Source organism: Bacillus cereus group sp. BfR-BA-01379 (genome assembly GCF_022663605.1).
Taxonomy (GTDB): domain Bacteria; phylum Bacillota; class Bacilli; order Bacillales; family Bacillaceae_G; genus Bacillus_A; species Bacillus_A mobilis.
Map to the genome: position 1 here is coordinate 1 of NZ_JAKUFT010000042.1, position 47,519 is coordinate 47,519.

Genomic DNA, 47,519 nt, shown 5'->3' on the forward strand with positions numbered 1-47,519 from the left:
TTCCATTATTTTTTCTTGTATATTTTAATTGAGGTGATTGCATTGAACGGCTTTGAAAAAGTGAAAGAAAAGAAAAAACGTGCCATTAAAGAGGCCGCCTTCTTATTATTTTCAGAACGTGGATTTAATGAAGTGAAAATAGAACATATTGCAAAAAAAGCAAACGTTTCTCAAGTTACCATTTATAATCATTTCGGAAGTAAAGATGCGCTATTTCGAGAGCTTATACAAGAGTTTATTATATCTGAATTTCAATATTATAAAGATCTTGCAGCGGAAAAACTACCTTTTCATGATATGATGCAAAAAATGATTGTAAGAAAAATGAATACTGGTGGGTTATTTCAGCCAGATATGTTACTACAAATGATGCAAAGAGATGAAGAGCTCCGAGAGTTTATTTATAGTTATCAAAACGAAAAAATCCTACCTTGGTATTTAGAAATATTAGAACAAGCACAGCAAAAAAATGAAATTAATCCTCACCTTACTAAAGAAATGATGTTGCTATACATTCAAATGTTCACTAAATTAGGTGATGATTTTGGAGCACAGCTTCTTGAAGGGGATCGCGAAAAACATATACAAGATATCGTTACGATGTTCTTTTATGGACTGTCCATCCCAGAAAAATAATGTTTCTAAAGAACAAATAACATCACAAAAAAGCCCTTTAGCTATTTAAATCTCAAGGGCTTTTTCATGTCAAAAAATGATTCAAACTAACTTTATCTTAAAGAAGTTAAATGCTGCTTTATAGATAATACCTTATTATAGATTAGCTCCTTTAGCATGACAGGCTGAATGGAGATAATCGTTTCTCCGAAATTCAGAAAATAGTTCGATATAAAATCAACTTCTTGTTTATTAAAATAGCCTGTTATCATGTAATTTTCATTTTCTTTTTGTATCTTCATGGAAGGATAATTCTCTTTATCAAAAATGTCTTTTCCTTTTTGATTAACAATGACACTAAAATCAGTTGCATCAGGCTTTCTATGAAAAGTAGTAAGATAACTTAACAATTCTTCAAGAGTTTTTGAATTCGTATTATTTGTTTCCTCAATAGAAAGAATTTTATCACATCTAATGATTTGAACATGATTTGTCTCAAAATTAAAGATTTTAGCATACCACTGGCCAAATTTAGATTCGATTCGAATAAATTGAGCTACCATTACTTTCTCCACATCTTTTTTTAAATATGTTAAATGATAAACTCGCTCAGCAAAAATCCCCTGTAAAATTTCTTTTAAGAACGGACTAAAATTACTATGATTTGTTACTTCAAAAGAAAGTGTTCGTTCCATAATTGAAATATTTTTACTCACATTTTCAGGTAATACATGTTTAAATTTATTTTCAAGTGCAATACTTTCTATATTAAATGGTTTCGTCTTGTATCCATTTAGTGTAAGAATCGAAAAATATAACGCATACATTTCATCCACACTAAAATAAATTGGCGATAACACACTATTTTCTATAATTTTATAACTTCCATTTCTACCTAATTCAGAATATAATGGTACACCTATTTCTTCCAATGATTGAATATCTCGTAAAGCTGTACTTTTAGAAATAGCATATCTAACCATTAAATCCTTTAAATTAAAATGCCTTTTATTATTTAAGAAAATAAGCATATCATTAATTCGTTCCGTTTTTTTCATATTTCCCTCCCGAAAGGTGTCATGTATTGAAACCTTTTTAGTCTATATTATAATTATTAACTAATAAAGGAGTTGTATATGTATGACATTAGAAATAGCTATTTTTCTTTCAATGAATGGGCATGCAAAAGAGGCAATTAATTTTTATACACGCAATTTAGAAGCTAAGCAGTTAATGATTGTTACGTATGAAGAACTGGCGAAAAGAGATCGTTCTTTTAAAATAACAAGTGAAAATAAGGATCATATTGCTCACTCTGTTTTACAAATTGGGAATACAAAGCTAATGATAGCAGAAGATACAATGAATCCTACTGAACGTTATAACGTTGGAAATAATATGTCACTTTGCATTCAAAGCGCTAATTTAGAAGAAATACAAAGATTTTATAATAATTTAATTTCCGATAAGAACGTGAAGGTAATCTCTCCACTAGAAAAAAATATCTTTAGTGAAGCGTATGGTATTATTGAAGATCCATACGGCATACAAATCCAGTTAATGTATGACAAACGATTAGGCTAAATAATTTTCCCTATTCACATATTCTCAATAAAAAAAGACACGAAATTCGTGTCTTTTTTTATTTTACAGTGATAACTCTACCTGTTTCACTACTTTCAATCGCTAATTGAATAAGCCTGATAACTTCTAAGCCTTCTTGTGCTGTTACAGGTGGTTTCTCGCCATTTACAATACTATCTCTTACACCTTTATAATACATGTCATAGCAGCCAACTTCTGTCGGAATACGCTCTAGCTTTTCTTCAGCATCTAAAGTAGCAAAGTTCTCTTCAGCGTCTACTCCATAACTGTTATCGCCTGGCTTCATTCCATTTTTTAATTGTTCCTCCTGTGAATCCATACCGTATTTCACGATAGAACCTTTGTCTCCATGCAGTGTAAAGTGTGGACCTGCTTGCTTAACATAACTGCTACTATGTAAAGTGACACGTTTCACACCGTAATGAAGTATAACATGGAAGTAATCATCAATTTCTGCACCTGGTCGTTGTTTGATTACATCTGCACTTATCGCATCTGGTTTCCCAAATAATGATAATGCTTGGTCAATTAAATGCGAGCCTAAATCATATAATATTCCTGATCCTGGTAAGTTTTTTTCTCTCCAGCGATCACGCACATTCGGACGAAAACGATCGAAATGCGCTTCATATGCGTATAAATTCCCTATTCTATTTTCTTCTAACAATTTCTTTATCGTTAAGAAATCATTATCAAAACGACGATTATGATATACACTTAATACCACATTATATTGCTCTGCTAACGAAATAAGCTCTTTCCCTTCTTCAATTGAAACAACAAATGGTTTCTCCACAACTACATGCTTACCATGTAAAATTGCTTCTTTTACATATGGAAAATGAGTTGTATTCGGTGAAGTAATGACCACTAAGTCAATATCAGCTCGCTTCACCAATTCATCAATTGTACTAACAACTTTAGCATTCGGTAATGTTTCTTTTACTACTTCTTCTTTTGAAGATAATACGGCACGAATATCGTATTCTTCTATCGTTTGTAATAATGGGATGTGAAATGTTGTACTAGAAAAACCAAATCCTACAATCCCTACACCTATTTTTTTCATATTGCCCCTCCATCTGTCCGGCTTCAACTAATAATCAGTCGGGATAAAGAAAACACTCACTGATTAAAGTTTCACTTTATGAGAACGATTTCATTCAATTATTATAACAAGATTATTGTTATGGACATAATAATTTGCCTAGAAAAAAGCATCTTGCCATTATTCATAGCAAGATGCTTTTTTTAATTCGGTCGTTTTTTCGTCCACGTTTCAATAACTTCACCAGTATCATTAACATCTAGTACTAAACTACCGTTACTATACCGGTCTTTATTTCGATACGCTTTCGGATCAATTTCTTCTACGATGTGCTTCTCTGTCTTCATGTAAACTAGTTCATCGTCTCGAACAATTTCAATACCGACAATACGGTATGGATTACGTTTTAACTCTTTGAAAATAACAAGACCTCGCTTCGCCCTCGTTGATTTTTCAATTTCTGATGCTTTTAGACGTTTTACAGCACCCCGCTGCGTTACGAGAATAAGTTGATCTTTTTCACCATTTAACGGTTTACCAGAAGCGACATAATCATCTTCTTTTAAATTAATGGCTTTCACACCAGCAGCCCTTACACCAACTGGACTTACTTCATCTTCATGGAAAATAAGTGCATATGCACCATAGGTTGCAAGAACGATATCACTCGTTCCATCTGTTGCAAATATATCTACTACTTCATCATCTTTTTTCAAGTTTACAGCAACAAACGCCCTTGAATAACGCTGTACTTTATATTGGTTTAATTCTGTTTTCTTAATCATGCCATTCTTTGTTACAAATACGATAAATCGTTTTTCTTCTTCAAAATTCGGTACGACGGTCGCCCAGATAATCATTTCATCTCGCTCGAGTGAAACGAGATTCGCAACGTGTTGACCTAAATCTTTCCAACGGATTTCTGGCATTTCATATACTGGCAGATATATATAGTTTCCTTTATTCGTAAATAAGAGGACTGTCTCTGTCGTATTCGTATCGAATCGCTCCAGTAAGATGTCACCCTCTTTCATACCGAAGTCTTTCCCGTTCGATGCATTATGTGAACGCCAACCTGTTCGTTTCACATATCCTTCTTTCGTTACAGTAACGATGACATCTTCCTGCGGAATCATCACTTCCACATCGATTTTAATTTCCTCAATTTGGTCTTCAATAATAGCACGGCGATCATCACTATATGTTTTCTTTACTCTCTTCAAATCTGTTTTAATAACTTGAAGAAGTCTTTTTTCACTTTGTAAAATCGACTGTAATTCTGCAATTTTTGCACTTAATTCATCCGCTTCTTTTTCTAGTGCTGTAATATCTGTATTTGTTAAACGATATAATTGCAACGAAACGATTGCTTCTGATTGTGCTTCTGTAAAGCCGAATTTAGCACTTAAGTTATCTTTCGCATTACGCTTATCTTTAGAAGCTCTAATCGTTTCAATTACTTGATCTAAAATTGATAATGCTTTCATTAAACCTTCAACAATATGCTGACGATTTTCTGCTTTTCGTAATTCATACTGAGAGCGCTTTGTTACAACTTCTTTTTGGTGTCCAATATATGCATCCAAAATTTTTGGTAATGTCATAAGTGTAGGACGACGATTATTTATCGCAACCATATTGAAGTTATATGGAATTTGTAAATCTGTATTTTTATATAAATAATTTAAAATACCTTCAGCATTTACTTCTTTTTTCAACTCTACAACAATACGAAGACCAGTACGGTCAGTCTCATCACGCACTTCAGCAATTCCATCTAGCTTTTTATCTAGACGTAATTCATCCATTTTTTTAACAAGGTTCGCTTTATTTACTTCATACGGAATTTCTGTAATAACGATTTGTTGCTTACCACCGCGAATTGTTTCAACTTCCGCTTTTCCGCGAATAATAATTTTACCTTTTCCTGTTTCATACGCTTTTTTAATACCATCAATCCCTTGAATAATACCACCTGTCGGGAAATCTGGGCCTTTCATAACTGTTAATAAATCATCAACCGTACTATTCGGCTTATCAATACGCATCATCGTCGCATCAATTACTTCTCCAAGGTGATGCGGAGGAATTTCTGTTGCATAACCAGCTGAAATTCCTGTCGATCCGTTCACTAATAGGTTTGGGAACATTGCCGGTAATACAACTGGTTCTTCACTCGTATCATCAAAGTTTGACACAAATTCTACTGTTTCTTTATCAAGATCACGTAATAACTCAGATGCGATTGGTGATAAACGGGCCTCTGTATAACGCATTGCCGCTGCTGGATCGCCATCCACACTACCATTATTACCATGCATTTCAACTAAAACATTACGTACTTTCCAAGTTTGACTTAAACGTACCATCGCCTCATATACAGAGGAATCACCGTGTGGATGGTAGTTACCAATAACGTTACCGACTGTTTTAGCTGATTTACGAAATGCTTTATCATGTACATTTCCTTCTACATACATAGAATATAAAATACGTCTTTGTACAGGTTTTAGACCGTCACGCGCATCTGGAAGCGCGCGGTCTTGAATAATATATTTACTATAACGTGCAAAGCGGTCACCTAACACGTCTTCAAGCGGGAGGTCATGAAACTTCTCTGCCTGCATGTTATTCCACCTCCGTCTCCATAATCATTTCATTTTCTAAAATATTTCCTTCTTCTTGCATACCAAATTGTACATTTCGTTCGATCCATTTACGACGAGGTTCTACTTTATCACCCATCAATGTCGTAACTCGGCGCTCCGCTCTTGATGCATCATCAATTTTCACACGAATCAACGTACGTGTTTCAGGATTCATAGTTGTCTCCCATAATTGATCGGCATTCATTTCACCAAGTCCTTTATAACGCTGCAACATGTAGCCTTTACCGACCTTTTTTGTTACACCATCTAATTCTTCATCAGACCATGCATACTCAATTACTTCACTTTTCCCTTTTCCTTTACTTACTTTGTATAAAGGAGGAAGTGCAATAAATACTTTGCCAGCTTCGATAAGTGGTTTCATATATCTGTAGAAGAACGTTAGTAACAATACTTGAATGTGCGCACCATCTGTATCGGCATCGGTCATAATTACGACTTTATCGTAGTTAATATCTTCAACAGCGAATTCATTCCCTACACCACCGCCAATAGCGTAAATGATTGTATTAATCTCTTCATTTTTAAAGATATCAGCAAGTTTTGCTTTTTCTGTATTGATTACTTTACCACGTAATGGTAATACCGCTTGGAAACGTCGGTCTCGGCCTTGTTTCGCTGAACCACCGGCAGAGTCACCCTCCACTAGGTACAGTTCATTTTTTTGCGGGTTACGTGATTGTGCAGGTGTTAACTTACCACTTAATGTACCTTCTGATTTCTTTTTCTTTTTACCAGTACGTGCTTCTTCTCTCGCTTTGCGAGCAGCCTCACGTGCTTGCGCTGCTTTAACTGCCTTTCTCACAAGAAGTGTAGCAACATCCGGGTTTTCTTCTAAAAAGTAAGCTAAATGCTCTGATACAATGGCATCAATTGAAGAACGAGCTTCACTTGTACCTAGTTTTCCCTTCGTTTGTCCTTCAAACTGAAGTACTTCTTCTGGTACACGTACAGAAACGATAGCCGCTACACCTTCACGAATATCTGTACCTTCTAAGTTTTTATCTTTTTCTTTTAATAGTGAAACTTTACGAGCATACTCATTGAACACACGAGTCATTGCTGTCTTAAACCCAGCTTCGTGTGTTCCACCATCTTTTGTACGTACATTATTTACAAAAGAAAGAATATTTTCTGAGTAGCCATCGTTAAACTGGAATGCTAACTCTGCTTCAATTCCGTTTTGTTCACCAGTAAAATATACTACCGGATGAATTGAATCTTTCTCTTCGTTTAAGTATGAAACGAAAGCTTCGATTCCCGTTTCATAATGAAAGACATCTTCTAAATCATTTCGCTCATCTTTTATTGAGATTTTCATCCCTTTTAATAAGAATGCAGATTCACGTAATCTCTCACAAAGTGTTTCATAATTGTAATTTGTTGTACTGAAAATCGTTGTATCTGGTTTAAAATGCATTGTCGTACCAGACTCTTTCGTCTTCCCGATTTTCTCAAGCGTCGTTGCAGGAACACCGCCATTTTCAAAGCGTTGTTCATAAATATTTCCGTCACGTTTAATCGTTACTACTAACCATTCTGACAAGGCATTTACAACTGATGCCCCAACACCGTGTAAACCACCACTCGTTTTGTAACCACCTTGACCAAACTTACCACCAGCATGAAGTACAGTTAAAATAACTTCAGGTGTAGGTTTCCCAAGTTTATGCATTCCCGTAGGCATTCCTCGCCCTTTATCTATAACGCTAATACTATTATCTTTATGTATTACGACAGAAATTTCGTCGCCAAATCCCGCTAACGCTTCGTCAACGGAGTTATCTACTATTTCATATACTAAATGATGCAATCCACGGCTATCCGTACTCCCGATATACATACCCGGGCGTTTTCGAACGGCTTCAAGTCCTTCTAGCACTTGAATTGCATCTTCATTATATTGGAACTGATGCTTCGCCAAACTCCTTGCCCCTTTCCTAATCAAATCAGAACATATGTTTCTATTATAGAATAACGCCTCGACTATAGTTTTGGCAAGTTATCTTATCTCTTTTATATACCATTTTCAATAGAAAAATCCTTGTTTTTTTCACAAGGATTCCTCTAGGCTACTATTTCAGAAAAATAATCGTTTGTCAACGAGAAATGGATATGTATGCCAAGATTACACATTCCAAACCTTTATCATGATCCAAATGATCAATATCCAAAATGGGATAACGAGTAATAATCCCCAAAAACAGCCTTTAAAAAATCTCATGATGAACACCTCGTTCATCGGCCCTACTTTCCTATAATGAGGGCTGAATCAATCTTTCTACTTTAAATTTATACTATTTTGTCATCGCATGTTCTACTTTAATACAACGATCCATTATTACAGTATAGCCTTTTTCTTTTAACAGTTTATATGTATCTTCATCTTGTACTCCTAATTGTGCCCAAAAAACGTCTGCATCAATCTCTACAAACTCTTTCGCAACATCCATTAAAAATTCTGAACGGCGGAATACATTTACAATGTCAATATGTTCCTTAATATCCTTTAGCGAAGAAACGGCTTTTTCTCCAAGCACCTCATCTACTGTTGGGTTCACTGGAATAATGCGATACCCAGCATCTTGCATTGCTTTTGAAACCATATACGATGTACGTTCTGGCTTATCCGATAATCCAACAACTGCAATCGTTTTGCTTTTCTTTAATACTTCACCAATTTCCGTACGAGTTGGGTTTTCAATTGTCATAATTTATCCCTCCTATTCCTTTAGTATAGCCGATAAAGAAAGTCTCTTTCAATATGAAAGAGACTTTCTTTTATTTCAATTATTGATTCTTTGTAGCTGAATTATCTGCTAAAGTAGCTGTTTTCGTCATTTTTTGACCATTACGATAGAATGTAACTTCTACTTTTTCGCCTACTTTTTTCTTTTCATATAAATATTTACGGAATTGAAGTGAATTTTCTACTTTTTGATTATCTAATGCTACTACAATATCATATTGCTCTAAACCAGCTTTTTCTGCAGGTGATATTGGGTAAATTTTACCTAATACAACGCCGTTTGTTACTTCTTTTGGTACTTTCAATTGGTTTACTGCATAAGCTTGCACATCTTCTAATGAAACAACACCTACACCAAGAGCTGGACGTTTCACTACTCCTTCTTTTTCAAGTGATTCAATAACTGGTTTTGCGATATTAATTGGAATAGCAAATCCAATTCCTTCAACTTCTTGTTGTGCAATTTTACTTGAATTAATCCCAATTATTTCACCGTTTTGGTTAAATAACGCACCACCACTATTACCTGGGTTAATCGCTGCATCTGTTTGAATAACTTGCGCTTGCCAATCTGGTCGTTTATCCCCATCAATATCTACTGGAATTTCACGTTCTTTACTACTAATAATACCTTCCGTTACACTTCCATCAAATCCTAGTGGATTACCGATTGCAATTGCTTTTTCACCAGCACGGATTTTACTTGAATCACCTAAAGTGGCAACTTTATTTACGTTAGATCCGTCAATTTCTACAACAGCTAAATCTAACCAAGGGTCTTTCCCTACAAGCTTTGCATCTACCTGTTTACCATCACTTAGTTTTACAGCAAGTTTATTTGCACCATCTACTACGTGGTTATTTGTTACAATATATGCTTTATTTCCTGCTTTTTTATAAATAACACCTGATCCTGAACCAGCTTGTTGTTCTTGGCCTGTTGGTTGCATTGCAAATGGATCAATGCTTTGTTGCATATTAATAACACCTACAACAACATCTTTCGCGCCTTCAATCATACCAGGTAAATCAGTTTCATTTTTTGCTTTATTGACAACAGGAACTACAGTACCTTCAACTTTTGAATCCGAACTGAATGATGATACGGCCGCTCCATTATTTTGAGCCCATGGCATATATGGTGCTGCAAAACTAATTGTGACAGCTCCAACTACCGCTCCGACTAAACCTGTGAAAAAATAACCTTTTTTACCGCCTGATTTTCTCACTTCTCTCGTTTCACTATGCTCTTCATTTAAATTCGGTCCGTCGTAATATCCCATGTTTTATTTCCCCTCTCTGGTGAATTCGTACTTTCAGTATAGTCACAGTTTGTGTCCTTCTTGTGAACTCATCGTGAAATCCAATTAAAAAAATACTCTTATCTATCATTGTAGACAAGAAAAGTATTTTTTGTACATTCCACCTACAAAAGAGAGTATAAATTTGCTATATCCCAAAGCCAAAGTACATAGTAATTTCAAGGTTATTCTTCAAATTTGTAACCCACTCGAATAACAGTACCGATATGCTTCGCCTTATCTCCTAGTTTATTTCGTAGTTTTTTAATATGAGTATCTACCGTTCGGTCATCACCGTAGTAGTCATATCCCCATAACTGATCTAATAAATGTTGACGTGACAACACAATTCCTTTGTTCTCCATTAAATAAACAAGAAGTTCAAATTCCTTATGTGTCAATATAATTTCTTCTCCATCTACTAACACCGTTCTAGATAGGCGATTTACTTCTATTCCAGCTAAAGACATAGTATTTTCTTCTGCTACTCCTACCACGCCATCCGCACGTTTCAATAACGTCTTCGCGCGAGCTACTAACACTTTCGGGCTGAAAGGTTTCGTTACGTACTCATCTGCACCTAATTCGAACCCTAGTAATGTATCATCCTCATCTGAACGTGCTGTTAACATAATGATAGGTACTGCTGATTCTTTTCTAATTCGTCTACAAACAGACCAGCCATCTATTTCTGGTAACATAATATCTAACATAATTAAATCAATTTCATGCTCTGCAAATAATTCTAACGCTATTTTTCCGTCTTCTGCTTCGATTACTTCAAAGCCTTCATTACGAAAATAATCACTAACGATTTCACGTAATCTTCTTTCATCTTCAACAAGTAATACTGTTTTATTCATATCATCTATCCCGCCTTTTTACTCTTTCAATCGAATAATACGTTGATTGGAGCTTCCGCGAAATGGAAGTGTTAAATCTTTTTTCTCGATTTCAAATCTTCCATCGACTAAAACATCCCCATAATGTAACAACTCTATCATATCATTATTTTGAGAACTCTGTATCTCTTCTAACGTATAACCTGTATACATCCATAGATTTTTTTTCAAATCTTTCACTGCTTGTGCTACTTTCTTCACCTCAGTAGCTTGGAAAAATGGATCTCCACCTGAAAATGTTACATCAGTTAATGGATTACTTGCAATCTCTTTCACAATTTCTTCTACTGTCATTTCAGTTCCATTACAAATATTCCACGATTTCGGATTATGGCAACCGAAACAACGATGCGGACAGCCCGCAAAAAACACGACTGTCCGCAACCCTTCTCCATCTACTACACTATCATGAATGATGTTCATCACTTTCATTTATGCTTCACCCGATCCATCTCTTCACTGCGTTTGGCACTATTCCACTTCGACATATCTCCTACAAGATAGCCTGTAATACGGCGAATCCTTTCTATATTAGCCTCGTCTCCATTTCCACAGCTTGGGCATTCATTACCAATAACCCCGTGGTAACTACAGCACTTACAACGGTCAACAGGATGATTAATTGAACCGTATCCAACGCCATGATCTGCCATCGCTCGCACAATTTGTTTTAACGCCTGTTTGTTATGCATAGCTGCTCCGTCTAGCTCAATATACGTAATATGTCCCCCGTTACATAAGGCATGGAAAGGTCCTTCTAAACGAATTTTATTTATCGCTTGAATGTTATAATAAACTGGGATATGGAATGAATTCGTATAGTAATTATGATTCGTTATGCCGCTAACCACACCAAATTCTTCTCTATCTTTTTTCACAAACTTCCCTGATAACCCTTCTGCAGGAGTTGCAATTACTGAGAAATTCAGTTCATGTTCTTCCGTCGCTTTATCCATTCTATCTCTCATAAAGGAAATGATTTCATACCCGAGTTTCCATGATTCTTCATCTTCTCCATGATGCTTTCCTGTTAAAGCTACTAAGCACTCCGCAAGACCGATAAAACCAAGACTTAACGTCCCTTGCTTTAAAATAGATGCTACAGAATCTTCAGGCTGTAACTTTTCTCCACCGCGCCATACACCTTGTGAATATAAAAATCTAAAATCTCTTGCTCGCTTCGTACATTGATACTCAAATCTCTCTAATAATTGCTTAATTCCTAAATCTAAGTAATAATTTAACGCTTCAAAAAACGCTTCTTTTGAACCACTAATTAACGCTAATTTCACTAAATTGATAGACGTAAATGATAAATTGCCTCTTCCAATCGCTGTTTCTTCTCCATGTATGTTAGACATAACACGGGTACGACATCCCATGTAACATACTTCACTTTCTGGTCTTCCGTCATAATGTACTGCATTAAATGGCGCATCTAAAAATGAAAAGTTAGGGAATAATCGTTCAGCCGTTGTCTCTAACGCTAATTCAAATAAATCATAGTTCGGATCACACTCTTCAAAGTTCACACCTTTTTTCATTTTAAAAATTTGAATAGGAAAAATTGGTGTTTCTCCTTTACCAAGACCGGCTTGTGTCGCTTTTAAAAGCTGTCTAACTAATAACCGCCCCTCTTTTGATGTGTCTGTTCCATAATTGATAGAAATAAACGGTACTTGTCCCCCGCCTCTACTGTGCATACTATTTGAATTATGAATGAAAGCTTCACACGCCTGATACGTATCATTTTCTGTTTCTTTCCATGCAAATTCTTCTATTTGTTCTTTCGTAAGCGGGTACGCCTGTAATCGTTTCTTATGTCTCGCTACTGTTTTTCTCACATAAGGAGCTAAATCAATATCAAAGAGTGCAAACGATTGACCACCATGCTGCATATTTTGATTCGCCTGAAAAATAATAGACGAAAGAGCCAATGCACTTTTAATGTCTTGCGGTTGTCTCATATGTCCATGTCCGGTATGAAAACCATTCACAAGCATTTGCGCTAACGGAATTTGCGAACAAGTCGTCGTTCCTGTCGCATAAAAATCTAAGTCATGTGGATATAATATATTTTGATTTATTGCTTTTTTCACTTGATCTGACAATAAATTTTCAACTGCATAATATTTCGCACTCTCTGATGCGAACGTTCCCATTACTCCCATCGGAGAACGGCCATCTACATTTGCATTTTCTTGCATTAAATCTTGCTCACTACCGTGGACAATCGTCTCAAACACTCTCATTAATTCTTCTCCACGTACATTTCGTTGTAACATTTATAACCCTCCACCAATATGTTGTTGTCTTTTGATTAAAATGTTACTACATATAGTCTTGGTGTTTCTGTGAGAAATGTAACATTCCTGTGAAATTTTTTTCACGAAATAATGAATTTTTCATTTACAAAAAAGAAATGTGCTCTTTACAAATGTATGGTACAATATACGGGAAAAACTCTTTTTACCCTTTATCAACACATTTGAATAAAGGAGACTGAACTTATGGTTACTACATATCTTTTATTTATCGTTGCCTACTTACTTGGCTCGATTCCATTCGCACTAGTCGTTGGAAAAATCGGCTACGGAATCGATATTCGAGAGCACGGAAGCGGTAATCTAGGCGGAACAAATACATTCCGCACACTAGGGAAAAAAGCAGGTTTTATCGTTACAATTGCTGACATTTTAAAAGGTACATTAGCAACAAGCCTACCGATTATTTTCGGATTAGATGTTCACCCACTATGGTTCGGATTAGCAGCTGTTCTTGGACATGTGTATCCGATTTTCGCAAAATTCCGTGGTGGTAAAGCTGTTGCAACTTCTGCTGGCGTACTATTATGCTACTCACCAGTTGTTTTTGCAATATTAGCTGTTGTCTTTTTCAGCCTTTTATTTACAACAAGATACGTATCACTTTCTTCTATGGTAACAGCCGTCGTTGCTGTTATTGCATCCATTGTTAGCGGGGATAAAATCTTCATTATTGCGATGTGTTTATTAGCAGGTATGGTTATTTATAAACACCGTGCAAATATCGGACGAATTATAAATAAAACTGAACCGAAAGCAAACTTTTCAAAAAAGCAAAAATAAGATCGTAACCCACATAACGCAAAAAGAAAACGTGAAGCATATTAATAGCGTCTTTTTGCGTTATTTTTTATACTAAAGAAAAAGCAACATAATTTGGAGGAACTATACATGAATCTTTCCGTAACAAAAGAAGCAGCACAATGGTATAAAAGCGAATTAAACTTACAATCGGGTGAAACACTACGCCTTTTCGTACAATACGGCGGTTGCAGTACTGTGCAAAAAGGACTTTCTTTAGGTATTCGTAAAGATGATCCTGCACATCCTGCTGTTCAAACTCAAGAAGAAGGTATTAACTTCTTTATTGAAGGCGATGATGAGTGGTTCTTCGATGGACATAATTTATCTGTTACATTTAACGACGGTGATGATTTCCCGCAATTTAATTATGAAAAATAAAAAAAGCGTGGCAGAAGCCACACTTTTTTTATTTTTTCTTAATTTCCTCATATTTCGCATACCACTCAGGATATAACTTTTTAAATGATACGGGCCTGAACCCTTCTTTTTTCGCACAAATATTCGTCGTAGTTGCAGTAATACAAAGGTCTCCATCACCGTTATATATTTCATAACCATATACAACACGAAGCGGACTCACAGTGTCCACCCACGTTTTCACAATTGCTTTTTCACCGTAGCGCATCGCTTTACGATATGAAATTTGCAAGTCTAACACAGGAGAAATGATCCCCTCTTTCTCCATTTCAACATATGAAAATCCTAAATCTTGTATAAGTTTCGTGCGACCTAATTCCAGCCACACTAAATAGTTTGAATGGTAAACAACACCCATTTGATCTGTTTCCGCATAACGGATTTCAACTTCATGTTCTGCTACAAACATTTCTATTCGCCTTCTTTCACTTCTGCTACCTTGCATACATTTAATCATAATACAGCGGAATCAAAAATAAAATAAAAACAGTGAATCTTTTACCGAAAGGAGCAAGCATATGATTCAAATTGTAACTGTTCGTAGCGGTGATAGCGTATATAGCTTGGCATCAAAATATGGATCAACACCTGATGAAATAGTAAAAGACAATGGATTAAATCCATCTGAAACACTCGTCGTTGGTCAGGCACTAATCGTAAATACGAAAGGAAATAATTATTATGTACAGCCTGGCGATAGCCTCTATCGAATTTCTCAAACATATAACGTTCCTCTCGCTAGCTTAGCTAAAGTGAATAATTTATCTTTAAAATCCATTCTCCATGTCGGACAGCAATTATATATACCGAAAGGGACAAAACGAGCAGTAGAATCCATCGCTTATTTACAACCTTCAACTATACCAATAAAAGAAAGTTTAGTTACTGCTACGCGTGCTATTAATCCATTTTTAACATACTTAGCTTATTTCAGTTTCGAGGCAAAAAGAGATGGTACGTTAAAAGAACCGACTGAAACAGCTAAAATCGCTAATATTGCAACGCAAGGCAAAACCATCCCTATGCTCGTTATTACAAATATTGAAAATGGAAATTTCAGTGCCGATCTGACATCAGTTATTTTACGGGACGCAACAATTCAAAACAAATTTATTACAAACATTTTGCGAACAGCTGAGAAGTACGGTATGCGAGACATTCATTTTGATTTCGAGAGCGTGGCACCTGAAGATCGCGAAGCGTATAATCGTTTTTTACGAAATGTGAAAACACGATTACCTAACGGATACACATTGAGTACAACGCTTGTACCGAAAACAAGTTCAAATCAAAAAGGGAAATTTTTCGAAGCTCACGATTATAAAGCACAAGGACAAATTGTTGACTTCGTCGTTATTATGACATACGACTGGGGTTGGCAAGGCGGACCACCGATGGCTATTTCTCCTATCGGTCCTGTAAAAGAAGTACTCCAATACGCAAAATCTCAAATGCCTCCCCAAAAAATTATGATGGGGCAAAATTTATACGGATTCGATTGGAAACTTCCGTTCAAACAAGGGAATCCACCAGCAAAAGCAGTTAGCTCTGTCGCAGCTGTTGCACTAGCTCGTAAATACAATGTTCCTATCCGCTATGATTTCACAGCTCAGGCTCCACATTTCAATTACTTTGACGAAAACGGCGTACAACATGAAGTTTGGTTTGAAGATTCGAGATCTATTCAAAGTAAATTCAACTTAATGAAAGAACAAGGCATTGGTGGTATTAGTTACTGGAAGATCGGTTTACCATTCCCGCAAAATTGGCGTTTACTCGTTGAAAATTTTACAATTACGAAAAAGGGCTGACAAAAGTCAGCCCTTTTTTACTATTAAAAATCCTTCACAAAAAAGAAGAATGACAACATTCTCCCTTTTTAACCGTTATCAACAATCGGTTGTTTACCTGTTTGATCTTGCATTTGCTTTCCTTTATTGCCACCAGCTTTTTTTGATTGTGTCCCAATATGATTCGGTGCAAAGTCTTTTGAATTCTTTTTCGGATTACCCATTACTATCGCCTCCTTAACACTAGTATCGTACTAGTGTTAAGAATTATTCAGCTTGCTTAAAAAGTTTCATTTCATAACGTTTTTCAATACGCTCTTCGATACGATCGATTGCATCACGATCGCTTAATAATTGTTGTTTATTTTCTTTCACAAGTTCGTCAAATGATTTACGGCGACTTCTTCTCATGCTGTTCACCCTCTCTCCTTCGCATTCTTACTATAAATAGTATGAGCAAATGAAAAACTCTTTAATCAGATTTGCAAGAAAATTTTATGTTTTAGTACTCCTAAAAAAACTCCGTGTACAATAAACCGTACACGGAGTTTTTTATACCATCATATTTAAATACTCTTTTAACTTTTCATCTGCATTCATTTCACTTTGTTTATACTCACTTAGCGCTTGCAGTACGAAATCATATTGTTCTAAAATATAACTTTCTAATTTCAGGACATCCTCTAAGCTATTAAGCATAATTCTCGTATTACCAACTTCACTTTTTAACGCCGGTTCACAATTTAAACTCGTACATATTTCTTTCACATCATCTTCTAATATCTCTGTTAATACGTATTTCTTTCGCCCTTTTACTTTTACTCTCATAACTGGATAAAAAGCTTTTATATCTAAATAGCTTCCTACATTCATACAACGAACCCATTCGATATCACGTTTATTTCGTACAAGTATCTTTTTTACTGCCTCATATACTGCTGTTTCATCAAGTACTTCCGTATCCGATTTCCTGTTTGTTTCTTTTTCAATAGATGCACATTTTTGATAAACAGCTGCACAAGTAATACAATCATCAAATGCATTATGAGAACTTAAACGAATGCCAAGCATTCGCTTTAACGTTTCAAGTTTATGATTAGGCGCGTGCTTCATATATTTCTTTGCTAAAAACACAGTATCAATCACTTTATTTTGAGGTTCCGGTAAACCAAGCATATTTACATTACTTTTCAAAAAACGCATATCAAACGATGCATTATGAGCGACAATTACATTTGTATGTAAAAATGCTAAAAATAAAGGTAATACTTCTTCAATCGTCGGTGCATCTGAAACACGATAATTTGTAATACCTGTTAAACTCGTTATTCGGTCCGGAATTGAACGCTCTGGATTCACATAGGAAACAAATTGATCTACTAGTTCATGATTACGATATTTCACCGCTGCGACTTGAATAATTTTATCATTATAAGGGTTAAATCCTGTTGTTTCAAAATCAATTACAACATAATCTAACGGTAAGGATATATTCCCCACTCCAAACACTCCTTTACCTCTAAACGTTTATATTTCCTTTATCATAACATGCTGCTATCACTACATGAAAAAGAAAAGGTAGAAATGGTAACTTTCCACCTCTACCTTTTCGCCGTTATTTTAATTTAGCAATCCGTTTCTCCATCTCTTTTTGCGTCATCGGTCCAATAAACTTATCTTGAATGACACCTTTCGTATCTATAAAATACGAAGTTGGGATCGTAATTACTTTATACGCTGTTGTCACATCAATGTTCTTGTCCAATAAAATAGGAAAAGTAATTCCTTTTTCCTTAGCAAAATTACTTACCTTTTCTACTCCCCCACCTTTTTCTGAAGGCGTATAATTTATTGCTAAAATTTCTACGTTTTCTTTATGTTCTTTATAGAAAGCCTCCATATCAGGCATTTCTTGCTGACACGGTCCACACCACGTTGCCCAAAAGTTTACAATCACTTTCTTTCCTTTTAAATCTGATAACTTTACATTCGTTCCATCTAACTTTGTTAATTCAAAATCTGGTGCACTCTTCCCTATTTCAATACCATTACTTGCAATCATCTCTTTCATAGCAGCTTCACTTTTTTCTTGCTTCCCTTGTACCACCTGATCGTTTTTACCAAACTGTTCATAAGCTGCATATCCGGCTAAACAAAGTAACACTACAATAATCGTAAACTTCCGCCACATTTTATATCACCCTAACGTGTTTGTCTTCTTATAACTTAATCAACAAAATACTATATACCTTATTTTAGCTTATACGGACGAGCTTGGAAATATTCACAGTCGAAATAATTAGAATATTCTCATTTAAAGTGAAATTTTTTCCTTTTTATCATATAATTAGAAAAACAGATGAAGTGTTGCTTATCTTCTTATGGACCCATTCACCTTTTTACTCTCGTAGTTATAAATCTACAACAAAAGGGGGATTGTTTATGAATTCATTCGAAAAAACAACATTATATATTCTTAGTTTTCTTTTATACCCAGTCGGTATTATTGCCTGGATCATTTCACTCTTTAGTAAAGATCTTGAAAAAAAGAAAGTAGGGCGTATTTGTCTCTACGTCTCTCTAGTCTCATTCGTCCTTTTCTTAATTCTTGGAATTGCCACTTTCCTTATGACTGCTACCTTTAACGTTGATCTGAATCATTCAGAATCTATCGAGTATCAAATTAATGATGCTGAATAAGGATAAGAGCAGTGCTCTTATCCTTATTCACATTTCTTAAAAAATGAATGACTATATATTAATTTTTCAGGACTTCCACATGCAACAATACTGCCTTCTTTCATTATGACAACCCGATCTGCTAGTATCGCTTTCTCCACATCATGTGTTGCCACAATTCTCGTGACCTCTTTTCCTAGTCCTTCTATCATATCCCAAACAGTTTCTTGATTGCTCGGATCTAATCCCACAGTCGGTTCATCTAAAATAATAAGATTCGTCTTTGAAACAATGGCACGTAATAATGCAAGACGTTTCCTTTCTCCTCCCGAAAACTCTTCTCCACTTTTATGTAACACAGTTTGAACCCCTTCAGATATTCCCCTAATTATCGGCTTCACATTAACGAGTTCAATATTTTTTTCTAACTGTTTTTCTAGATACTCTTCCCCGAAATACATATTCTCTTTTACTGTCGTCCGAAAGAAACGAGGTTCTTGCCACACTGTAGTCATACGAGTCTCATTACCATAATAAACAATGCTACCGTTAGATGGTTTATACAAACCTGTCATTAATTTTAAAAGCGTTGTTTTTCCTGCACCACTTTCCCCCACAATAATAACGAGTTCACCAGGGTAAATTTGCAAATCAATATTATGAATTCTGCATTTCTCTTCATCACTCTCCTGAAATGAAACATTTGTTACCGTCATCCCCATCGCTCTTTCTACCTTACTATCTGCCACTCGTTTATCTAAAAAGGAAAAAACTCTATTTGCCGAAGCGACTGCAACTTGTGTCATCATTAATAAATCACCAACGTAACGAACTGGAAAAAAGAGCATTTCAATTGTGGCTAACACGGCAACAAGTGAACCAATTTCCATTTCTCCCTTCATTATTTTCTGCGCACCTATAATGAGAACAACGATATATGCTCCTGTTTCAATCACTGTCCCAACTACCCCAATAAAGTTTTGCATCATCGTCTTCTTTACTTCTGTTTTATAAGATTGTGCTGTTACTCCTTTAAATAAGCGAATGGCCCACTTTTCTTTTTGCAAACTACGTAAATCTTGTGCTCCTTTTACAAACTGTGACACCATCTCTACAACACTTGATTGATTGCTTTGAGCAACGCTTGCAATATTTCTTACCTTTTTCCCCATCACCATCGGAACCGTTGCACTTAAAAATAAAAACGGAGTTACCCACAATATAAACTTCATATCTATATGTTGTAGTGCTATGAACGCACCTATAAATTGCGCAATGGCGTGTATATATTCTATTAATATAGAACCATATAATCTGACCCAATTCGGAATATCAGACACAACTAACGTCTCTAACTCTCCTTGCTTAATCTTCTCACTCTCTTCAAACGGTAATAAGAAAAAATGGCGCAATACATCTATACGCTTCTTTCGCAATATTCGTTGACTTGCTTTAGAGCTTACATAATCAAATGAAAGATTGTTCACCCACATCAGCAAACGACTAACTGCAAACAAAGTAATGTAAAGATACACCTCCTTTAACTCCCGTTGAATAAGGTTATCTACAATTAATCCCATGAAAATTGGACGGGATAAGTTTAAAATAGCTGCAAAGAGTCCACTGCATACAGCTGCTATTACTAACATTTTTTCTTTCTGTAACGGTAACAATATTCTTTTATATTCTTTCATGACCTTTCCTCCATTTTTTTAAAGTAAAAAGAAAGGGATGAAACCAAATGGTTTCACCCCTTTCCATAAAATAAGGAAGCTAACAGTTGTTAGCTTCCTTATCGTTTATTTCAATTATTTAGTTCGACACTTTAGACTCTTCAATTTTCTCACGAAGAACCATTTGTAAGATACCACCGTGACGGTAGTAGTCAATTTCAACTTCACTATCGAAACGAGCTACTACTTCAAATTGTTTTTCGTTGCCATCTGCATCAGTTGCAACTACTTTTACAAGATCGCGTGGTCTAACTGTTTTGTCAATTTGAATTTCAAATGACTCGTTACCAACAAGACCTAATGTTTCAGCGCTTTCGCCATCTTTAAATTGAAGTGGTAACACACCCATTAACACTAAGTTACTGCGGTGAATACGTTCGAAGCTTTCTGCGATTACTGCTTTAATACCTAATAAGTTTGTACCTTTCGCAGCCCAGTCACGAGAACTTCCCATACCGTAATCTTTACCAGCAACAACTAGAAGACCTGTGCCATCTTCTTTATATTTCATAGCAGCATCATAGATAGATGTTACTTCACCAGTTGGCCAATATGTTGTATATCCGCCTTCTGTTCCTGGTGCGATTTGGTTTTTAATACGGATGTTCGCGAATGTACCACGCATCATAACTTCATGGTTACCTCGACGAGAACCGTAAGAGTTGAAGTCAACTGGTTGTACGCCGTTTTCTAATAAGTAGCGTCCAGCTGGTGTGTGCTTACCGATTGAACCTGCTGGTGAAATGTGGTCTGTCGTTACAGAATCACCAAATTTACCAACTATGCGTAATCCTGATAACGTTTCAACTTCACCTGGCTCTTTAGATAAACCTTCAAAGAATGGTGGGTTTTGAATATAAGTTGAATCATTATCCCAAGTATATAAAGCTTCATTTGAAGTTTGGATTTCGTTCCAACGCTCATTGCTGTTAAATACTTGTGCATATTCTTTCTTGAACAGTTCAGATGTAACAACACTTTGAACTACATCTTCAATTTCTTTAGCTGATGGCCAAATATCGTTGAAGTATACAGCATTGCCATTTGCATCTTTACCGATTTCATCATTTTTCAGGTCAATATCAACAGTACCTGCAAGTGCATATGCCACAACAAGTGGTGGTGATGCTAAGTAGTTTGCTTTTACAAGCGGGTGAATACGACCTTCAAAGTTACGGTTACCAGATAAAACAGATGTTACTAATAAATCGTTTGCTGCGATTGCTTCTTCTAATTCCTCTGCTAATGGACCAGAGTTACCGATACAAGTCGTACAGCCGTAACCAACTGTTTGGAAACCTAATTGATCTAAATATGTTGTTAAACCTGATTTATCTAAGTACTCAGTAACAACTTTAGATCCTGGTGCTAATGATGTTTTTACGTACTCAGGTACTACAAGTCCTTTTTCAATTGCTTTCTTCGCAACTAGACCTGCACCAATTAATACGTATGGGTTTGATGTATTTGTACAGCTTGTAATTGCAGCGATTGCAATTGCACCTGTTTTCATCGTTACTTCTTTATCTTCTAATGTAACCTTCACTTCTTTATCGAACTCTTGCTCATTAAATCCAAGTCCTTGTGTTCCAACTGGCGCTAAAACAGCTTTGTGGAACGCATCTTTCATATCTGAAAGTGGAATTAAATCTTGTGGGCGTTTCGGTCCAGAAAGGTTAGATTCGATTGTATTTAAATCAATTTCAACAAGATCAGTGTAAATTGGATCTTTGCTGTCTGCTGTATAGAATAAACCGTTTGCTTTACAGTATTCTTCAACAACGCGAATTTGCTCTTCATCTCTACCTGTTAAACGTAAGTATTCTAATGAAATATCGTCGATTGGGAAGAATCCACAAGTTGCGCCGTATTCTGGTGCCATGTTTGAAATTGTTGCACGGTCAGCTAAAGGCATGCTCTTTAGTCCATTACCGAAGAACTCAACGAATTTACCAACTACACCTTTTTGACGTAATACTTGTGTTACTTTTAATGCAACGTCTGTTGCTGTAGTACCACTTGGAAGTGTACCAGTTAATTTCACACCGATTACTTCAGGTACTGGGAAGTATGAAGGCTGTCCAAGCATTCCTGCTTCAGCTTCAATACCACCAACGCCCCATCCAAGAACACCAATACCGTTAATCATTGTTGTATGTGAGTCTGTTCCAACTAATGAATCTGGGTATGCAACTAAGTCACCTTCAGCATTTTTCACAGCATGAACAACTGGTGCTAAATATTCAAGGTTTACTTGGTGTACAATACCTGTAGCTGGTGGAACTGCACGGTAGTTATCAAATGATTTTTGTGCCCAGCTTAAAAATTTATAACGTTCTTCATTACGTTTAAACTCTAAGTCCATGTTGAATGCAAGCGCGTCTGCCGTACCCGCTCTATCAACCTGTACAGAGTGGTCAATTACAAGGTCTACAGTAATTTCTGGATTAATTTTATCAGGATCCCCGCCCATATCTGCCATTGCTTTACGAAGCGAAGCCAAATCTACAACAGCTGGTACACCAGTGAAATCTTGTAAAATTACACGAGATGGTTTAAATGGAACATCGATATCTTGCACATCTTTCGTTCCCCATTTCGCTAAATTTGTAACATGCTCTTCTGTAATTACACGTCCGTCTACTTGACGAAGTACTGATTCAAGTAAAACTTTCACGGAATATGGTAATTGAGATACGTTGCCAACCCCTGCGTTTTCAAGCGCTTTCAAATCATAATAATGATACGTTTTTCCATCTAATTCAAAAGTTGCACGTGATTGAAATGGATTATGTTTGACCATTATGTTTCCCCCCTGTTAAACGTGACTAAGTTGTCTGAATATAAAATGTAGACAAACTTTTCAATACCTTACGATAATATCTTATTACAACTTTCTAAATAAGTAAATAATAAGAAACTTATAGATTATCATAAGTTTTCTTTATGTTTCTAAATTTGAATAATGTTCATGCTCCTTATGAATACTATTACCATAAAGTAAAGTGCTCTATTAGCGCTTTGCTTACAGTTCATACATACTATGAACTGCTCATCATTCAACTTACAAAAAAAGTTATAGAGGTGAAATAAAATGGGTAAAAGAAAAGCAAATCATACTATTTCAGGAATGAATGCGGCATCTGCACAAGGACAAGGTGCTGGTTACAATGAAGAATTTGCAAACGAGCCTTTAACTCCAGAAGAGCGACAAAATAATAAAAAGCGTAAAAAGAACCAGTAACAAAAAATCCCAAAAGGCCCATTTCCTTTTGGGATTTTTTCTAATGTTTATAACGTAGTAATTCTGAAACCGTTACAAATCGATAGCCTTGTTTTTTCAGCTCAGGTAGAATTTTTGCTAATGCCGCTACTGTTTGACTACGATCATTTCCTCCATCATGTAACAATACGATATCTCCACTTTTAGCATGTTTCACTACATGATTTACAATGGATTCAACCCCTGGATTTGCCCAATCACGCGGGTCTTGATGCCACGACCATAGAACCGTTTGATAACCCGCTTCTTTCGCGGTTTTAAATACAGCATCGTTAATATATCCGCCAGGTGGACGGAATAGCAAAGGTTCTTTCACCCATTTTTTAAAATATTTCTTCCCATCTAAAATATCATTTTCCAATTTTTCATCTGATGAATTACTCGCATACAAATGATTCATCGTATGATTTCCAATTTCATGCCCCTCTTTTAACACTTCTTTCACTAAATATGGATTACGCTGCACTCGAAATCCAATCATAAAAAATGTCGCTTCTGCTTTATATTGATGTAATAAATGTAAAACTTGTGGTGTATAAGTTGGATCTGGTCCATCATCAAATGTAATGGCAATAATCTTTTCATTATTAGGTACTTCCCACGTTACATAGCCAGTTGGTTCTAACTCTTTTCTGAGCAACATTTTCGCTTCCACTTTTTCAACTTGAAATATATGTACTGCGCATAGTAAACAAAAAACGAATAGAAAAATCTTCTGTTTTAGCATAACATTCGTCAAAGTAATAAGGTTGTCGAATACACAACAATCTCATTTACTTTTCTAATTGATCTACATTTCGCATAATGTTTTGGAGATTATTTTCGTATTGCTCAAGTTGTGGGCGTTGTGTTTCCGAAGCTACTTCTAACGCATTTTGAATTTGTTCATACGCTTCCTGAACCTCTTGGCGTAACTCTTTTAAATCGTGACCGTAGTTTGGATCATTTTTTACAATGTTATTAAATGCATTTTCTGCTTGTGTAACTCCTTGCTGCGCTGCTTGAAAAGCTTGTTGTTTATCTTTATGATATGGCATTATATAATCCCCTTTCCATAATAGTTAGTCCCCTTTATCTTTACCTTTTTTTCTAAAAACATTCTCGTATAAATTTGCAAACTTCTCTCATTCTAAAGAGAAAGAGGAGGTGTCACATACAATGGGAAAAAACAATCGTGAAGCAAAAGAAAAAAAAGGACAACCTGAACCATTAAGCGGATCTCATAAAGTAAAAAACCGTAACCATTCACGCCAAAAAAATCATGCACATCATGATATGTAAAACAAAAGGCTCACACTAGTTACCTTTGCCACATACAATGTTTATATTTTTCCATTTATTCTTCACCCCTACTTCATTCATGCATAACATAGTATGAATTGAGATTTTACGGAGGGTGTCTTACATGGGCAAGAAAAAGAAGGATTGTCTTTTTCATGTTGATGGTTTCGAAGAGTGGATGGATCAATTTTGCTCTGATTCTTGTAGTAACTTTAGTTTCCCAAATCAAATTCATATTGACCTTTGTGAAACTGAACAAGAGTACATTTTGGAAACAGATGTACCAAATGTATCCGAACAAAATGTAGTTATTCAAAAGATGGAGACAGGCCTAAATATTTGCATACTTCATAATAATAGTTCTTTGCAGCGAATCATTCCTTTACCCGCTACTATTATTTATAAGAAGATGCTAGCCTGCTTAGAGAATGGATATTTAGCCATTCATATTTCGAAAAATGAAGTTGCTAATAAACATGAAAAAAAAGTTCTTTTTCAAATTGAGAATTAAAATAAAGTGAAACTTTAATTAATGAGAGTTTTACTGCCCGCAAATAGCGGGATGAATACAAAAATAAGCCCCAGTCGTCTGCTGGGGCTTATTTCATTTCGCATGTAATTCTAAATTACAATTTCTATCATCTCTTTTTTTCAATAAACCTTTTGTAACTAAAAGTACAGGAAATGCTACAGTTGAAAATATAGCTAGCGCTGAAAAGACAATAAATCCATTTTGATAACCGTAGTAATCGAGAAGTACGCCCCCAAGCCATGGACCAATTACTGCTCCAATTCCTGAAAACCCCATTGCTCCAAAATACGTTCCTTTTAAATGCGAAACAGCTATACCATCTATAAAGACATCCGTCATTGAAAACATGAGAACTTCTCCAATTGTAAAAATAATTGTACAAATGGCAGCACCTAGCATAGATTCTACTATTCCAAACCCAAACAGTCCCCCGCTCACAAATAAAGTTCCAACCATAATGGATACTAACGGTGTATACTTTTTACACATTTGAATAACAGGGTATTGAATTACGACTACAACAATCGCATTTAAAGCTAACATATATGAAAATAATTTCACTCCATCCTGAAATATATGTGCATTTGCAAAATATTGAGATACTGTTGTCGTTAAGTGAGAAAAGCCACAATTACTCAAAATAATACCAACTAATGCAACTAAAAAGACGACATCCTTTCGCAAAATGCGAATTGCATTTAACATTGTGACAGGTTTTTCTGTATTTACTTTCTTTTTTTCAATTGGATACTTCTTAAATTGGAACGCTAATATAACTGTATATAGAATGTATACTCCAGCTGCTACTAAAAACGGAATTGTTGATTTTGCGCTTCCAATTTGTAATCCGACAAGTGGGCCAATTGCTACTCCAACATTGATTGCACCGTAACGCAAATTATATACGAGTAAACGATACTCTGGTTTCGTTAAATCTGATAATAATGCTCTTGACGTCGGTTCAAAAAAGGACCTACATAATCCATTCAAAGCATTTAATAAAAAGAAACTTAACACATGATCTGCAAGTGAAAAACCTATGAATACAAACACCCAAACGATCATGGACCATATTATAATCATATTTCGGCCGAACCGATCCGATAAATTCCCTCCGATAAAACTCGCAAATACTCCAACAAGTGCACTCATTCCGATAATAGCACCCGTCATTCCAGCTGATACGCCTTTCACAGTCGTTAAATAAATTGCTAAAAAAGGAATACTCATTGACGTGGCAAACCTCGCAAATAAGGTCCCTATTATAATTGTCATTCCTAACGGATGAATATTTTGCAACTTCCCCTTCATCTTAAAAACCTACTCTCCCTGTTCTTACATAAAAAAAGAAAGCAAAGGTTCTGCTTTCTTTTCCCTTTTTATACTTGAGCTGTTGATACTCGAGTTGTTCTCGTTATATCCATATCTATGCCATATGTAAACTGTAATTCTTTACAAACATCTTTAATTAAAATTGCGACATTATATTTCTCATTAAATTGTAAAACGATATTTTCTACTTCTTCATATGTATACTTATATTCCCCCGTAATGACACTTTTCAGATCAAAACATTCATTTATACAAAGTTGCACAAGCAGCTCGTCATATTTCTCTAGTACATCTTCTTTCTTCCACAGTACCTCTTTTACATATAACCGATCGAACTTCACACTTTCTCGATTACAGTCCGTTAAAATCCGGGTCATTTCATTTAATTCTCGATACAATTCAGAAATATTTTTACTTAAACTAAGTAGTTTATCTACACCGTTCTCATATAACATATTCATTCCACCCCCGCATTTTCTTTTTCTTATTATAGCAAGAAAATTCTAAAAATGGTTTCTTTCTTCTGAAATATTAGGAAACTAATTTCAATTGCTTTACAATGAAACTATTGAACACGAAAGGGGAAAGAAAATTGAAGCAAAAATTATATTACACTGATGCTTATAAGAAAGACTTTACTACTAAAATTATAAAGCAAGATTATGATAAAGACGGTAACTTATACGTTGTTTTAAACGAAACAGCATTTTATCCAACAGGTGGCGGGCAGCCCCATGATACTGGAACTTTAAATGGCATTGCAGTAATCGATGTTGAAGAAGTCGATGAAGAAATCCGCCACTTTATTACAGAACAATTACATACAGAAGAAGTTAAAGGTAAAATCAATTGGGAGCGCCGTTTTGATCATATGCAGCAACATGCAGCTCAGCACATTTTATCTGCTGCTTTTTGGGACCATTTTAACATACCTACGATTGGATTCCATCTTGGAAAAGAAACGGTAACAATTGATTTAGAAACAGACAATCTGCATGCAGAAACAGTTGAAAAAGCAGTACAAATTGCAAACAAAATTGTTTTTGAAAACCATCCAATCCGTATCCAGTGGATGAACTTAGAAGAAGCGAAAACATTGCCCCTTCGTAAAGAACCGACTTTAACAGAAAATATACGTGTTGTTATAATTGAAAACTTCGACTACAACGGCTGTGGCGGAACGCATCCAAAATATACAGGTGAAGTAGGTCCTATTCAAGTATTAGGATGGGAGCGTAATAAAGGTGGCATACGATTAACGTTTATCGCTGGCTGGCGCACACATAAATTAATGGGGCAACAGCAACAAATTATAAAAGATGTTTCTAAACAATTAAACAGTAGCGAAAATGATATTCCAGCAAAAGTAGCACAACTTCTCACTTCTCAAAAAGAAAACGAAAAAACAATACAAACAATGAATGAAAAATTATTATATACAGAAGCAAACGAACTACTGCAACAGCCTTCAGAAATACATGCTGGCATACTTATTTCTAAAGTGTTTACAAATCGTTCTATGCAAGAAATCGCAAAACTTTCCGCTATTATTACAGAACAACAAGAACATGCCATTACATATTTTGTTATTGAAAATGAGGACAAATTACAATGTATTCTTGCTTGCGGAAAGACAGTCACACTTGATATGAACTCACTTTTAAAAGACGCTCTTCCTGCTATTGAAGGAAAAGGTGGCGGAAATAAAAAGAGTGCGCGCGGCGGTGGAAAAGCGGTTATGACCGGGGACGAATTTTTAAATCAACTTGTTTCTTCTTTACAGTCAGCAGTGTGAAATATTTTTGTGAAGGATAGCTAATAGCTATCCTTCACCCAGGTAAAGACCAATCGCGATTAGCAACTTTTTGCTTTACTAGCAATACTTTTTCATCTTCAATTAAAATTCCCGTAACACGAACTTGCATTACATTTTCCATATGTAATCTCCTCTTCCTGTTATATTTACAAATTAATCCTTCCACAAAAAGAACGTATGTTTTATAATTAAAGAAAATTATGGAAGAAAGAAGTTGTTACATTCATGCGTCCAACTTTAACAAAATCTATATCACTTGAAGATTTCCAAAACTATTATTGGTTAAAAGCAGAACTGCAAACATTTTGTCGTGAACATGGTTTGCCGGCTAGTGGCTCTAAGATTGAAATAACAGAGCGTATCTCACATTATTTACATACTGGTAAAATATTAAAAAACAGCTCTGATCAAAAAGTGAGTAAAGCTTCCCTCTCTTATAAGGACCTTTCCCTTCAAACAATTATTACTAAAAATCACCGCTGTAGCGAAGATGTTCGTGCTTTTTTCAAAGACAAAATTGGAGCAAACTTCCGCTTTACAGTAGCTCTTCAAAAGTTTTTTAAAGAGAATGTTGGAAAAACATATGAGGACGCGATAACGTTTTGGTATGAAGAAAACGAACGAAAAAAAGATCCTACTTATAAAACAACTATCAGCGCGCAGTTTGAATACAATCGTTTCACTCGCGACTTTTTCGAAGATCCAAATAACAAAGGAAAATCAAAAGCTGATGCTATCGCCGCTTGGAATGAAATAAAAGCAAAACCTGGTAGCAATGCTTATGTTCCTCAAAAAGTAGAAAACTAGTTCTTTTCTAGTCTTCTACTTTTTCAAATAATAGCGCTAACCCTATTCCACCACCAATTCCTAACGTCGCAATTCCATATTTCATATACTCTCTTTGCGCTTGATAAAACAAACGTGTTACAAGCATAGCACCAGATGCACCATACGGATGACCGAGCGCAATTGCTCCACCATTGACATTCAATTTTTCATATGGAATTTGTAACTCCTTTGCACAAGCAACAACTTTTGAAGCGAATGCTTCATTTATTTCAAAATAATCGATGTCCTCTACTTTCATATTCATTTCGTTTAATAATTTGTTCACCGCAAATATCGGACCAGTCCCCGGAAGATTTGGATCCACTCCAACTACAGCACTACGAACGAAACGAAGTACAGGCTTGTATCCTAATTTTCGGGCTTGCCCCTCTTCCATTACAAGAACGGCACATGCTCCATCATTTACACCGCACGAATTACCTGCCGTTACTGTACCATTTTGTAAAAATGCGGGCTTAGTTCTTTTAATCATTCTTTCATACTTCATTTCTCGTTTTATAGCTTCGTCAAAAGATCCATTAAAAGAAAGTATTTCATCTTGTAAATATCCATTTTCTAATGCTTGCAGTGTCCGTTTATAACTAAGACAAGCGTATTCGTCTTGCATTTCTCGCGTTATATTATAACGCTCTGCAACATATTCAGCCGCTATTCCCATATCAGGATCGCCAATTGTTGCCGGTGAAAATCGCGCTCTATTTTGAAAAGGTGATGTACTTGTACTCTCTACTCCCCCTGCAATATAACAATTACCTGCCCCGCCTTGAATGAAATGACATGCGGTGCGAATCGCTTCCAAACCCGCACCACATTGCCGATCAATCGTTACACCAGGAATATGATAGCCAAGTCCTGCCGCTAAAGCAGATAATCTTGCAACATTCCCTCCCAGCCCCACAATATTCCCTAATATGACATCGTCTATTTCTCTCTCAATTCCTTTACTTAAAAATGTAAGAAGCGGCGTTACTAATTGCTGAACTTCATAATCTTTCAACATCCCATTCTTCTTACCAATAGGTGTCCTTTTTGCTTCTACAATAACCGCTCTATTCATATATCTTCTCCCGGTTTTCAATCATATTTTTTGCTGCAATACGAGCGATTTTCCCGCTATTTGTATACGGTAGTTCATCTACAAAATGCCATTCTTTCGGTATTTTAAAAGAGGATAATCGTTGTAAGCAAAAACTTTTTAATTGTTGCCTCGTAGCACTTCCTTTTACGATGGCGACAGGTTTTTCACCCCAGTAACTATCTTTCACACCAATTACAACTATTTCATCAACAGCTGGGTGTTCATGTAATACACTTTCTATTTCTTCTGGAAAAATATTAATTCCTCCAAATAAAATCATATTCTTCTCTCTACCGACAATATAAATAAAGCCTTCTTCATCTTCATAACCTACATCTCGTACTGTCATCCAGCCATCTTCAGTCAACTCTGGAACTAAAACCTGATCCAATATGTATCCCATAAAAAACTGATCACTATTCACATAAACAGTTCCAATCTCGCCTTTCTGTACTTCTTCTCCTGCTTTATTACATATTCGAACTTGCACATTGTGACAAGGTTTCCCTACTGAATTTGGCCTTCTATCACTCTCCTCATCAACAAGTGCTGTTACAAAACTTAGTTCCGATGCACCGTAAAATTCATATTTTCGTGCATAAGGAAATATATTCTTTATTTTTTCTTTCGCTTCAGCTTCCCATTTCGCTCCTGACGAAATAATTTTCATTTCATTTGCTATTACTCTATTTTCTTTATATAAAGATTCTAGCATTGTCGGAACTGTATACATGACCGAGATATGTTCCGTTTCTAACTTATCCAACACTTGATCTGGAATAAACTTTCTCATAACGTGCACCGTTTGCCCTACATATAATGCACTTATTGCGCCATATAAGAAAAGAGAATGAACGAGCGTCCCAGCTATTAAAATAGAATCTTCTTTTTTCATATGAAAGTCCTTTATATTGCAATCAAAGCTATGAACCCACGATTGTTGTGCACGTAAAAATGCTTTTGCTTTTCCAGTTGATCCTGATGTAAACCCCATATAGAACGGAGCATGTTGCACATTTTCTATAGGATAATATGTAGGCAGGTAGTTCTCTATCCTACTTTTCCACTCATCAATTTCTATTACTCTTTCTTCATCCGGTAAATCATTTACCTTATATCGCTCTGTCACAATCATATCCGGATTACTGATTGCAATTCTTTCTTTGAGCTCATCCTGTTTCCACTTTATATCTAATGGCACACAAGCCCATCCGGCCATAGCAGCACCAGCAAATAGTTGTAAAAATTCTATACTATTCTCTAATACAATTGCTATCGTTTTATTCTTCGATTCTTTTTCATTCAACCAGTTTGCTACTTTACACACTGACTCAAACCATTCTTTATATGTTAAAATTCGATCATTTTCCTTTATCGCTATTTTATTTGATTGTATAGAGAGATGTTTTTTATATTCTTTTGTAATTCCCATATAAGTTGTCCTTTCTCTACAAAATAATAAAAAGAAACACGCAATGAACGTGTTTCTTCTCTTTCTTATCCTACATTTGTATATTTCCCACTCTTTAGAGCAGGCGTAATAATATGTTTCAATGAACGATGTAATTTCGTTACAAGAATCGCTGCTATAATCGCTTTTATGCAATCACCTGGTAAAAATACGGCACTTACTTTCATCGTCTGCCATATAGAAACATCCATAAAGAAAGCTTGTACAATAATACCAAATACATAAACTACGAAAATACCACCAATTATATTAATACATAATACCTTTATTATAGAAACTTCACGTAAACGCTCAATTAAATAACCAATGACAAACGCTCCAACGATATAACCGAGTAAATATCCTGCACTTGGCCCAACAAATACGCCTGGACCACCGCGTCCACCAGCAAGTAATGGTGCTCCAACTCCAACTATAAGTAAGAAAATAAGTTGACTTAACGCACCAAGACGTGATCCTAACAATCCACCAGCAAGCATAACACCGAGTGATTGTAATGTAATCGGAACTGGTGTAATAGCAAGAGCAATTGGAGGTATTAACCCTAACACTCCCATAATAGAACTAAATAAAGCGACGAAAACTAAGTTTTTTGTATTCATATTTGCTTCTCCTATTTGTAAACTTAAAATGATTTTTAGATAACATATTATAGGAGTTATATTATCTTTCTATTTAGTCTTTGTCAACTTATTTTAAATATAGGTTTACAAATATTTTTTCAATTATTTCTCTTTATGCAAATGCTCAAGTTCTTTCCGAAGCGCCTGTTTTAAAAACTTCCCAACAGATGTTTTCGGTATTTCTTCCATAAATACAATATCGTCTGGTAACCACCACTTCGCAAACTGTGGTTTTAAAAACTCATATATTTCTTCTTTTGTTACTGTACTATTTTTCTTTTGAACGACGCAGGCAATTGGTCGCTCTTGCCACTGCGGATGAGGAACGGCAACGACAGCTGCTTCAAATATAGCATCATGTGCCATTAATGCATTTTCAAGGTCAACTGAAGAAATCCACTCACCCCCACTTTTAATAACATCTTTCGTACGGTCAACGATTTTCACGCAGCCTTCCTCATCAACCGTAACGACATCTCCTGTATATAACCAACCATCACGAAAACCTTCGACAGTACGATCATCGTTATAATAGCTTTCAGCGATCCATGGTGCTCGTAAACATAGTTCTCCCATCTCCGTACCATCCCACTTCACTTCACCATTTGTACCGACTACTTTCATCTCTACACCAGGAACAAGATACCCTTGTTTTGATCGAATTTCTAATTGCTCTTCATACGATAATTCTGTTTCATAACTTTTTAAACGTGCAAGTGTTACGAGTGGGCTTGTTTCAGTCATACCATATGCATGGATGAACGGAACATTGTGTTTCTGTTCAAATGCTTTAATAACACTCTTCGGTGCAGCTGCACCACCGCATAGTATTCTCGTCATACTAGATAAATCGTAACTATTATTTTCTAACTCTTGTAATACACCGAGCCAAATTGTCGGTACACCGGCCGCTAACGTCACTTTTTCTGATTGAATCATTTCTAATAAAATTTTTGGCGTAAACATCGGTCCTGGAAGAACTTGCTTTGTTCCAAACCAAGTAGCAGCGAAAGGAAGCCCCCAAGCGTTCACATGGAACATCGGTACAATCGCCATTGCCGTATCACTTTCTGATAAAGCAGCTGTATCCGCTAAACCGAGTGCCATACAATGCAAAACAGTACTACGATGCGTATATACAACACCTTTTGGGTTTCCTGTAGTCGCTGACGTATAACACATACCAGCAGGTGTATTTTCATCAATATCTTTAACAAATTGGAAAGTTGGATCGCCTTCTTCTAATAGCTTTTCATAATGATATACAGGCTCCAGTGTAGTGTCTGGGAGTTCATCTTTATCAGTCATAATAATATAGGCTTGTACAGTTGATAATTCAGATTGAATTTTTTCAACGAGTGGTACGAGATCTTCATCAATAAGTAGAATTCGATCTTCTGCGTGCTGAATAATGTATGAAATATGTTGAGGAGATAAACGAATATTAATTGTGTGTAAAACGGAAGCAATACCAGGAATAGCAAAATACGCTTCCACATGTCGATGATGATTCCACGCTAACGTTCCTATACGCTCGCCTTCTTTAATTCCTAATTTTTTTAACGAACTGGAAAGCCTTCTCGTCCTTTCACCTAACAGCTTATACGTTAACGTCGTAACTGTATCATGTGTCCGTGAAACAATTTCTTTCTTTGAAAACAGTTTTTCTGCTCTTTCCATCATGGAACTAATTGTTAGCGGTACATTCATCATCATATTGGTTATATCCCCCTTTAAAGCGTTTTCATTTTTCATTTATTATAACAGACTTCCACAAATGATTACGACATTTTTCTGTATTTTCTGAATTATTTCTTTGGAAATAATTCAGAAAATACTATGAGAAAATATACTAAACTTCCTTCTTACGATATATAAATACCGAAATGAAATAAGAAAAGATATATATGATAACGCCAAATATCGTATATAGAATTGAAACGTATACAGATGAATTTAAATTTGATATTGGAAATTGTTCTATTAGATATCCAATTACACTTTGTAATCCAAAATAAGTAACAAGTCCCCCACATGCACCTCCAATTGTAATAGCATCAGATTTTTCTGCTCCAAAAACATAGAGAAGCGGATAAGCTATTGCTCCGGCATTAAGAATGATGAACGTCCCTAAAGAAACACTCTTAAATATACCATCATCAATTGGTGTATCTGAAACTAAACCATGTACATAAAATATGCCGTACGATAGTAAAGTACCAATAATTACAACTAAAAAATAGAAAAGATAGTGACTTTGTACAATATTATTTCTAGTAACCGGTAAAGTAAGTACATATTTTTCATACCCTGACTTACTCTCATATTTAATAACTTCAAGTGCAGGAATCGCAGCAAATAAGATAATGAACGTAGCGATTAAACGGTACATTGAAGCATTACCAAAATAAAAAACAAATCCCGCTCCCAATATCGCTATTCCCATAAACATAAAGAAAGTTCGATACACTAGATAATAGTTTGTCAATAATAAACCTTTCATTTATTTTTCACTCCTCGTCAATAAAACACTTATTTCTTCTATCGAAATGGTTCTATGAGCAATCCCACTTGGTAATTTATGCACATCTGATACAAGTACATTGAAATAAGAACCATTATTCCTTTTCACCACAACTATATCTTTGTTGATTAAAGTTAGTTGTTCCTCATCAACATCTACAATGGCATAATTGTCCAAAACCTTATCCTTTTCTTCATTCAATAAAATTTCTCCATCTTTTATTACGATAAGGTGACTAGCTATTTTTTCTACATCACTCATAATATGTGAAGAAAGTAATATACCACCATTACTTGTATTCACAAAACTTTTTAATTCCTCTAATACCTCCTCCCTAGATGAAGGATCAAGACCTCCCGTCGCTTCATCTAGAATTAATAATTTGGCATTATGCGACAATGCAACAGCTATAGATAGTTTCATCGACATTCCACGGGAAAACCTACCTACTTTTTCATTAGTAGGTAAAGAGAAAGAATGAACTAATCGGTAAAAATTTTCTCTATCCCAAGATTCAAACATGTTTTCAAAAACCTTATTTAGTTGTTTTATTGTAAGATGAGCTGGGAGATTCATAGCATCAAATACGACTCCAATCTTCCCCTTATTCTTGGCATCTTTATTTATATTTTCTTCACCAAATATTTTTACTGTACCGCTATCTTTAGAAATTAATTCTAGTACTGTTTTAAATGTTGTTGATTTACCTGCCCCATTGTCACCAATGAATCCAACAATTGCCCCTGATGGCACATTGAATGTAACATCTTTTAAAACAACTTTGCTTCCAAATGATTTACTTAAATTTTTAATTTCTAGAATGTTTGACATCATTTCACTCCCATCTTAACTTTTAATAAAATAGATTTTCTCCTATTAAAAATTATCCACTTTATCTCTCACTTTCTTTTTTAGTTTAAAAATAATACGATTGCTATATTCTTTATTCTCTACTAAAATTCGATACATCTCCCACACTCCAACAACACGAACAAAAAGATAGACTCCAATTGCAATAAGTACAACACAGTACGGATAATACTGCACTAATTCTCCTGAAGTGATATTTTTTTCCTCAAACAAAAACGGTATTGCGCCTGCAGCTATAAAACAAAATCCAACAATCATCACTGCAGCATATCTCTTCTTAATACTCGCATATCTGTTTGTCAATTCTTTTAGAAAGTTTTGATCAAATAGTAGTTCTTCTTTTTTCAATACATTGTATCGACTCTCTTCTATCGTTGCAGGTACCATCATTGCTCCAATTCCAAGGACAGCAATGATAATGACAAGGAATGTCGACATTGTTGCATTTTCTTTAAATAATAAATACGGTATTGTAGATAAAATTAGCAAACTAAACCCTAACGCTATATATTTTGAAATCTTTTGCCCGTACACTATATACCCTTCTGCCATTTCCTGACTTACATAATAGCCATCCACATTTTCATTACCTTGCTCAGCAGTTTCTTTTAATAAATAGTCGAGTGATACTTCAAATACATTTCCAATCATTATTAACTTTTCAGTTTCAGGAAAACCTTGACCGTTTTCCCATTTACTAACCGCTTGCCTTGTTGTGTTTAATTTTTCAGCTAATGCTTCTTGAGAAAGGCCCTTTTCCTTTCTTAATTTAAAAAGCTTTTCACCAAATCCCATATGTGTGTCCCCCTTTGTTTTCTTACCTAAATTGTATGTAAACATTACCCTTATCTCTATCTTCCTGCGGTTGCACTTTGTCAACTTACGGTTGCGATTGTGTTAAATAGCGGTTTTGTATACGATTTAGCTAGTTTTCTTTTATGATTATGGTGTGAATAAAAACACCCTATCCCGATAACCAATTATAACAATTAAAGGTAATTATTGTTATAAAAAAATAAAAACTCCCTTATTCATTTAAAGGAGTTTTCGATATGAAATATTCCAAGAAGAGCTAATTTTCTTTCTCATATTAATTCACAATTACTTCTATACATTTTTGTATGTTGTGCAACGATTCATAAGCATCCCACACAGTATATGTTGTCATCTCTTTATATAAGGCATATTCATATATATGTAAAATATTACTCCTATTAACTTCCTTAATAAAAACACTTTTCAATAATCATAACGGCTTCTGCTTAAACTTTTCATAATGTCGTACTTTTAATAAAAGGATATTCCCGCAATCTGTACAAATATAAGCATCTACTGGTGAAGATGTGAACATCGTCTCCTTTTTCCGTATTTGTGCATATCCGACAAACTCACCTTCCCCTATGTTTTGAGAACCACAATTAGAGCATGTCTGCACGTCTTTCTGTTTCATGAGAGCACCACCTTTAATCTGTTTCCACTCCCTTCGACAGTTCGCTTCCATTTCCCTTCCAAAAAACCTCTTATTCTCTTACATTTCAACAGGAATCTCAGAACAAACATCGTATATGTACTATGAAATATATTAATTAACGGAGGAATTTTATGAGTACAATTATGACGCTCAATACAGCACAAGAAATAGAAAACGCAGAAATACATATGCTTTCTTCTAGATTAGCGCTACTACAAGCAACAAGTGGAAACCCAATGCAAATACAAATGAAAAAATTCGGGAGCGCCACTGCCTTTTCATCAAAAGTAATTGCTGGTCCGACTTTTAACACCGTAAAAGGTATTACATTTACAAATACAGATGAGATAGATGAAATCATCGCTTATTATCAATCGCTACAAATCCCTTGTCGTTTTGAAATTACACCCGCTCAAGGTACAACTGAATTATTTCAATACTTATCTCAAAAAGGATTTTCCCAATCCAGCTTCCATACCGCTTTATATAGTATACCGAGAGAAGATCCATCCTTGCTTCCTTCTAACATTTCAGTACGCCAACTGAAAGAAAATGAATTTCATATTTTTGCAGACATATATGTACGTGGATTTAACATGCCATCTTTTACAAAAGATGGCGTCCGTCAAAATAACGAAATTCTCTACAATAAACCCGGTTGGCATTTTTTCATAGCCGAAGTTCAAAACACTGCTGCTAGTATAGGAGTTCTCTATATAAATAACGGTGTTGCTTCATTAGCTGCATCTGCTACTTTGCCAGAATTTCAACGTAAAGGCTGTCATACTGCATTAATTCAAAAACGAGTTGAAACAGCTATTGAATCCAATTGTAATTTAATAGTTGGGCAAGCAAGGTTCGGTAGCGGCAGTCAAAATAATATGGAACGTGCCCATATGAAAATTGCTTATACAAAATCAATATGGACTGCAAAAGAAATATAATTAACATTCTTTCTCCTTTCATTACAATCTTATACATTCTATGACAATTCCTTTTCTATCCTATTAATCATTTGAATATTCAAACTAGATTTGTTACGCTATTACTAGATACATCATTCAACTTGCAATATGAAAAGTGAATTCTAATCAAACTACAAGGAGGAGAAATGTATGACTAAACATGATCATGGTTTAAAAGAAAAAGTAGAAGGTGCTATTGATAAAGTAAAAGGCGAAGTAAAAGAAGTTGTTGGGAAAGTAACCGACAATAAAAAATTACAAGCTGAAGGAAAATGGGATAAAGTGAAAGGCACTGCTAAAGATACTGTCGGTAATGTAAAAGAGAAAGTTAATGAATATAAAGAGCATAAAGAGAATAAATAAAAAAGAACGAAGATGTATGATGGTGCAAGTAGTAAGTTACTATAGTTTGTATTTTATATTTGCCCATAAAATTATTTTAAAATGACAAAAAGATGCCTGAAGGCATCTTTTTGTCTATAAACAACTATTTTACATCTTACTTTGTGAAATTTGGTTTTAGGTCACCTGTATACGGTTCGTGCTCAACGAAGATTTTTATATCTTTTCCATTCGCATCTTTCCCTAGTCTTGTATACGTAAATTTCTCTTTATTTAACTCTGTAAGTTCAAGGACAGCACCATATTTATTATTTCCTAACGAAACGTGAGCCCTTATTTTATTACCATGTACAACATCAAAGAAACCATAGTCTCCACGGCTGTCTCCTGTATTCACATTGAAAAACTCGTATTTATTTGTATTTTTATCGTATTTTGCTAGACTGATTAAGTTTGAGTTGTATTTTGTTACGTTATTACCTTGTTCGTCTAATACCACCGTTCCGTTCCATAGTGTACTAGATAAAATTTCATCTCCATCAACGTCTGTAACTATTTTCCCCGTCGAGCTTTCTAAAGTTTTATCAGGTCGCGTGAAAGAAAGTTCTTTTCCATCGTAAGGAACATGTTCAACAAACACTTCTACATCATTCCCTTTTGCATCTTTCCCCATTCTTTTATATGTAAATTTCTCCTTATCTAATTGCATTAATTCAACAACTGCCTGATAATTTTGCGTTTCAGAAATTAACACTCTTTTCTTTCCATCATTCGTTATAAAAAAGGTACCGCTATCATTACGACTCTCTCCTGTCTTTGCAGTAAAGAATTCATATCTTGCAGTTTTAGCATCATATTTTGCAAGCCCGATGAAATTTTGATTTTCTTTCGTTACATCATTATGATCTTTGTCATAGACTTTTGTTCCTTGCCAATTTGTTTCACCAAGTATATTAGCTAGTAGTTGCCCTTTCGTTTGTTCAGTTTGTTTCGTTTCTTGTATTGCATTATATAAAAATTGTGCGTACTGTTCACGCGTCACATCCATACTTGGAGCAAATTTCCCTCCTCCTATCCCTTTTGCAATATTATTTGTTTGAACAGCACTAATTGCATTTCTTGCCCATGAGTTCGTTGAAACGTCAGTAAAAGTGTGCTCACTCTTTGCTTTTAAATGAAAAGCATTTGTAAGAGCCTGCGCCATTTCTGCACGTGTTAAGGATGCCTTCGGTCTAAAGTTTCCATGCTCATCCCCCTTAAAAACACCCATTTCTGTTAAGGATAAAATTTCCTTTATATAGCTTGTTGAATCTTCACTTACGTCACTGTATGGGTTTTGATAATTTTTGTTTTCTTCCATATTAAAATAACGATACATTAAAGCTGCAACTTGTTCTCGTGTTACGTTATCTCCAAAACCAAATCTTCCATCATCATATCCAAAAATGATTTTCTCACCTGTTAATTGCTGAATCGCCTCATATGCCCAGTGCCCCTTTGGAACATCTTTGAATACACCAGTATGATTCGTGTTTGGTGTAACTGCTTCCGCTTTCACCTCTCCAATCGTTTCACTTAATAAACTTCCACCTAAAACTGCTGATATGATACATGTTTTTAAAATTGTTTTATTCATGGCTTCCAATCCCTTCCTTCATTTAACAAAGAATTACACCACTTTTCTTTCAAAAGAAAATTCTATGTGATCAATTCATGTTATAAATTTTGATTACAGCTAATTGGATACAAAGTGTTACACACCCAAATTTCTTCTTTATAGTATCCATAGCTGCTATATATAGGAATTATAAATAGCAACTATAAATTGCCCATAAATAAATTATTAAAAAAAGATAAAATTAAGATAATATATTTTTAATCTCAATCAAAAAAACGTTATTCTTTCTCATCTAGCTTGTTAAGAAAGAATAACGTTTTTTAAATTCTAGGGTCCCTTTTGATAAAAAAGAAAAGGTTTATTTTATATGATCAAAAATAATTTCACGGCCCTTTCCAAATAAAACATCGGAAAGAAGCCGTGGCAAATACTTATATTATAATTGGCGGAAATTTACTTCCCTTCACTCTTCTCTAACACATACAAATCTTCTTCAATATTAGATAGTTTCTCTGTTACAAGCTTTCTAGCATCTCCAATTGCTTGATTGTATGCAAATGGTCCTACTAATTTTATCATTTCTTCTATTAATCGTTCTGCTTGAAAACGTCCAATTTCATCTAAATCTTCTTCAACGAAAAATTGCTGAATTTGTGCTACAAGCTCTTCTTTTTTATCATTTGGTATTTTTATATTCATCATCATTTATTACTCCTCTATATGTAAGATAGTACGTTTCTTAACTCTACCATAGAAAAACGCTTTCCAGGACAACTTTTTGTAACGCCTTCTAGCTCCCTATGACCGAGTATATTTTCTTTCTTTATAGCAAACTGCTTCATAAACACTTTACATAAAGAATATAATGCATTCATTTGTGCGGTAGTTGGATCATATTTATCAAAATTACCCGTCATGCATATTCCAATTGTATCTCTATTATTATCTTTCGCATGTGCTCCAATATGTAAACCTCGTCCTTCAACTACAGTACCATTTTCTTCAATAAAATAGTTATAACCGATTCCGCTCCATCCTCTTACTTTTTGATGAAATTCATGTGTTCTATACACATCCCATCCATCTTCGGATGTATGGTGGATAATCAGTTTATTCACTTTTTCTAAAGGAACTAATTCATCTTGAAATGTTAAATTAACACATTTAATTTCCATTTGAACATCCCCCTTACAAATCAATCATCATCATTGTTTTATCATCTGGTCGGATTCTCTTTTCCCCTTCTAGCTCTTCAACAATTGCTACATATTCCTTTATACTATTCTTTCTTATATATGAAACAGTTTGTTCCAGTGGCCAATCTGGGTGGAATAATCCGTCTGAACAAATAAAAATCCCACTTACTTCATCTATATATAATTCCCCATGCTGTAAATAATGTATCGCTTCTTTCATTCCATTTGCAACGGAATACCCACCCTGCATATTTGCAAGATAACGATTATATTTTAACTGTTCCCGCACATCTTGAAAAACATGTTCTTCCGGTACAGATAGTCCCTTTTTACGATCTTCTTCTCTTTTCTTTTTTGCTCGTTTACTAATTCCTTCAACCGTGTCTTTCGTTAATACTTGCATCGTTCCATTTTGAAGTATTGCAACAATCATACAGTCCCCTAATTGCGCATATTCAATTTTCTCACCAACTATTTGGACTGCCGCGATACATGTACACCACAAATACTCTTTCTTTCTCGTGTCTACTTCATATTCTAACATTTTGCTTTGCAATGCTTCATTTGCCTTTGCAATGGCAACTTGTAAACTATGATTTTCGCGGAATGAATTAAAATAACTTGCAAATAAGTGTGAAGCGATGTATGCTCCATTATGTCCCTTTTCATCTCGAAACGGGACGAGTGGTGTTGCCCCATCACATACACCATAAACCTTATTTTCTTCATTACAAAAATAAGAATCCTCACATTCTTGCTTCAACGGGCTTTTCTGTTGATATGTTTTTATCTTCACAACTGTATCCCCTTTCAAATGATATAATACTCAAATTCTTTTGATTAATCTAATTTTCCGAAATAAACTGTTTTTACCCAAAACTTTCAATATCATATATAATCTTGAAATAATATGAATTTTTTAGTGAAGGACGGGAAAGAGATGGTCAGATTTCTTGGTGTTATTATTGGTTCTATTATTATTGCGATTGCCTTTAATCTTTTCCTTATCCCCCACAAAATTTTAAGTAGTGGAATTGGCGGAATTGCTATTATTTTAGGGATTGTAACGCCTGTAAACACAGGTATTATTAACTTTGTATTAAACTTACCTATCCTTATTTTAGGATACATAGGTCTTGGGAAAAAAGTCATTTTTAACACTGTTATCTCTGTTATTGTATTATCTGTTGCATTATACTATGTTCCAGTGAAAGTCGTAGCAACAGATCCACTTTTATCATCTATCTTTGGTGGTGTCATTGCCGGAGCTGGTATCGGTCTTGTTTTTAACTGCAATGGATCAACTGGTGGATTTGATATTATCGGTATGCTGTTATCTCGCAAACGAGACATTAAACTTGGCGGATTCCTTATTATTTTAAATGCAGTCGTTGTAATCATTGCAGGGTTCTTCTTCACTTGGGATGTTGCTCTTACAAGCTTACTTTCCATTTATGTAACTGGTAAAGTTATCGATGCTATTCATACGAAACATCGAAAGGTTACACTTATGATTGTAACAAATGAAGCAGAAAAAATGAAAAAACAACTCCTTTCAACTGTTGTACGTGGAATTACATTGCTTGATGGCGAAGGTGCTTATTCAAGCGAAAAAAAACGTGTACTTATGACGGTCGTTTCTCGCGAAGAATTAGCAAGTATGAAATTAACAATTTCTGAAATTGACCCTCATGCATTCGTTAACATTACAGAAACGGTTGAAGTATTAGGATTGTTTAGAAAAGGTTAAAAAACTAGGTGGATTTCCACCTAGTTTTTATTTTCCATAAATTCAATTCGATTTCCGAACGGATCTGACACATAAAATCTAATTACATCTGGTCGTGCATGATCATCTATTACTTCAATACCTTGCTTTATTAACTCTTTTTTAAATTCATCTATTTTTAAAACATAAAAAGCTGGATGCGCCTTTTTAGCTGGATTGAAGTTTTGCTCAACTCCGATATGAATCTCTTGATTTCCACACTTAAACCAGCACCCACCACGCTTCTTTAATTCCTCTGGTTTTGGGATTTCCTCCATACCAATTTTATTACTATAAAACTCTCGTGCTTCTTCTTCACAGCCTGCAGGCGCAGCTACTTGCACATGATCAATCCCTTGAATATAATTTTTCATTTTCTCTCCCCCTCTTCTATCCTAATGTTATAAAGAAACCATACTTTTGTAACTTACATAAGATTTATAAAACAATATAAGCTCCCCTTATTACCACCCTATACGCACTTTTCCAAAATAAAGAAAACAAAATTTATTATATAACTTCCATTTTTTATAGAAATACACATTACATCTATATTATAGTTATGAATAGACAAATCTTTTTAGATGCTATTTGTACGGAGGAACTATTATGAGTCGTAAAAAATATTCATCAATTCAAAGAAAACGTCATCTGAACATTTCTGGACGTTTGCGAAACCATATACAAGATCGTTCTTCAGCAGAAATGTACGCATCTCTGTTCGAGCACAATCCTGATAGTATTATTTCATTGAACTTAGAGGGAGTTATTCTACATACGAACCCTTCTGTCGAAAGAATATTAGGTTACACTTCTTTAGAATTAGAACAGAAAAATATTACCTCTATTTTAGAAGCTCATATTTCTGAGCAGGTATTACAAAATATAAAGAATACTAAAGCGGATAATCAACAAGAGTATATGTTATCTATTTATCATAAAAATGGATTCTTATTAGACGTCGTGACTAAACTAGTTCCTATATTGGTCCAAAATCGTCTAACTGGCGTATATGCCATTATGAAGCCTCTTGAAAAATCAGAAAGAATTGAGAACATGCTAAAAGAAAGCGAGAAGAGATTACGTACATTAGTGAACTCCATGCCTGCGTTTGTTATATTTAAGGATCATGAAGGGCGCTGGCTTGAAGCAAATGACTATGCACTTTCTTGCTTCAATTTCCACCATGTACCTTACCACGGGAAAAAAGATAGTGAACTCATTCAATATAATGAAGCGTACCGAGAAGCTTTTTTACATTGTGAAGAAGTTGATGAACTAGCGTGGCAACAAAGACAAATTCTTCATGGTGAGGAATTTATTATTCATAGAGATGATTCCGCCTTAATCTTAAGTATATCGAAAGTTCCTCTCTATCATCCTGACGGCTCGCGTAAAGGTCTTATCGTAATGGGTAGAGACGTTACCGAACTTAAAGAAACAGAAAAGTTATTACGAAAATCAGAAAAGCTCGCAGTAGTCGGACAACTGACAGCTGGAATTGCCCATGAAATTCGAAATCCACTCACTTCTCTAAAAGGTTTTCTAACATTGCTACTCCCTGAAATCAATGAGGAGCAGAAATGGTATATCGATGTTATGTTAAGTGAGATTTCACAGATGGAATCTATTACAAGTCAATTTATGGCGATGTCTAAACCACAAGTATTATCTATCCAAACTTGTAACATACAAACTTTAATTGAAGAAGTAGTTACATTTATTTTACCAACTGCTATTATGCATAGTGTCCATATCATTATGGATCATTTTGATTACAAACATGATATTCAGTGTGATGGTAACCAATTAAAACAAGTTTTTATAAATATATTAAAAAATGCAATCGAAGCGATGCCAAATGGCGGAAATATTTTCATCCAAACAAAACCATTAGATGATACCTTCATCTTAATACGAATTATCGATGAAGGCTGTGGTATCCCAGAAGATCGTATCTCTCGTTTAGGCGAACCATTTTATAGTTTGAAAGAAAAAGGAACAGGACTAGGATTAATGATGTGTTACAAAATAATTGAAGAACATCATGGTAAATTACACATTTCAAGCGAATTAAATAAAGGTACGATCGTTGATATTCAATTACCGCTTTCTTCATCTCATCTTGCAATTCAGTCGTGAATATAAAAGAAGCATCTGCTAATGATGAACAGATGCTTCTTTTATTATTTGTTTTTATAATATTGTATTGCCATACCATTCTTTCGCTTTTTCTACTTCACCCATCGTTAATTGATGACCTCTATTTTCCCAATGCATTGTTACATTAGCGCTTGTATTTTCTAATAGTACCTTCAATTCCTCTGACTCTGCTGATGAACAAATCGGATCATTTGTCCCAGCAGCAATAAACACGGATTTCCCTGCTAAATTAGGTAATTGTGTTCCTCTTCTAGGCACCATTGGGTGATGGAGCACAGCGCCTTTTAATGCATTTTCGTAATGGAATAATAAGCTTGCAGCAATGTTTGCTCCATTTGAATAACCGATAGCTACAATGTTATTTCTATCAAATTCGTATGTTTTTGCAGCTTCATCTAAAAACTCATTTAATTCCTTCGTACGGAAAATCAAATCTTCTTCATCAAAAATGCCTTCTGCCAATCTACGGAAGAAACGTGGCATGCCATTTTCTAATACATTTCCCCTAACACTTAATACAGATGCTTCCGGATCAACTATTTCTGCAAGTGGTAATAAATCTAATTCATTACCACCTGTACCATGAAGTAATAACAACACTGGTTTTGACGTATCTTTTCCTTTTTGAAAAACATGTTTCATCATAATCTTTTTCCCCTTTCAATCACTTTTCGTCTAAATTTCTCACTTCAAATGGTAAAAGTGTTTGTTCAATTTGTTTTCTATGTGTTTCATATTGCTCCGGTAACTTTAATTCCTCACCCATCGTCTCTAACGATTCGTCATGAGCGAAACCAGGAGGGTCTGTTGCAATTTCAAATAAGATTTCCCCGTGTTCTCTAAAATAAATTGCGTTAAAATAATTTCGATCTTGTACAGGCGTTACGTGATATCCAAAACGAGTCACACGCTCTTTCCAATCTAATTGATCAGCATCATCACTCGTTCTCCAAGCAATATGATGAACTGTACCAACACCCATTTGACCACGACCGATTGTTGATAATCTCAAGTCGATAATATTTCCAATATCAGCAGAAGAACGGAATCGAACAAATTCACCTTCTTCTCCAATTTTCTCAAGACCCATAACATGCTCTAACAATTCAGCAGTTTTTTGAGGTTGTGCAGATAAAAGAACAGCACCACCAAATCCTTTAATTGCTACTTCTGGTGTAACTTCTCCAAAACTCCAATTATTTAATTCGCCTTCTTCTCTTTCAACTAATTCTATATGCAAACCATGTGGATCATCAAATTCTAAATACTGTTCTCCAAATCGAGTCATTTTTGTATACGAAACATCGAATTTTTCTAATCTATTTTCCCAAAACTCCATTGCGCCCTTTGGTACGACATAAGAAGTTATTCCTACTTGACCGTCACCAATAATTCCTTGACGAGCACCTGCCCATGGGAAAAACGTAATAATTGTTCCGGGCTTCCCTCCTTCATTACCAAAATAAAGATGGTACGTGCCTGGATCATCAAAATTCACTGTTTGTTTCACTAAACGTAAACCTAACACACTAGCATAAAAATCTACATTTTCTTGTGGGTGTCCTACGATTGCTGTAATGTGATGAATTCCCATCGTTTTCTTTTCCATTTTCTCCGCCCCTTTTTATTCCATTTTAAAAACTTTTATACATTCAAATTCATTATTCATTTTGTCCATACTGCAAAGTAAAATCCATCGTT

50 protein-coding genes and 2 pseudogenes are annotated in these 47,519 nt (G+C 35.1%); 15 read left to right on the forward strand and 37 right to left on the reverse strand.

Annotated features, from left to right (window positions below; genetic code table 11):
- The first annotated feature begins 15 nt into the window (after positions 1-15).
- Positions 16-636 carry a TetR/AcrR family transcriptional regulator gene (locus MR113_RS16500; protein ID WP_242255643.1) on the forward strand — a complete coding sequence of 207 codons (621 nt, stop codon included), beginning with the start codon at positions 16-18 and terminating at the stop codon, positions 634-636.
- A 92-nt stretch (positions 637-728) separates the two neighbouring features.
- Here MR113_RS16500 and MR113_RS16505 read toward each other — a convergent pair whose 3' ends face one another.
- On the reverse strand, positions 729-1,673 hold the full coding sequence (locus MR113_RS16505; protein ID WP_242255579.1) for a helix-turn-helix transcriptional regulator: 945 nt from the start codon (positions 1,671-1,673) through the stop codon (positions 729-731).
- A gap of 82 nt (positions 1,674-1,755) precedes the next feature.
- Here MR113_RS16505 and MR113_RS16510 point away from each other — a divergent pair, with 82 nt between their 5' ends.
- Positions 1,756-2,199: a VOC family protein gene (locus MR113_RS16510; RefSeq protein ID WP_242255581.1), complete on the forward strand. Its 444-nt coding sequence runs from the start codon at positions 1,756-1,758 to the stop codon at positions 2,197-2,199.
- A 58-nt stretch (positions 2,200-2,257) separates the two neighbouring features.
- Here MR113_RS16510 and MR113_RS16515 read toward each other — a convergent pair whose 3' ends face one another.
- From MR113_RS16515 to MR113_RS16550, 8 genes are all read right to left on the reverse strand, one after another.
- A complete protein-coding gene (locus MR113_RS16515) occupies positions 2,258-3,289 on the reverse strand; it encodes an oxidoreductase (protein WP_242255583.1) in 1,032 nt (343 codons plus the stop codon).
- Positions 3,290-3,471: 182 nt separating this feature from the next.
- On the reverse strand, positions 3,472-5,895 hold the full coding sequence (gene parC, locus MR113_RS16520; RefSeq protein ID WP_242255585.1) for a DNA topoisomerase IV subunit A: 2,424 nt from the start codon (positions 5,893-5,895) through the stop codon (positions 3,472-3,474).
- A 1-nt stretch (position 5,896) separates the two neighbouring features.
- Positions 5,897-7,861 (reverse strand): DNA topoisomerase IV subunit B, encoded by a 1,965-nt coding sequence (gene parE, locus MR113_RS16525; RefSeq protein ID WP_242255587.1) that lies wholly within the window; start codon positions 7,859-7,861, stop codon positions 5,897-5,899.
- 373 nt (positions 7,862-8,234) lie between these two features.
- Complete coding sequence (locus MR113_RS16530) at positions 8,235-8,648, reverse strand: CoA-binding protein (RefSeq protein ID WP_242255589.1); 414 nt, start codon at positions 8,646-8,648, stop codon at positions 8,235-8,237.
- A gap of 79 nt (positions 8,649-8,727) precedes the next feature.
- Positions 8,728-9,969, reverse strand: coding sequence for a S1C family serine protease (locus MR113_RS16535; protein WP_242255591.1), 1,242 nt, complete (start codon positions 9,967-9,969; stop codon positions 8,728-8,730).
- 203 nt (positions 9,970-10,172) lie between these two features.
- On the reverse strand, positions 10,173-10,850 hold the full coding sequence (locus MR113_RS16540) for a response regulator transcription factor (protein WP_001044678.1): 678 nt from the start codon (positions 10,848-10,850) through the stop codon (positions 10,173-10,175).
- Between the two features lie 18 nt (positions 10,851-10,868).
- The gene (gene nrdG / locus MR113_RS16545; protein WP_061679916.1) at positions 10,869-11,321 is read right to left on the reverse strand and encodes an anaerobic ribonucleoside-triphosphate reductase activating protein; all 453 of its coding nucleotides are present in this window, start codon (positions 11,319-11,321) and stop codon (positions 10,869-10,871) included.
- Positions 11,318-13,174 (reverse strand): anaerobic ribonucleoside triphosphate reductase, encoded by a 1,857-nt coding sequence (locus MR113_RS16550; protein ID WP_242255593.1) that lies wholly within the window; start codon positions 13,172-13,174, stop codon positions 11,318-11,320. Before MR113_RS16550 ends, nrdG begins: the two co-directional genes overlap by 4 nt.
- Before the next feature lie 225 nt (positions 13,175-13,399).
- Here MR113_RS16550 and plsY point away from each other — a divergent pair, with 225 nt between their 5' ends.
- A complete protein-coding gene (plsY, locus tag MR113_RS16555) occupies positions 13,400-13,996 on the forward strand; it encodes a glycerol-3-phosphate 1-O-acyltransferase PlsY (RefSeq protein ID WP_000258967.1) in 597 nt (198 codons plus the stop codon).
- Positions 13,997-14,104: 108 nt separating this feature from the next.
- Positions 14,105-14,395 (forward strand): HesB/YadR/YfhF family protein, encoded by a 291-nt coding sequence (locus MR113_RS16560; RefSeq protein ID WP_097819587.1) that lies wholly within the window; start codon positions 14,105-14,107, stop codon positions 14,393-14,395.
- A gap of 28 nt (positions 14,396-14,423) precedes the next feature.
- Here MR113_RS16560 and MR113_RS16565 read toward each other — a convergent pair whose 3' ends face one another.
- Entirely contained in the window at positions 14,424-14,843 is a 420-nt protein-coding gene (locus tag MR113_RS16565) for an acyl-CoA thioesterase (RefSeq protein ID WP_000495809.1), read from the reverse strand.
- Positions 14,844-14,952: 109 nt separating this feature from the next.
- On the opposite strand from MR113_RS16565, the gene MR113_RS16570 reads away from it, so the two are divergent.
- On the forward strand, positions 14,953-16,245 hold the full coding sequence (locus tag MR113_RS16570) for a glycoside hydrolase family 18 protein (RefSeq protein ID WP_097842929.1): 1,293 nt from the start codon (positions 14,953-14,955) through the stop codon (positions 16,243-16,245).
- Between the two features lie 68 nt (positions 16,246-16,313).
- Here the strand turns inward: MR113_RS16570 and sspN are convergent, their stop codons facing one another.
- The 4 genes from sspN to MR113_RS16590 all read right to left on the reverse strand — a co-directional run bounded on the left by sspN (position 16,314) and on the right by MR113_RS16590 (position 18,415).
- Positions 16,314-16,448, reverse strand: coding sequence for an acid-soluble spore protein SspN (sspN, locus tag MR113_RS16575; protein ID WP_000527987.1), 135 nt, complete (start codon positions 16,446-16,448; stop codon positions 16,314-16,316).
- A 43-nt stretch (positions 16,449-16,491) separates the two neighbouring features.
- Positions 16,492-16,635, reverse strand: a complete 144-nt coding sequence (locus MR113_RS16580) for an FbpB family small basic protein (protein ID WP_001254697.1) — start codon at positions 16,633-16,635, stop codon at positions 16,492-16,494.
- Positions 16,636-16,776: 141 nt separating this feature from the next.
- Positions 16,777-17,724: a 3'-5' exonuclease gene (locus MR113_RS16585; RefSeq protein ID WP_242255596.1), complete on the reverse strand. Its 948-nt coding sequence runs from the start codon at positions 17,722-17,724 to the stop codon at positions 16,777-16,779.
- Between the two features lie 115 nt (positions 17,725-17,839).
- Positions 17,840-18,415, reverse strand: a complete 576-nt coding sequence (locus MR113_RS16590) for a TlpA family protein disulfide reductase (RefSeq protein WP_242255598.1) — start codon at positions 18,413-18,415, stop codon at positions 17,840-17,842.
- A 251-nt stretch (positions 18,416-18,666) separates the two neighbouring features.
- Between MR113_RS16590 and MR113_RS16595 the strand changes: the two genes are divergently transcribed.
- Entirely contained in the window at positions 18,667-18,924 is a 258-nt protein-coding gene (locus tag MR113_RS16595; protein ID WP_242255600.1) for a hypothetical protein, read from the forward strand.
- A gap of 23 nt (positions 18,925-18,947) precedes the next feature.
- Here the strand turns inward: MR113_RS16595 and MR113_RS16600 are convergent, their stop codons facing one another.
- Together MR113_RS16600 and acnA are read right to left on the reverse strand one after the other, a co-directional pair.
- Complete coding sequence (locus tag MR113_RS16600) at positions 18,948-20,597, reverse strand: ABC transporter ATP-binding protein (protein ID WP_242255602.1); 1,650 nt, start codon at positions 20,595-20,597, stop codon at positions 18,948-18,950.
- Between the two features lie 118 nt (positions 20,598-20,715).
- The gene (acnA, locus tag MR113_RS16605; RefSeq protein ID WP_242255604.1) at positions 20,716-23,439 is read right to left on the reverse strand and encodes an aconitate hydratase AcnA; all 2,724 of its coding nucleotides are present in this window, start codon (positions 23,437-23,439) and stop codon (positions 20,716-20,718) included.
- Between the two features lie 291 nt (positions 23,440-23,730).
- On the opposite strand from acnA, the gene sspO reads away from it, so the two are divergent.
- Complete coding sequence (gene sspO, locus MR113_RS16610; RefSeq protein ID WP_242255606.1) at positions 23,731-23,880, forward strand: acid-soluble spore protein SspO; 150 nt, start codon at positions 23,731-23,733, stop codon at positions 23,878-23,880.
- 40 nt (positions 23,881-23,920) lie between these two features.
- Here sspO and pdaB read toward each other — a convergent pair whose 3' ends face one another.
- Together pdaB and MR113_RS16620 are read right to left on the reverse strand one after the other, a co-directional pair.
- Positions 23,921-24,646 (reverse strand): polysaccharide deacetylase family sporulation protein PdaB, encoded by a 726-nt coding sequence (gene pdaB / locus MR113_RS16615; RefSeq protein WP_242255608.1) that lies wholly within the window; start codon positions 24,644-24,646, stop codon positions 23,921-23,923.
- A gap of 46 nt (positions 24,647-24,692) precedes the next feature.
- Positions 24,693-24,956, reverse strand: a complete 264-nt coding sequence (locus tag MR113_RS16620) for a hypothetical protein (protein WP_001146295.1) — start codon at positions 24,954-24,956, stop codon at positions 24,693-24,695.
- A gap of 121 nt (positions 24,957-25,077) precedes the next feature.
- Here MR113_RS16620 and MR113_RS16625 point away from each other — a divergent pair, with 121 nt between their 5' ends.
- Positions 25,078-25,200: a small acid-soluble spore protein P gene (locus MR113_RS16625; RefSeq protein WP_000517650.1), complete on the forward strand. Its 123-nt coding sequence runs from the start codon at positions 25,078-25,080 to the stop codon at positions 25,198-25,200.
- A 124-nt stretch (positions 25,201-25,324) separates the two neighbouring features.
- Positions 25,325-25,711 carry an Hsp20/alpha crystallin family protein gene (locus MR113_RS16630; RefSeq protein WP_242255609.1) on the forward strand — a complete coding sequence of 129 codons (387 nt, stop codon included), beginning with the start codon at positions 25,325-25,327 and terminating at the stop codon, positions 25,709-25,711.
- A gap of 93 nt (positions 25,712-25,804) precedes the next feature.
- Here the strand turns inward: MR113_RS16630 and MR113_RS16635 are convergent, their stop codons facing one another.
- Positions 25,805-27,043: an MDR family MFS transporter gene (locus MR113_RS16635; RefSeq protein ID WP_242255610.1), complete on the reverse strand. Its 1,239-nt coding sequence runs from the start codon at positions 27,041-27,043 to the stop codon at positions 25,805-25,807.
- Between the two features lie 68 nt (positions 27,044-27,111).
- Positions 27,112-27,519 carry a hypothetical protein gene (locus MR113_RS16640; protein WP_242255611.1) on the reverse strand — a complete coding sequence of 136 codons (408 nt, stop codon included), beginning with the start codon at positions 27,517-27,519 and terminating at the stop codon, positions 27,112-27,114.
- A 137-nt stretch (positions 27,520-27,656) separates the two neighbouring features.
- Between MR113_RS16640 and MR113_RS16645 the strand changes: the two genes are divergently transcribed.
- Positions 27,657-28,859 carry an alanyl-tRNA editing protein gene (locus MR113_RS16645; protein ID WP_242255612.1) on the forward strand — a complete coding sequence of 401 codons (1,203 nt, stop codon included), beginning with the start codon at positions 27,657-27,659 and terminating at the stop codon, positions 28,857-28,859.
- A gap of 37 nt (positions 28,860-28,896) precedes the next feature.
- On the opposite strand, the pseudogene MR113_RS16650 reads toward MR113_RS16645, so the two are convergent.
- Positions 28,897-29,001: pseudogene (locus MR113_RS16650) on the reverse strand (NUDIX hydrolase); the annotation flags it as partial.
- A gap of 104 nt (positions 29,002-29,105) precedes the next feature.
- On the opposite strand from MR113_RS16650, the gene MR113_RS16655 reads away from it, so the two are divergent.
- Entirely contained in the window at positions 29,106-29,687 is a 582-nt protein-coding gene (locus MR113_RS16655) for a DUF6434 domain-containing protein (protein WP_242255613.1), read from the forward strand.
- A 7-nt stretch (positions 29,688-29,694) separates the two neighbouring features.
- Here MR113_RS16655 and MR113_RS16660 read toward each other — a convergent pair whose 3' ends face one another.
- The 9 genes and pseudogenes from MR113_RS16660 to MR113_RS16695 form a co-directional block, all read right to left on the reverse strand.
- Positions 29,695-30,786 (reverse strand): acetyl-CoA C-acyltransferase, encoded by a 1,092-nt coding sequence (locus MR113_RS16660; protein ID WP_242255614.1) that lies wholly within the window; start codon positions 30,784-30,786, stop codon positions 29,695-29,697.
- Positions 30,779-32,239 carry an acyl-CoA synthetase gene (locus MR113_RS16665; protein ID WP_242255615.1) on the reverse strand — a complete coding sequence of 487 codons (1,461 nt, stop codon included), beginning with the start codon at positions 32,237-32,239 and terminating at the stop codon, positions 30,779-30,781. The genes MR113_RS16660 and MR113_RS16665 overlap by 8 nt, the downstream gene beginning before the upstream one ends.
- 65 nt (positions 32,240-32,304) lie before the next feature.
- A complete protein-coding gene (locus tag MR113_RS16670; protein ID WP_242255616.1) occupies positions 32,305-32,880 on the reverse strand; it encodes a biotin transporter BioY in 576 nt (191 codons plus the stop codon).
- Between the two features lie 123 nt (positions 32,881-33,003).
- Complete coding sequence (locus MR113_RS16675) at positions 33,004-34,617, reverse strand: long-chain fatty acid--CoA ligase (RefSeq protein ID WP_242255618.1); 1,614 nt, start codon at positions 34,615-34,617, stop codon at positions 33,004-33,006.
- 136 nt (positions 34,618-34,753) lie between these two features.
- Positions 34,754-35,404, reverse strand: a complete 651-nt coding sequence (locus MR113_RS16680) for an ABC-2 transporter permease (protein ID WP_242255620.1) — start codon at positions 35,402-35,404, stop codon at positions 34,754-34,756.
- A complete protein-coding gene (locus MR113_RS16685) occupies positions 35,405-36,256 on the reverse strand; it encodes an ABC transporter ATP-binding protein (RefSeq protein ID WP_097819605.1) in 852 nt (283 codons plus the stop codon).
- Between the two features lie 45 nt (positions 36,257-36,301).
- On the reverse strand, positions 36,302-37,090 hold the full coding sequence (locus MR113_RS16690) for a helix-turn-helix domain-containing protein (RefSeq protein WP_097819606.1): 789 nt from the start codon (positions 37,088-37,090) through the stop codon (positions 36,302-36,304).
- A gap of 298 nt (positions 37,091-37,388) precedes the next feature.
- A pseudogene (locus tag MR113_RS28495) lies at positions 37,389-37,538 on the reverse strand (GNAT family N-acetyltransferase); the annotation flags it as partial.
- Between the two features lie 3 nt (positions 37,539-37,541).
- Entirely contained in the window at positions 37,542-37,745 is a 204-nt protein-coding gene (locus MR113_RS16695) for a hypothetical protein (RefSeq protein WP_000810209.1), read from the reverse strand.
- A gap of 152 nt (positions 37,746-37,897) precedes the next feature.
- Between MR113_RS16695 and MR113_RS16700 the strand changes: the two genes are divergently transcribed.
- Positions 37,898-38,710, forward strand: a complete 813-nt coding sequence (locus tag MR113_RS16700) for a GNAT family N-acetyltransferase (protein WP_242255622.1) — start codon at positions 37,898-37,900, stop codon at positions 38,708-38,710.
- 171 nt (positions 38,711-38,881) lie between these two features.
- Positions 38,882-39,094, forward strand: coding sequence for a CsbD family protein (locus tag MR113_RS16705; protein WP_098313967.1), 213 nt, complete (start codon positions 38,882-38,884; stop codon positions 39,092-39,094).
- 136 nt (positions 39,095-39,230) lie between these two features.
- Here the strand turns inward: MR113_RS16705 and MR113_RS16710 are convergent, their stop codons facing one another.
- The 4 genes from MR113_RS16710 to MR113_RS16725 form a co-directional block, all read right to left on the reverse strand.
- Entirely contained in the window at positions 39,231-40,709 is a 1,479-nt protein-coding gene (locus MR113_RS16710) for a DUF4822 domain-containing protein (RefSeq protein ID WP_242255624.1), read from the reverse strand.
- A gap of 435 nt (positions 40,710-41,144) precedes the next feature.
- The gene (locus MR113_RS16715) at positions 41,145-41,396 is read right to left on the reverse strand and encodes a DUF2164 domain-containing protein (RefSeq protein ID WP_001983516.1); all 252 of its coding nucleotides are present in this window, start codon (positions 41,394-41,396) and stop codon (positions 41,145-41,147) included.
- Between the two features lie 11 nt (positions 41,397-41,407).
- Complete coding sequence (locus tag MR113_RS16720; protein WP_242255628.1) at positions 41,408-41,866, reverse strand: peptidoglycan recognition protein family protein; 459 nt, start codon at positions 41,864-41,866, stop codon at positions 41,408-41,410.
- A gap of 13 nt (positions 41,867-41,879) precedes the next feature.
- Positions 41,880-42,701, reverse strand: a complete 822-nt coding sequence (locus MR113_RS16725) for a protein phosphatase 2C domain-containing protein (RefSeq protein ID WP_242255633.1) — start codon at positions 42,699-42,701, stop codon at positions 41,880-41,882.
- A gap of 126 nt (positions 42,702-42,827) precedes the next feature.
- On the opposite strand from MR113_RS16725, the gene MR113_RS16730 reads away from it, so the two are divergent.
- On the forward strand, positions 42,828-43,637 hold the full coding sequence (locus MR113_RS16730; protein ID WP_000251342.1) for a YitT family protein: 810 nt from the start codon (positions 42,828-42,830) through the stop codon (positions 43,635-43,637).
- 20 nt (positions 43,638-43,657) lie between these two features.
- Here MR113_RS16730 and MR113_RS16735 read toward each other — a convergent pair whose 3' ends face one another.
- Positions 43,658-44,029 carry a VOC family protein gene (locus tag MR113_RS16735; protein WP_242255635.1) on the reverse strand — a complete coding sequence of 124 codons (372 nt, stop codon included), beginning with the start codon at positions 44,027-44,029 and terminating at the stop codon, positions 43,658-43,660.
- A 235-nt stretch (positions 44,030-44,264) separates the two neighbouring features.
- Here MR113_RS16735 and MR113_RS16740 point away from each other — a divergent pair, with 235 nt between their 5' ends.
- The gene (locus tag MR113_RS16740) at positions 44,265-45,797 is read left to right on the forward strand and encodes a BA3702 family sensor histidine kinase (protein ID WP_242255637.1); all 1,533 of its coding nucleotides are present in this window, start codon (positions 44,265-44,267) and stop codon (positions 45,795-45,797) included.
- A gap of 54 nt (positions 45,798-45,851) precedes the next feature.
- Here MR113_RS16740 and MR113_RS16745 read toward each other — a convergent pair whose 3' ends face one another.
- Positions 45,852-46,463, reverse strand: coding sequence for an alpha/beta hydrolase (locus MR113_RS16745; protein WP_242255639.1), 612 nt, complete (start codon positions 46,461-46,463; stop codon positions 45,852-45,854).
- 19 nt (positions 46,464-46,482) lie between these two features.
- On the reverse strand, positions 46,483-47,427 hold the full coding sequence (locus MR113_RS16750; protein WP_242255641.1) for a ring-cleaving dioxygenase: 945 nt from the start codon (positions 47,425-47,427) through the stop codon (positions 46,483-46,485).
- Between the last annotated feature and the right edge of the window lie 92 nt (positions 47,428-47,519).

Coding starts and splice junctions, on each gene's coding strand:
- MR113_RS16505 (WP_242255579.1), bottom strand. CDS start 1,673: ATGAAAAAAACGGAACGAATTAATGATATGCTTATTTTCTTAAATAAT.
- MR113_RS16510 (WP_242255581.1), top strand. CDS start 1,756: ATGACATTAGAAATAGCTATTTTTCTTTCAATGAATGGGCATGCAAAA.
- MR113_RS16515 (WP_242255583.1), bottom strand. CDS start 3,289: ATGAAAAAAATAGGTGTAGGGATTGTAGGATTTGGTTTTTCTAGTACA.
- parC (WP_242255585.1), bottom strand. CDS start 5,895: ATGCAGGCAGAGAAGTTTCATGACCTCCCGCTTGAAGACGTGTTAGGT.
- MR113_RS16530 (WP_242255589.1), bottom strand. CDS start 8,648: ATGACAATTGAAAACCCAACTCGTACGGAAATTGGTGAAGTATTAAAG.
- MR113_RS16535 (WP_242255591.1), bottom strand. CDS start 9,969: ATGGGATATTACGACGGACCGAATTTAAATGAAGAGCATAGTGAAACG.
- MR113_RS16540 (WP_001044678.1), bottom strand. CDS start 10,850: ATGAATAAAACAGTATTACTTGTTGAAGATGAAAGAAGATTACGTGAA.
- nrdG (WP_061679916.1), bottom strand. CDS start 11,321: ATGAAAGTGATGAACATCATTCATGATAGTGTAGTAGATGGAGAAGGG.
- MR113_RS16550 (WP_242255593.1), bottom strand. CDS start 13,174: ATGTTACAACGAAATGTACGTGGAGAAGAATTAATGAGAGTGTTTGAG.
- plsY (WP_000258967.1), top strand. CDS start 13,400: ATGGTTACTACATATCTTTTATTTATCGTTGCCTACTTACTTGGCTCG.
- MR113_RS16560 (WP_097819587.1), top strand. CDS start 14,105: ATGAATCTTTCCGTAACAAAAGAAGCAGCACAATGGTATAAAAGCGAA.
- MR113_RS16565 (WP_000495809.1), bottom strand. CDS start 14,843: ATGTTTGTAGCAGAACATGAAGTTGAAATCCGTTATGCGGAAACAGAT.
- MR113_RS16570 (WP_097842929.1), top strand. CDS start 14,953: ATGATTCAAATTGTAACTGTTCGTAGCGGTGATAGCGTATATAGCTTG.
- sspN (WP_000527987.1), bottom strand. CDS start 16,448: ATGGGTAATCCGAAAAAGAATTCAAAAGACTTTGCACCGAATCATATT.
- MR113_RS16580 (WP_001254697.1), bottom strand. CDS start 16,635: ATGAGAAGAAGTCGCCGTAAATCATTTGACGAACTTGTGAAAGAAAAT.
- MR113_RS16590 (WP_242255598.1), bottom strand. CDS start 18,415: ATGTGGCGGAAGTTTACGATTATTGTAGTGTTACTTTGTTTAGCCGGA.
- MR113_RS16595 (WP_242255600.1), top strand. CDS start 18,667: ATGAATTCATTCGAAAAAACAACATTATATATTCTTAGTTTTCTTTTA.
- MR113_RS16600 (WP_242255602.1), bottom strand. CDS start 20,597: ATGAAAGAATATAAAAGAATATTGTTACCGTTACAGAAAGAAAAAATG.
- acnA (WP_242255604.1), bottom strand. CDS start 23,439: ATGGTCAAACATAATCCATTTCAATCACGTGCAACTTTTGAATTAGAT.
- sspO (WP_242255606.1), top strand. CDS start 23,731: ATGGGTAAAAGAAAAGCAAATCATACTATTTCAGGAATGAATGCGGCA.
- pdaB (WP_242255608.1), bottom strand. CDS start 24,646: ATGCTAAAACAGAAGATTTTTCTATTCGTTTTTTGTTTACTATGCGCA.
- MR113_RS16620 (WP_001146295.1), bottom strand. CDS start 24,956: ATGCCATATCATAAAGATAAACAACAAGCTTTTCAAGCAGCGCAGCAA.
- MR113_RS16625 (WP_000517650.1), top strand. CDS start 25,078: ATGGGAAAAAACAATCGTGAAGCAAAAGAAAAAAAAGGACAACCTGAA.
- MR113_RS16630 (WP_242255609.1), top strand. CDS start 25,325: ATGGGCAAGAAAAAGAAGGATTGTCTTTTTCATGTTGATGGTTTCGAA.
- MR113_RS16635 (WP_242255610.1), bottom strand. CDS start 27,043: ATGAAGGGGAAGTTGCAAAATATTCATCCGTTAGGAATGACAATTATA.
- MR113_RS16640 (WP_242255611.1), bottom strand. CDS start 27,519: ATGTTATATGAGAACGGTGTAGATAAACTACTTAGTTTAAGTAAAAAT.
- MR113_RS16655 (WP_242255613.1), top strand. CDS start 29,106: ATGCGTCCAACTTTAACAAAATCTATATCACTTGAAGATTTCCAAAAC.
- MR113_RS16660 (WP_242255614.1), bottom strand. CDS start 30,786: ATGAATAGAGCGGTTATTGTAGAAGCAAAAAGGACACCTATTGGTAAG.
- MR113_RS16665 (WP_242255615.1), bottom strand. CDS start 32,239: ATGGGAATTACAAAAGAATATAAAAAACATCTCTCTATACAATCAAAT.
- MR113_RS16670 (WP_242255616.1), bottom strand. CDS start 32,880: ATGAATACAAAAAACTTAGTTTTCGTCGCTTTATTTAGTTCTATTATG.
- MR113_RS16675 (WP_242255618.1), bottom strand. CDS start 34,617: ATGATGATGAATGTACCGCTAACAATTAGTTCCATGATGGAAAGAGCA.
- MR113_RS16680 (WP_242255620.1), bottom strand. CDS start 35,404: ATGAAAGGTTTATTATTGACAAACTATTATCTAGTGTATCGAACTTTC.
- MR113_RS16685 (WP_097819605.1), bottom strand. CDS start 36,256: ATGTCAAACATTCTAGAAATTAAAAATTTAAGTAAATCATTTGGAAGC.
- MR113_RS16690 (WP_097819606.1), bottom strand. CDS start 37,090: ATGGGATTTGGTGAAAAGCTTTTTAAATTAAGAAAGGAAAAGGGCCTT.
- MR113_RS16695 (WP_000810209.1), bottom strand. CDS start 37,745: ATGAAACAGAAAGACGTGCAGACATGCTCTAATTGTGGTTCTCAAAAC.
- MR113_RS16700 (WP_242255622.1), top strand. CDS start 37,898: ATGAGTACAATTATGACGCTCAATACAGCACAAGAAATAGAAAACGCA.
- MR113_RS16705 (WP_098313967.1), top strand. CDS start 38,882: ATGACTAAACATGATCATGGTTTAAAAGAAAAAGTAGAAGGTGCTATT.
- MR113_RS16710 (WP_242255624.1), bottom strand. CDS start 40,709: ATGAATAAAACAATTTTAAAAACATGTATCATATCAGCAGTTTTAGGT.
- MR113_RS16715 (WP_001983516.1), bottom strand. CDS start 41,396: ATGATGATGAATATAAAAATACCAAATGATAAAAAAGAAGAGCTTGTA.
- MR113_RS16720 (WP_242255628.1), bottom strand. CDS start 41,866: ATGGAAATTAAATGTGTTAATTTAACATTTCAAGATGAATTAGTTCCT.
- MR113_RS16730 (WP_000251342.1), top strand. CDS start 42,828: ATGGTCAGATTTCTTGGTGTTATTATTGGTTCTATTATTATTGCGATT.
- MR113_RS16735 (WP_242255635.1), bottom strand. CDS start 44,029: ATGAAAAATTATATTCAAGGGATTGATCATGTGCAAGTAGCTGCGCCT.
- MR113_RS16740 (WP_242255637.1), top strand. CDS start 44,265: ATGAGTCGTAAAAAATATTCATCAATTCAAAGAAAACGTCATCTGAAC.
- MR113_RS16745 (WP_242255639.1), bottom strand. CDS start 46,463: ATGATGAAACATGTTTTTCAAAAAGGAAAAGATACGTCAAAACCAGTG.
- MR113_RS16750 (WP_242255641.1), bottom strand. CDS start 47,427: ATGGAAAAGAAAACGATGGGAATTCATCACATTACAGCAATCGTAGGA.